Consider the following 57,671-nt stretch of genomic DNA (forward strand, 5'->3'; position numbering starts at 1 on the left):
TATGCATTGCATGCGGGGGACATTCAGCTTTTATCGTGCATGCAAGTCACATGCCGCGTCTCGCTAAAACCGGAAGAAAAATGTATGTGAACGCGACGGGCGAGAATAAACCTGCGATGTATGTCATTCACATCGCAAGAAAATTTTTCCCGTCTTCCTGCCGTTTGTGCGCTGCCACTCGCGTTGCGCGGCTCAACCCGGTGCGCCACGCATGCCGTGGCTCCACTCAGGCGTCCTGCTCGGAACCGAGGTCGCGCTGATAGTCGAGCCCTTCCGGGCGCACGCCGCCCTGATTGTGGTCGCCGTCGAGCGGCGCATGGGGCGCGGGACGATTCTGCGCAGCCGGATCGGGACCTGCGGGCGGCCCGTCCGTGCCGCTGCCGGCGGGGTTGGCAGGACGTGGGTCGCGCTTCGAATGGCGCGCGGAGCGCCGCAAGGCGGGGTGTCTCATCTCGATGCCTCCACTGGAAGGCCGCCACACGAACGGTGGCATCACCATAGTCTAGAGCCCGGCGTGGCAAATTGCCGGTAAAAACGCAGCCCGACGTGTAACAAGTACATCAAGCGCCGGGCAGTACGGACACGCGACGCCACGAGCCTCAATGCACGACGACATGCGGCGCCTCGTCCGGCGCTGGAGGCGGGTCGCCGATCGGCGGCGTATCGGGAATCGTCGGCTCGCGTGTCGGGTCGGGGTCGGTGTCGGGCTGATCGGGATCGGGTGTCGAAGGCGGCTCGATGGGCTCGGGGCGATGCGCGATGACCGTGGGATTCGGCGTGGGCACGTCGGCGTAACGTTCAGGCATGAAAGTCTCCTCGTTCGAGTCGAACCCTTTCATCAGCAAGCGATGTGCCGCCCGCCCAACGCAAGATCACGGGCCGCCGTTCTGCCCGCCGCTTAACGAACCAGCACCTGTGTTACATAAGCGCTGCGCGTTCAGGCATTCGCGTCGCCCAGCGCGCGGGACTCGTCGTCCGCTTCGCCTTCGGCCAGACGGCTTGCGTCGTTGCCGTATTCGACGAGGCGGTTATACAGCGTCTTCAGGCTGATGCCGAGGATCTCCGCGGCGCGCGTTTTCACACCGCCGCATTGTTCGAGCGTCGCGAGAATCAGCTGCCGGTCGGCTTCGGCAAGCGAAGTGCCGAACGGTATCGTCACCGCCGTGCCCACTGCCGGCTTCGACAGCGAGATCTGCAGCGGCACTGTCGCCGTGCTGTCGGATTCCGGGCCGGACATGATGTGCGCGCGCTGCACATAGTTCTTCAGTTCGCGTACGTTGCCGGGCCACGGATACGACATCAACATGTCCTTCACCGCCTGCGGGAAGTGCTTTTTCGTGCTGTGGCGTTCGTTCAGCTCATCAAGGAAGGCCTGCGCGAGCAGGTCGACGTCCTTGCCACGCTCGCGCAGCGGCGGCAGGCTGATCGGGAACACGTTCAACCGGTGATACAGGTCGAGGCGCAACTTGCCTTCGAGCACGGCCTGCTCCGGATCGCGATTCGTCGCGGCGATCAGGCGCACGTCGGTTTCGATCTCCTTCGTTGTGCCGACCCGCATGAACATGCCGGTTTCCAGCACGCGCAGCAGCTTGACCTGCAACTCGACCGGCATCTCGGTGATTTCGTCGAGGAACAGCGTGCCGCCGTTCGCGCGCTCGAAATAGCCCTTGTGTTGACGGTCGGCGCCCGTGAACGAGCCGCGCTCATGCCCGAACATTTCGGATTCGATCAAATTCGGCGAGATCGCGCCGCAGTTCACCGCGAGAAACGCGTGCTTGCGGCGCAGGCTCAACTGGTGAACGGTCTGCGCGGCGACTTCCTTGCCGGTGCCCGATTCGCCGACCAGCATCACCGAAGCCGCCGTCGGCGCGACCCGGCTGATCTGGTCGTAGACCTCCTGCATCGCAGGCGAATTGCCAAGCATCAGACCGAAGCGGCCCATGCGTCGCAGTTCGCCGCGCAGGGTGCCGATTTCGGCTTTCAGGTCGCCCGGACGTGGCAGGCGGCTCAGAATCGCCTTCACGCGCTGCATGTTGATCGGTTTGACCAGATAGTCGGTCGCACCCATTTTCAGTGCGTTCACGGCCGATTCGACCGTCGCGTGCCCGGTGATGACGATGACCTCGACGCCCGACTGCGGATCGAGGTCCTCGAAGAGGTCGACGCCACTGCCGTCCGGCAGCTTGAGGTCGGTGAAAATCACGTCCGGCGTTTGCCTGACGAGCTGGATGCGCGCTTCACGCAGATCGCCGGCGGTGACCGTGGTCAAGCCGTCTTCTGCGATGATGGTGGCGAGCGCCTCGCGGGTACCTGGATCGTCATCGACAATCAATACGTGTGGCATTGCGTCTCGCAAACGTGGGAAGCGTTGGATGTTCGCATCGTCAAACGCGTGAAACCCGCCGGTGGCAGCGCGCCCGATGCGTCGCGCGCTGCACGAACCGCACGACAGGTGCGGTGGTTTCCGGCCGGGATTCGAGGTCTGGCGTCGTGACCCGGGTTCGATCGGACCGGACAGCAATCCGGATCAGTGATCGATTCGGGACGAAGACCAGGTGCGCCTGCGCAACAATCGGCGGATGCGTGCCAGCCCGAACGCCTCATTGTTGTGGATTTGTTCATTGTACGGCTTTACTCCGGCCATGCGCCTCTATCTTATGGCGAGAAAGCGCGGAGAAGCCGACTCGCCCATCTGGCAAGCCGCGCACCACGCAGCCTCATACCGGGCGCGCCGCAAGACCCATCGATCGTCTCGCGGCGTTCAACCGGAAATCACCGCTCAGCTACGCGGGAAAGGCCAGGGTTCGCCTGTGCCCGCCGGATGCCCGGCGCCGTTCGTCGCACCGCTTGCTGCACCGTTTGCAGCACCGTTTGCAGCGCCGCTCGCGGCGTCGCCGTCGCTGGCGGTTTTCATCGTGGCGGCCGCGGGTTGCCCGGGCATGACCACGCTACCGCCTTCCCCTTCCCATCGGCTCAGATCACGACTCAACAGTGTCCGCGCGACGCGCTGCCGCTGAGACCAGCGCCATGCGAGGATCCCGCCGACTGCCATCAACGCGCCGAAAATGCCTATTCTGGGTCGTGCCATGTCGAACTCCTCTTCATCGCAAATCGGGTAAATCGGACCGAAGCAATCGTCTGCGCGAACGCCGGCGTGAACTGCCCGCCGGGCCGCATCGCGCGAAGCAGGCGGATCATGCGTCGCGCCACCCCATCGACGCCGCTCAAATCACCGCGTCACCAGAACGCCCAGCAAAAAAACCCATTCCCGTGCCAATGCCGAGCGTCTGCCACGGAGTGTCGCGGACGTAGCGATCGGTGTTGTCGGCAGCCACGCGATAGCGCTGCGTCCGTCGCCAAGCGCCAGGCTGCAGCGAATCGACATGCGCGCGCCTGCCCTGCCGTTCCGCTTGCGCACCGGCTTTCCTAGTCGATTGATTTCAAGCGGGCGAGTTCCGCCCCATCCATCCCGCGTCTGCACAACCGCATGTTCCGGTCGATATTGCCGATCGCTCATGACAAATATGTCGTTAGTACCTTTTATCGATCGCGCCTCCGTCCATCGGGGCGCGAACAGCCGTTCGATCGTCCTCACGCGGCCGCGCGCATTGCGGTGCAAGGCGCGCGAGTGGTTAAATCATATTTACGAGATATTGAGCCGGCGCGGTTCGCGGATCGTGCGGACAGGCGTCGCTACAACGAAGAACATTTTTGCAGGACATCCTGTTTATGGCGTCAATCGATCTGGACCCGCCCGCTGTCGCCGCGGGCGGCGGCGCGGCGCAGACGAAGCAGCGCATCCCGGGCGCGGTGGCCGGCCTCAGGTCCTATGGCCTGCTGTACGGCTCATCGCCAGTGATGCTCGAACTGTACGAGCAGATTGAACGCGTCGCGGCAACCGACGCAACCGCGTTGATCATCGGCGAATCCGGCACCGGCAAGGAACTCATCGCGCGCACGATTCACGACCAGAGCGCGCGCCGCGACGCGCCGTTCATCGCCGTGAACTGCGGCGCGATTCCCGACGAGCTGATCGAAGCCGAACTCTTCGGCCACGAGAAAGGCAGCTTCACGGGCGCGGTGCAGGGACGCATCGGTTACTTCGAGCATGCGAACGGCGGCACGCTGTTCCTCGACGAAATCACCGAGATGGCGCCGGTGCGTCAGGTGAAGCTGTTGCGCGCGCTCGAGACGGGCACGTTCTTCCGGGTGGGCGGAAGCGAGCTGATTCGCGGCGACGTGCGCGTGATCGCCGCGACCAACCGCGATCCGGTTGTCGCGATGAAGGAAAACGGTCTGCGCGAGGACCTGATGTATCGCCTCGCCGTGTTTCCGCTGCGCGCGCCGCCGCTGCGCGAACGCGAGAACGATCGCGAACTGCTCGCGCATTACTTTCTGGCTTCGATGAACCAGCAGGAAGGCACGAACAAGACGTTCAGCAAGCGCGCCATCGAAACGCTGCGGACGTGGTCGTGGCCCGGCAACGTGCGTGAGCTGAAGAACGCGGTGTACCGGGCGTTCATCCTCGCGGAAAAAACGGTCGAGCTGCCGCATCCGCACCTTGCGTCGCGCGTCAGGAAGCCGGTCACGCAAGGCGACGCGATGAGCGTGTGGATCGGCACGCCGCTCGCGGACGCGCAGAAGCAGATCATCCTCGGCACGCTGAAGTACTGCGGCGGCGACAAGCGTCGCGCCGCGAAGGCGCTCGGCGTGAGCCTGAAGACGCTGTACAACCGGCTCGGTACGTACGGCAGCGAAGACGGCGTCGAAGAGGAAAGCGAGTAGCCCGTTGATTCGCCGTGGTCCGGCCAGCGCGCGCCGGACATCTCCTGAACACGGCATCTTTATCCCGACCATGCGAAGTTGAATGCGAAAACGCTTCGCGTGGTTCGCCTGTCGCCCTGCTTGTCCACACGCTCGATCCCCGCGTCTTTTCAGAAACTTCGTTGATGTGCATCAGGATTTGCAATTGCTTGCACTTTTCTCCTGCCATTTACAAAACGCATCCTGCAAAATGCTGCGGCAAGAAAGGACGTGAATAACGCGTCGTCTGGCTGTAGCCGCGCGAAGCGCGTGGCATACCGGCAGACGTCGCCAGCAGGAGCAAGACAGGGAATGATGATCAGGATGCACCGGGCCCACGGCGCCCAGCGGAAGCGCTCATCCACGCTCTCCGTGTTCTCCGCGCCCGCGACGCTCGCCGTCGTCGCGATCGCTGCGATCGTTGCGACAGTCAGCTTGAGCGGATGCAACTCGGTCTATTCAGAAGGCGCGACCGCCGGTGCCGGTATCGCCGGCGCCGCCATCGCTTCCAGCGTCACCAATAATGCAGCCGTCGCGACCGGCATCGGCCTTGGCGCCGTTGCCGCGGCGCGCGCCGGCGTGCAGTACTCGCAGCGCGTCGTGCATCGCGACACCCAGGACCGCATCGCGCAGGCGGCCGGCCCGCTCGACGTCGGCGCCGTCGCGCCGTGGAGCGTCACGCATTCGGTTCCGATCGAAGAGGACGAGCACGGTCGCGTCACGGTCAGCCGCACGATCAGCACCGGCGCGCTCGACTGCAAGGAAATCGTCTTCTCCGTCGACAAAACCGCCACGAAGAGCGTGCCGGCCAGCACGGGGTTCTACGTCGCGTCGATCTGCCGTGACGGCGCCGCGTGGAAATGGGCGTCGGCGGAACCGGCCACCGGGCGCTGGGGCGCGCTGCAATGAGTGCGGCCGCAAGCGTACGGCTCGCGCTGGCCGCTGCCTTCTGCGTGAGCGCCGGTGTGTTGCTGGGCGGGTGTTCGTCGGCGTCGGTCGGCGCCACGAGCGGCGCGGCGGCGGGCGTCGCCACCGGTCTCGTCACGGCGAACCCGACAGTCGGGATCGGCGTCGGCATCGCGGTGCAGGCCGCGACCGACGAGGTCGTCAGGAACTACATGCGCGACATGCATGAAGACCAGCAGAACCTGATCGCGGCGCTCGCGGGCGCGTTGTCCATTGGCGAGACACGGCCGTGGCGAATCAAGCACTCGATGCCCATCGAGAACGGCCATGGCCAGGTTCGCGTGACACGCGAGTTCAGGTCGGCGCTCGCGAGCTGCAAGGACTTCGTGTTCTCCGTGCAGGACGGCGACGATCCCGGCGCGCACGAAGCCTGGTACACCGGCAGCGCGTGCCAGCAGGACAAGGGCTGGAAGTGGGCGCTGGCCGAACCAGCCGTCGAACGCTGGGGCAATCTGCAATAACGCTCGCCGCCTGGCTTTTGCCTGGCGGATAAAAAAGGCCGCGCAGTGTTCGATGACGAACCCTGCGCGGCCTTTCTGCTTTGCGGGATCACACCCGCGGCAAATCAGGACTCGACGTCTTCCAGGCTGAAGATTTCGGTCTGGTCGTTATACGAGAAGATCTCGCCATAACGGCCCCAGTTGATGACGGCGTCGAGCGTCTCCTCGGCGGCCTTGTCGGAGAGGAAATCCTCCAGCTCCTGCTCGAAGCGCACGCGCGGCGCGCGATGCCCCGGGCGCTCGTTCAGCACCTTCTTGATCCGCGCGGCCAGCGGCACGTGACGCAGCAGATGCTCGGCGAACATCATCTTGCGTTCCTGCGTGCCGAATTCCGAGAACACGCGCGCCGGCGGCGTCAGGAAAATATCGCCTTCGCGCACGTCGGCGAAGCCGAGATGCTGCAGCACTTCGGCGACCGGAAACAGATCGTCGACCTCCAGATGCAGCGAACGCGCGATTTCCGGCATGTCGGCGCGGCCGTGATACGGCGCGGCGGCCAGCGTCTCGATCAGGCCGGCCATCAGGTTGGTCGACACATGCGGCAGCCAGCTGCTCCACTCCAGCCCCTTGCGGGTTGCCTCGCCTGTCTGGCGGGCGGTCATCTTCGCGTAGATTTCGTCGACCAGACGCCGGAACGCCGGGTCGAGGCGGTTACGCGGATGCTTGAACGGCACCTTGATCTCGGCGATCACGCGGCCCGGATTCGACGACAGCACGAGGATCCGGTCGCACATGAACACCGCTTCCTCGATGTTGTGCGTGACGATCAGCACCGACTTGATCGGCATGCGCCCCTGCGTCCACAGGTCGAGCAGGTCGGTACGCAGCGTTTCGGCGGTCAGCACGTCGAGCGCGGAGAACGGCTCGTCCATCAGCAGCAGCGTCGGGTCGACGACGAGCGCGCGCGCGAAGCCCACGCGCTGGCGCATCCCGCCCGACAGCTCGCGCGGATACGCGTTCTCGAAGCCGTCGAGACCGATCAGGTCGATCGCGGCCAGCGCGCGCTCGCGGCGCTCGCGCGCGGCGACGCCCTGCGCCTCGAGCCCGGCTTCCACGTTCTGCAGCACGGTCAGCCACGGGAACAGCGCGAAGGTCTGGAACACCATCGCGACGCCCTTGGCGGGGCCGTCGAGCGGCTCGCCCATATACGTGACCTCGCCGTCGGTCGGCTCGATCAGGCCCGCGATGATCCGCAGCAGCGTCGACTTGCCCGAGCCCGAGCGGCCCAGCAGGCCGACGATCTCGCCTTCGCGCAGCGACAGGTTCGCGTCGTCGAGGACGAGCAGTTCGCCCTGCGTCTTGTTAAAGCCACGGCACACGTCCTTGACGCGCAGGATCTCCGCGCCGGGGCGAGGTGGCACGGGTGGCATGGGCGGCGTCGGCTGCGCCTGCATCTGCGCGGCGGCTACGGCTTTCGGGTTTTGCATCGTGTTTCGCTCTCAATCGAGCCGAAGCTTCGCTTCGGCGTAGGCGTACATCGGACGCCACAACAGACGGTTGAACAGGGTCACGAAAAGCGACATGACCGCGATCCCGAGGATGATCTTCGGATAGTCACCCGCTTCGGTATTCTGCGCGATATAGGCGCCGAGGCCATGCGCGACGACCTTGGTATTGCCCCACTGCACCGCCTCCGCGACGATGCTCGCATTCCACGCGCCGCCCGACGCGGTGATCGCGCCCGTCACGTAGTAAGGAAAGATGCCCGGCAGCATGGCCTGGCGCCACCATTGCCAGCCGCGGATGTGGAAATTGGCGGCCGCCTCGCGGTAGTCGTTCGGATACGAGGTCGCGCCGGCAATCACGTTGAAGAGGATATACCACTGCGTGCCGAGCACGATCAGCGGCGAGAGCCAGATATCCGGGTTCAGGCCGAAGCGCACGATCACGATCACGAACACCGGGAACAGCAGGTTCGCCGGGAACGCCGCGAGGAACTGCGCGAGCGGCTGCATCTTCTCGGCGAGCCGCGGGCGCAGCCCGATCAGCACGCCGACCGGCACCCACACCACCGAGGCAATCGCGATCAGCACGACCACGCGCAACAGCGTGATGAGCCCGAGCACGAACGCGTGACCGACCTCGTCCATCGTGACGCCAGTGCGCACGTAGAGCGCAACGCGACAGACCACGTACACGGTCGCGATCAGCACGCCCACGGCCCACACGATGTCGCCGAGCTTCGACGACTTCTCGCTTTGCGGAATCTGGAAGCGCACGCGGTCGAACGACGGCACGCGCAGCGGCACGCGGGCGGCCTTCGCGAACAGCCAGCCGAGCGGCACGAGCAGACGGTGAATCAGCCGCGTGCGGCGGATCAGGTCAAGCAGCCACGATTCCGGCGCATTGCCCGAACTCGTGGTTTCCATGCGGAACTTGTCCGCCCACGCGACGAGCGGACGGAACAGAAACTGGTCGTAGGCGAGAATCACAACGGTCATCGTCAGGATCACCCAGCCGATCGCGTGCAGGTCCTTGCCGGCGATCGCCGCGGCCAGATAGGCGCCGATGCCCGGCAGCGTGATCGAGTGGTTACCGACCGTAATCGCCTCCGACGCCACGACGAAGAACCAGCCGCCCGACATCGACATCATCATGTTCCAGATGAGGCCCGGCATCGAAAACGGCACTTCGAGCTTCCAGAAGCGCTGCCACGAGGTCAGATGAAAGCCGCGCGACACTTCGTCCAGATCGCGCGGCACCGTGCGCAGCGACTGGTAGAAGCTGAACGTCATGTTCCAGGCCTGGCTCGTGAAGATCGCGAAGATCGCCGCGAGCTCCGCGCCCAGCACGCGCGCCGGGAACAGCGCGAGAAAGAACGTGACCGTAAACGAGATGTAGCCAAGCACCGGCACCGACTGCAGGATGTCGAGGATCGGCACCAGCACCTGCCCGGCGCGGCGGCTTTTCGCGGCGAGCGTGCCGTACACGAGCGTGAAGATCAGCGACGCGACCATCGCCGCGAGCATGCGCAGCGTGGTGCGCATCGCGTACTCAGGCAGATTCGCCGGATCGAGCGAGATGGCCTGGGTCTGCAGCGTGGAGATCGGCGCCATCGTCTCGTGAAAGCCGATCGCCGCCATCGCGATGATGCAGATGATCAGCGGGAACGCGACGAAGTCCCAGCGATTGGGCAACACCCGCCATGCGGACGCGTTGGCGGTGCGATTCAGGTTGAAACCGAAATCCATCAGGCACGCTCCCCGGTCAGGCGGGCAGCCGGCGCGGCCGTGGCAACGGTAACGTCTGCCGCGTTGATGCGGGCGAGGCGTGCGGCAGCGGTCGCGCGCGCGCTGCAACGGTCGAAGGATCGGTCCGGAAAGCGGAATTCAGGCATGGCTAGACGCTTATGCGCGGTAAATCGTTGGCATTGGAGACGCGCTGGCCGGTTACGGTGCGAGCCGTGCGGCGAATCACGCCGACTTCCCGCGCCGCCCGGCGCACCCGCCACCGCTGGCGCCGCCCGAGGGCTGGCGAGCTTTCCTCGTTTTGGACGGCACGACACTACTACAACCTGTGTTTCAGGCACAACCTCGGGCACCACTTTTGCGCCAGACGGCCGCCATTCGGGACGTCCGGCAGCCTCTTCCGCACCCAGGCGTCGCGTCCGTGCCACATCTGGCAAACCCGTGTTTCCATTCAGAAAATGCCACGGCGAGCCGTTAAAGACGTTGACGCGTGGTCATGCAACGCAATATGCGCCTCTCGGGTTGTCGCGCGGCGGTTAAAATCGCAGAACGGCAAGCGGGGCCTGGATTTCCCGGCGACCCGCGACCCTGCTGCCGAGGTCCACGGTTACACAACATCGGCACGGCGGGCAGACACCTTCGAGGGCACGCCCCGGCGCCGGCAGGCTGTAGCGCATGACCCTGTTGCATTAAACAGTCAGACGGATCGAACGGATCAAGCAGATCAACACGCCGATGAACAGGACAACCTTGCGCCAGCTAACCGGGCCGTTCAGTTTCGTGCTGATCGTGGTTGCGTGCTGGTTCGCCGCCGGCATGATCGCGGACCGGATGGTACAGCAAGAACTGAATGCGGCCATGCAGGCGCAGCAGCAAATGTCCCTCTCGATCGTCGACAACATGGCCGAAGTGATCGCGAGCGATCTCGCCATGTCGCGCGCCATTCCGGCCACGATGGCCGAACTGGGCGTGATCCAGCACGCGCTGTCGCAAACCGGGAATTATGCCGCGAACAGCGCCAGCGCGGAACCCGCTCACCGGGACGAACTGCTGCGGATGCCCGAACTGGCGGCCGTCAGCAGCTTCCTGCACGACGCGCAAGGTTTCTCCGGCCTCGACTCCATCTGGCTCGTCAACGCGAACGGCCTGTGCGTCGCGTCGAGCAATGCGCAGAACGATCAGGGCTTTGTCGGCATCGACATGCGCTCGCGCGGCTATCTGGCCAACTCGCTGCTCGGCGCATTCGCCGAAGCGTACGGCGTCGGGCGGGCGAGCGGCGAGCCGGGCATCTTCATTTCGGCGCCGGTCTACGACGACGGCGTGCTGGTCGGCGCGGTCGCCGCCAAGGTCGGCATCGCCCGGCTGCGCCACTGGGTCGCGCACGCCGGCACCTTCGTCGCCGACGACAACGGTGTCATCATCATGGCGCACAACAGCGCGCTCGAAGGCCGCGCGCTGCCCCATTCACGGATCACGCAGATGCCGGTCGCCGCGCGCATGAGCATCTATCGCCGCGACGCTTTCCCCGAAATCCAGATCCGCCAGGCCAGTCACGGCGTGTATCAGCAGGCGCCGTGGTTCCCGAAGGCGCAGGCTGCGAAGCTCGTCGAGATGCCGGAATATCGTGAGCCGTCGCTCTACCAGTCGCGCATCGGCCTGAATTCCGGGCTGTCCGCGCATCTGATCGACCCGATCACGGCGTATCCGGAACTCGTGCGCAACCACACGCGCTACCGCCTGCTCGTGTTCCTGACGCTGGCCGGCACGGTGGCGCTCGCCTGGGTGATCGCGGTTTCGTACATGCGCGAGCGGCGCCACCATCGCGCGACGCGCGATCTGGCCGAGCAGCTGCAATCGGCGAACACGCTGCTGTCCGCCGAAGCGCGCCACGACGCGCTGACGGGCGCCCTCTCGCGACGCTATTTCCTCGATCTGCTACGGCACGAGATCGACGGAGCGCGCGCCGCGCGCACGCCGCTGTGCGTGGCGATCGCCGATCTCGACCACTTCAAGCAGATCAACGACCGCTTCGGCCATGCAGCGGGCGACCGCGCGCTCGAACATTTCGTCGACACCTGCCGCATGGAGCTGCGCGACAGCGATTCGACCGGCCGGCTGGGCGGCGAGGAATTCGGCATCCTGCTGCCGGCGACCTCGCTCGCGGCGGGGCTCGAAGTGGTCGAACGGCTGCGCAAGCGGCTGAAGGCGGCGCCTTCCGCGAAGCTGCCTGCATCGGCGGTGCTGAGCGTGAGCATCGGCATTACCGAGCTGTCGCCGGAAGACCTGCCCGAGCGCATCATGAGCCGCGCCGACCTCGCGCTGTACGCGGCCAAGTCAGGCGGACGCGACCGCAGCGAGGCCGTTCCGCCCGACGACACCGCGCCACCCGCGCGCGCGGCGGCGTCGGTGTGGTGAGCGCCTTGATGCGCTCGATCACATGAACTGAAACGCCCGCTGAAGTCCCCCGAAGGAAGCAGGTATCATCGACTTTCATACGAAGGTTGTTGCAACCGTCTATCGGGAGAGTCGCATGAAGGGAAATCTGGTGATTGTCTGTCGCGATCAGGATGCTGTCGCATTCGACCAGTTGCTGGCCGAATATGGCTCGTTCCAGACCCGGCTGTCATCGACCGCCTGGTATCTGAAGCTCGAGGTCGCGCCAGAAGTGATTCAGGAAGAAATTCTCGCGCGGCTCGGCAAGTACACCACGCATTACATCTTCGAGGCGGAAACGGTCACCTGGAATACGGTCGACAGCGACGCCGCCACCGCACTCAACACGCTTTTCGCCGAGTAGGCACCGCCGGAACAGAAGGCGCGAGCGGCCCGAAGAATCGCTGGCGCGTTGCATCGCTCTGCGTTGGTCGACCCAAGGCCACCCCGGTCCATATCGATCCGCTCCGGGCCGAAGGCGTTCGCGGGTTTATCGTCCCCAGGCCGATTCCGTTATTTTCGACGTGCCGCGCGGCAGCACGTCGAACGCGAAGCTCATCAGCACACGCAGGCCACGCCCTTCGTGGTTGCCGATGTCCCACTCTCCGCCCAGCCTGCGCACCAGCCGCTCGACGATCGCGAGGCCAAGCCCGCTGTGGCCATTGCCGCCGCGCGCCGGATCGAGCCGCACGAACGGCCGGCTTGCGTTGATCAGATCGTGCGCGGCGATGCCGTTGCCATTGTCGTACACCGCCAGCGTGAAGCCCGCCGACGTGCGCGCCGTTTCGACGACGATCGGCGGCGCGCCGTACGCGTGCGCGTTGTCGAGCAGATTGGACAGGATCCGGTCGAGCGTCGCGGCAGGCAGGCGAAAGCCCGGGCCCGCGTTCAGCGCCGTCTGCACGGCGGGCGCGCCGGCTGCGACCGCGCGGTAGGTGCGCACCACGCGCTCGCATTGCGTGTCGACTTCGACCGGCTCGCTGCGATCGGCGCCGTCATGCGCGAAGACCAGAAACTGGTCGACGATATGCGCCATCGAATCGACGTCGCGCACCACGCCGTCGCGCACCTTGGCTTCGTCCATCAGTTCGGCGCGCAGGCGCAGCCGCGCGAGCGGCGTCTTCAGATCGTGCGCGACGCCCGCCAGCATCACGGCGCGGTCGTTCTCCGTGCTCGCGACTTCCTGAACCATCTGGTTGAAGCCGCGCGTGAGCTGCCGCAGTTCGCGCGGTCCGCGCTCCGGCACGGGCGGCACCGGCAGCCCGCGGCCGAACCGTGCGACCGCCTGGGCGAGCGAGCGCAACGGCTGCTGCAACTGCCACGCGGCAAAGAGCGCGGCCATCACACCCGCCGAAAAGATGGTGATGAGCCACCAGACGGTGCGGTCGAGCGAGCGCGGCGGCCTGAGCGGCTGCACGGGCACGACGATCCAGCTATGGTCGGTGGCCGAGCGCACCCACAACGTGGGCGGCTTGCCGGGCGTACCCACACGCACCTGGGTGCCGGCGGGCATGCGGTCCTGCACATCGTCGAGAAAGCGTCGCAACCCGGGCGGCACGCCTGCGTTTTCGGCGGGCACGTCGGGGCTCGTGGGGTCGACGAGGCGCACGCGCGATGGCAACGGCTGATCCGGCGAGCGCGCCACGTGCTGGCGCACCGCTTCGACGAGGAACGTCGCTTCTTCGACCGCGTAACGCGCCTGCAACTGGTTGCGATCGAGGCGCATCAGCGCATACCACGCGAAATGCGAGATCAGCAGCACGGTGACGACCAGCAGCGCCAGTCGTCCGAACAGCGAATCAACTGGCCGGCGCATGCTGCTCGCCGTCTGGCACGAACACGTAGCCGCGGCCACGCACGGTCTGGATGAAACGCGGCGTGGCCGGGTCGGTTTCCAGAATGCGGCGCAGACGCCATACCTGCACGTCGATGCCGCGGTCGGTGCCGTCGTATTCCGGGCCGTGCAGCAGTTCGAGCAGGCGTTCGCGCGTGAGCGTGCGCATCGGATGGTTCACGAAGATCTTGAGCAACGCGAATTCGCTGCCCGAAAGCGTCAGCGGCCGGCTGTCCTGGCTCAGCGTGCGCGACTGGAAGTCGAGCGTGAAGCGGCCGAACACGAACGGCTCGCGCTGCTCCGGCGCGGCCGCCGAAGGCAGCGTGCGACGACGACGCAGCACCGCCTGCACGCGGGCCAGCAGCTCGCGCGGGTTGAACGGCTTGCCGAGGTAGTCGTCCGCGCCGAGCTCGAGACCGACGATGCGATCCACGTCGTCCGCACGGGCGGTCAGCATGATGACGGGGATGTCGTCGCCGGAAGCGCGCAGCTTGCGCAGCGCCGTCAGCCCGTCGACGCCTGGCATCATCAGGTCGAGCACGATCAGGTCCGGCCGCTCGCGTTCGAGCCGGCGTTCGAGAGAACCGGCATCGTGCAGCACCGAAACTTCGATGCCCTGCCGTGCCAGATAGTCGCGCAGAAGATCGCGCAGTTCGACGTCGTCGTCGACGACCAGAATTTGGGTAGCCATGGGACGAAGTTTAACGCGCGCGCCCTCCCGTTTTCGACACAAACCTCCCGCAAAGGGTTACTGGGTGTTACCGCGAAAGGCACTCGTAATGTCGTGTAATGGCAGCAGCGACGCGTGTAACACGCCTCGGGCCAGGCGCCTCTACGCTGTGTCTAACCGAATACGGGCCGTTTCACGCTCTCGCGATCACGCGCCCGCACCGTCGGCCTGGATCAACACAAAGGAGTCGCTCCATGTCCAATAAAACTTCACGCTTTCTCGCCGTTGCCGCTTCGTCTCTCGCACTGAGTCTGGGTGTCGCCTATGCTGCCCAGCCGGGTGGTGCCATGGGTGGCCCTGGTGGCCACGGTGGCCCTGGCGGCTGGCACGGCCACTTCATGAAGGAGCTGAGTCAGTTGCATGGCCAGCTGAACCTGAACGCGGATCAGGAGAAACAATGGCAGGCCGCGCTCGACACGATGAAGCAGACGCGCGAAGCCGAACGTGCGAATCATGAGCAGATGAAGCAGCAGTTCAAGTCGATGCAGCAGCAACCGATTCTCGACCTGAACGCGATGCACGCCGCCCATCAGAAGGTCGAACAGCAGGACGCGCAACTGCGCGAGCAGAGCGCGACCGCATGGCTCACGTTCTACAACGGCCTGAACGACCAGCAGAAGACAACCGTCAGCACGGCGCTCAAGCAGCGTTTCGCGAAGATGGAACAACGCCACGAGAAGATGCACGAGCGTTGGGAACATCATCGCGGCGCGGCGCCGGACGCGGCTTCGGCGGTCAAGCCGTAACGCGCCACGCTTGCTCCTGCAGACGGCACACGACACACGACACACGCCGCCTGCGGGAGACACAAAAAAACGCCACGGGGTGCATTCCGTGGCGTTTCCTTTTGCGGCGTTACCGTGCGACGCTATTCACCCGCATGCACGGCCTGGGACTCCAGCTTCAGCCAAGATCGAACAGCAGCACTTCGGCCTGATTGCCCTTTTCGAGCGTCACCGTGTCGACGTCGGCGAGCATCGCCGCATCGCCGGCCACGAGTGCCTCGCCGTTGACCGTCACGCCGCCGCGCGCAACCTGCACATAGACACGCCGCCCTGCCGGCACCGTGTAGTCGGCACGCTCGGCGCCGTCGAACAGTCCGGCGTGAATCGATGCATCCGAGTGAATCGTCACCGAACCGTCGCGCCCATCGGGCGAAGCGACGACGCGCAGACGGCCGCGCTTGTCCGCATCGTCGAAGTGTTTCTCTTCGTAGCCAGGCGCGTCGCCGCGTCGGACCGGCAGCACCCAGATCTGCAGCAGATGCAGCGCGTCTTCCTTCGATGCGTTGAACTCGCTGTGCATCACGCCGGTGCCCGCGCTCATCCGCTGGACGTCGCCGGGGCGGATCGTCGAACCGTTGCCCATGCTGTCCTTGTGCGCGAGCGCGCCCCGCAGCACGTACGTGACGATTTCCATGTCGCGATGGCCGTGCGCGCCAAAACCTTCGCCAGGGCCGATCACGTCTTCGTTGATGACGCGCAGCGGGCCGAACTGCATATGGTCCGGATCATGGTAGTCGGCAAACGAAAAGCTGTGATACGAGTCGAGCCAGCCGTGGTTGGCGTGACCGCGTTCATCCGAGCGGCGAATCTGCAGCATGTCGATCTCCCGTCAATATTGAGCGATGCACAGAATGTAGGGGCGCGCGGCCGAAAGGACAATCCGCACCCGCGCACTGCATCGTTTCGCCAGCGATGCCAATCTGATGCCGATCCGATGCCGGTCGCCGCGGCGCCCACCGCAGGCCGCCCTGCGCGCGCATGCCCGACCAGGGGCTACGCCCGGGTGGCGCGCGCCGGCTGTTCGGGTAAAATACCGCGCTTTTCGGTCGGACGGACTTGCGCCGCACGCCCTCGCACCTTCCGCCATGCCTCCCATGACTCCCGGGCAGGTAACCCGAAGGAACCTGCGACGGGCCTGCACGGCAATTTTGTCCGCCTAGAATAGCGACGGCGAGCCAGGCACGTCGACCGCCGGCCGGGCGGCGGTCGACGGCGGTCGACGACGGCGGTCGGGGAACCAGCGGAAAACGGCCACGGGAGACCGGGCCGCTACCAATGGGCCGGACGGGGTTCTGGTTATACAGTCGGAAAAAGCGCTGCTTCGCCGGCGAAGACATGGCAGGTCACCCGCACAAGGGGGGACGCCTGGCGTGTTTCGCGGCCCCGGATCCGGGGCACGGCAAAGCAGTCACGAATCGCACAGCGGCCCGCTGTGCGTCGGGCGTCCCGCCGGATCGATGGATCCACCGGCAACGGGACACACGGCGCGCGTGGAACCGCGTCTTTCGCGGCGTCGAGACGCGTCGTCAAGGACTTCATATGTTTCTTTCAGGCTACGGCCCCATCATCCTTGCCGGCACCTGGCAGACCGTCAAACTGGCGGTGTTGTCGCTGGCGTTCGCCTTTCTCCTCGGCCTGATCGGCGCGGGGGCGAAACTGTCGAAGAACCGTGTGTCGTACGGCATCGGCACGCTGTATACAACACTGATACGCGGCGTGCCCGATCTCGTGCTGATGCTGCTGCTCTTCTACAGCATCCAGATCTGGCTGAACAACCTCACCGACCTGATCGGCTGGAACCAGATCGACATCGATCCGTTCGTGGCCGGCGTGATCGTGCTGGGCTTCATCTACGGCGCGTACTTCACCGAGACCTTCCGCGGCGCGTTCCTGTCCGTGCCGCGCGGCCAGCTGGAAGCGGGCTCCGCCTACGGCATGAGCGCCTGGCAGGTGTTCTCGCGAATCATGTTCCCGCAGATGATGCGCTTCGCGCTCCCCGGCATCGGCAACAACTGGCAGGTGATGGTCAAGGCCACCGCGCTGGTGTCGATCATCGGTCTCGCCGACGTCGTCAAGGCTTCGCAGGATGCCGGCAAGGGCACGCTGCGATTCTTTTTCTTCACCCTGCTGGCGGGCGCCATCTATCTCATCATCACCACCGTCTCGAACTTTGTGCTGATGTACCTCGAAAAACGTTACTCGACCGGTGTGCGAAAGGCGGACCTATGATCGGGCTGATCCAGGAATACTGGCGCAACTATCTCTTCACCGATGGCTACCGCTTCACCGGCCTCGCGATCACGATGTGGCTGCTGGTCGTGTCGATCGGCCTCGGCTTCTGCCTGTCGATCCCGCTCGCGGTCGCGCGCGTGTCGAAGCGAAAATGGCTGTCGCGCCTCGTGTGGCTGTATACCTATGTGTTTCGCGGCACGCCGCTCTACGTGCAGTTGCTGCTCTGCTACACGGGCCTCTACAGCCTCGAATTCATCCATTCGCACGCGCTCACCGACGCGTTCTTCCGCAACGGCATGAACTGCACGCTGCTCGCGTTCACGCTGAACACCTGCGCGTACACCACCGAGATCTTCGCGGGCGCGATCAAGGCCACGCCGTATGGCGAAATCGAGGCGGCCCGTGCGTACGGCATGTCGCAGTTCACGCTGTATCGCCGCGTGATCCTGCCTTCGGCGCTGCGTCGCGCGTTGCCGTACTACAGCAACGAGGTGATCCTGATGCTGCACGCCACGACTGTCGCGTTCACCGCGACCGTGCCGGACATCCTCAAGATCGCGCGGGACGTGAACTCGGCCACGTACCAGTCGTTCGGTGCGTTCGGCATTGCCGCGCTGCTCTACCTCACCATTTCCTTCACGCTCGTGTGGCTGTTTCGCCGCGCCGAGCACCGCTGGCTCGCCTATCTGCGGCCACAGGGCAAGTAAGCCCGACGACAAGAGACACAGATGAAAACCAGCAAACAGAAGCTCTTCGTCGATGAGCTCCACAAGCAGTACGGCGACAACGAAGTCCTGAAGGGCGTCTCGCTGCAGGCGAACGCAGGCGACGTGATCAGCGTGATCGGCTCGTCCGGTTCGGGCAAGAGCACGATGCTCCGCTGCATCAACTTCCTCGAACAGCCGAACGCGGGCCGCATCTTCGTCGACGGCGAGGAAGTGCGCACCGCGAAGGACAACCGCAGCGGCGCGTTGCGCGTCGTCGATCAAAAGCAGTTGCAGCGCGTGCGCACCCGGCTTTCGATGGTGTTCCAGCACTTCAACCTGTGGTCGCACATGTCGGTGCTCGAGAACGTCACGGAGGCGCCCGTGAACGTGCTCGGCCTGCCGCGCCGCGAAGCGGAGGAGCGCGCGCGCCAGTACCTCGAAAAGGTCGGGCTCGCGCCGCGCGTCGAGAAGCAGTATCCGTCGCATCTGTCGGGCGGCCAGCAGCAGCGTGTGGCGATCGCCCGCGCGCTGGCGATGCATCCCGACGTGATGCTGTTCGATGAACCGACCTCGGCGCTCGACCCGGAACTCGTCGGCGAAGTGCTGAAGGTGATGCAGACGCTCGCGGAAGAAGGCCGCACGATGATCGTCGTCACCCACGAAATGGCGTTCGCGCGCAACGTGTCGAACCACGTGATGTTCCTGCATCAGGGGCGCGTGGAAGAAGAAGGCCACCCGGACGAAGTCTTCAAGAACACGAAAAGCGATCGCCTCAGGCAGTTCCTCTCAGGCAGTCTCAAGTAGAAACAACGAATTTGTAGTTTATGTAGTTTTACAAGGCGCTTTCAGCGTCTTGTTTTACTTCGGGCACCTGCACATCGAATGCGCGGGTTGTCCCAGCATGTGCGCAAAAACACCCCTCTTTCGCCCTACTCCGGACGATTTCGAACGTCAATAGTGGCAATCCTTGACTTCATGCGTTATGAACCGTGATTCCCTTGTCGCACAAGGGTTTAAGGGCATTTTGGCGCATTGCCGCCGAAGCGCCAGGCACAGACGTATTGCAATTTGGCGACATCTCTTTGGGAGACGTCGATTTTCTTCGCCACGTAGGGGTATTTTTGCTAAATTAGTAACCAAAGTAGCAAAACAAAGTTCGATAAAAGTAGTTTCACTTCATAAGACGCACAGGAGAAACCGGTCGACGAGGGATCGGGCATGACGTAAAGATGGCCAAGCCAAGGCCGCGCGTCTGCAACATACATCCTCGGCCGCACAACTCTCTGGTACGGATTTCTGTTCGGCGCTTCTGGCGTCCGGACACCATTCGCAGTACTGGGTTTACTTTTTGACAGGGTATGGAGGAGAAGATGAAGAAAGTTTTGCTCGCGGCATCGCTGCTGACATTCGGCGTGGCAGCACAGGCACAGAGCAGCGTCACGCTGTACGGACGTCTGGATGCCGGTCTTGAGTACATCAGCGGCCTGACAAACGCCGCTGGCCAGTCGAAGAGCCGTTTCAAGGCTGAAAGTGGCGACTGGGGTACCAGCCTGTGGGGCATGAAGGGTGTTGAAGACATCGGTGGCGGCAACAAGGTGCTGTTCCAGTTGGAAGGCTCCTTCAACACGATGAACGGCACGGGCCCTGGCGGTGGTGGCCTCTTCAATCGCTGGGCAACGGTCGGTATGTCGAACAACCAGTTCGGTACGCTGCTGCTGGGTCGCGAACTCTTCATCTCGAACGGCGTGTGGGACTTCGACCCGTTCGGTCAGTCGAACTGGTCGTCGGCGTCGCTGGTGCGTGGTCGTAACTGGCCGCAATCGAGCAACAACATTTCGTACCAGTCGCCGAAGATCGCGGGCTTTGACTTCTACGGTCAATACGCGCTGTCGAACGCAACGAACTGGAACGGTAACGGCTCGACGCCGCAAGGTCGCGAAGGTGGCGCACAGATCACCTACACGGCACCGATCTTCCAGATCCGCGGTATCTATGACGAAATCCGCAGCCCGGCAAACGGTCAGTTCACGGACGCATTCACCGCATCGCGTGAATACTCGGCTCTCGTCAACGTGTTCCTGGGTCAGTTCAAGATTCAGGGCGCTTACCAGGCCATCCGTACGTCGAGCGCAGCTGGTGGCAGCCTGAACCCGACGTCGCTCGATCACGAATGGGGTGGTGTGACGTGGCAGGCAACGCCGGCTGCAGCCCTGATCGCAGCGGTGTACCACGTGAACGCGAACAAGGGTGGCGGCAACGCGACGATCTACACGATCGGCGGTTCGTACAACCTGTCGAAGCGCACGCTGCTCGATATCCAGATCGCTACCGCGCGTAACAGCAAGGGTGCGAACTTCGGTCTCGAAGCAAATGCTGCTGGTGCGGGCAATGCGGACGCAGGCAACGACAACCCGCTGCCGGGTCACAGCCAGACCGGTGTGTACGCAGGTATTCAACACTCGTTCTAATCGAACGTTGTAATCAGAACAGTTAAAGAGAAGTTTTCACGCTGCTGCGAGAGGCGCGTATCGGTGCGGTACCTGAAAGGGTATCGCACCGTTTTTTATTTCTGGCGCGCGCATAAAAAAAGCACCGGCGTGGTGCAACGCCGATGCCCTCTTCCTGCTCTCGCCAGCCAGGGCCCGCCCGATCTACATCAAACGGCTGCTTCGTTTTCCTCGCCGGTGCGAATCCGGATCACGCGCTCGACTTCCGCCACGAAGATCTTGCCGTCGCCGATCTTGCCCGTGCGCGCCGCGCCGATGATCGCGTCGATCACCTGATCGCACTGATCGTTCGCCACCACCACTTCGATCTTCACCTTCGGCAGGAAATCAACCACGTATTCGGCGCCGCGATACAGCTCGGTGTGGCCCTTCTGACGGCCGAAGCCCTTGACTTCCGTGACGGTCAGCCCGGTCAGCCCCACTTCGGCCAGCGCTTCGCGCACTTCGTCGAGCTTGAACGGTTTGATGACTGCGGTGATGCGTTTCATGGCGTGCCTCATCCAGATCGAAAGATTGAAAAAACTGAAAACGGAATAAATGCTTTTGATTCTACGCCGCGCCAGACCGGTTGCGAGTAGTCCTGCGCCGCGCGTGCGATCTCATTCCACCGGTTCCGTATAGCGCGACGTGACCGGATAGCGCCAGTCGCGGCCAAACGCGCGATGCGTGACGCGGATGCCGATCGGCGCCTGACGCCGCTTGTATTCGTTGATCTTGATGAGGCGCGTGACGCGCCTGACGTCGTCGGTCGCGTAGCCCGCCGCGACGATTTCCGCGAGCGAGCGGTCCTCTTCCATGTACATGCGCATGATCGCGTCGAGCACGTCGTATTCCGGCAGGCTGTCCTGGTCGGTCTGGTTCTCGCGCAGCTCGGCCGACGGTGCGCGCGTGAGAATCCGCTCCGGGATGATGTCCTGCTTCGCGAACGTCGTCGCGGCATTGCGGTAGTGGCACAGGCGATAGACAAGCGTCTTCGCGATGTCCTTGATGACCGCGAAGCCGCCGGCCATGTCGCCGTAAAGCGTGCAATAGCCCACCGCCATCTCGCTCTTGTTGCCCGTCGTCAGCACGATCGAGCCGAACTTGTTCGACAGCGCCATCAGCAACGTGCCGCGAATGCGGGCCTGGATGTTTTCCTCGGTGGCGTCTTCGGCGCGGCCGGCGAATTCATCGGCGAGCGACGCGCGAAACGCGTCGAACATCGGCGCGATCGCGATCTCGTCGTAACGCACGCCAACGCGCCGCGCCATGTCGGCCGCGTCGGTCGTGGAGATATCGGCCGTGTAGCGCGACGGCATCATCACCGTGCGCACGCGATCGGCGCCGAGCGCGTCGCAGGCCACCGCCAGCACCAGCGCCGAATCGACGCCGCCCGACAGGCCGATGAGCGCGCCAGGAAAGCCGTTCTTGTTGATGTAGTCGCGCACGCCCATCACGAGCGCCGCGTACACCTGCGCCTCGACGGAGCGTTCCGGCGCGATCGTCGACGGCACCGGCACCGCGCCGTCGAATTCGACGATCGGGCACGCCTCCTCGAACTGCGCGAACTTCGCGACCAGCTCGCCCTTGCCATCGAGGACGAACGAGCCGCCGTCGAACACGAGTTCGTCCTGCGCGCCGACCATGTTCACATAGACCATCGGCAGGCCGGTTTCGCGGATGCGCGCACGCAGGATATCGACGCGCACCGCTTCCTTGTTGAGGTGATACGGCGAGCCGTTCGGGATCAGCAGCACCTGCGCGCCCGCGGCCTTCGCGATCTGCGCGGCCGACGCATGCCAGACGTCCTCGCAGATCACGACGCCGTATTTCACGCCGTCGAGCTCGAACACGAACGGCTGCGGATCGGTAGCGAAATAGCGCTTCTCGTCGAAGACTTCCGTGTTCGGCAGATCCTGCTTGCGATACGTGCCGACGATCTCGCCGTCGACGATGAGCGATGCCGCGTTGAACGTGTCGACCGGCGGCACGCCACGCTCGATCGGCGCGTTTGCATTACCATGGCCGTTCGCCGTGTCGCGATACGGATGGCCGACCACGACGTAGAGGCCCGTGAAGGGCTTCAGCTGCACGGCGAGCGCGGCGAGCGCCGCGGCGCTCGCGGTATAGAACGCGGGACGCAGCAACAGGTCTTCCGGCGGATAACCGGAGAGCGCGAGTTCCGGCGCGACCAGCAGCTTTGCACCATCGTTGTGCGCGGCGCGCGCCGCGTCGACGATCTTCGCGACGTTACCGGCGAAGTCGCCGACGGTGACATTGAGTTGGGCTAGAGCGATTCGGGTCTTCATGGCGGAACGTGAAAAGCGGGCCTTGAGCCTCGCGGCGACGGCAGCATCAGGGGTTCGAGGTAACGAACGAAGCAACAGACGAAGCAACGGACAAAACGAAGGCCGGCGTGAAACCCGGCGCAATCACGGACGACGCGGCGCACCTCGTGCCTCCCGACGTCGAACAGAGTGGAACGGTTACACAGATTGAATCAGGAACGCTTCGATTATCGCACGGGCATTCTGGCGTCGCCGCTCGAGGTGGACGCCGCCGAATGGAACGCGCTCCTCGCACGGCAGTCGCAACCGACGCCGTTTCTGCGCCACGAATTCCTGAGCGCGCTGCACGCGACGCGTTGCGCGGCGCCCGACACCGGCTGGGCGACGCAGTTCGTCACGCTGACGGACGCACGCACCGGGCGTCTGGAAGCGGCCGCGCCGGTGTACCTGAAAGGCCACTCATACGGCGAATACGTGTTCGACTGGGCATGGGCCGACGCGTACAAGCGCAACGGCGTGCCCTACTACCCGAAGCTCCTGTGCGCGGTGCCGTTCACGCCCGTGCAGGGCAACCGGCTGCTCGCGAGCGGCGAGCCCGCGCTGCGCCAGCTGGCGGCGACCGTCGTCGCGTTTGCCGAACAGGCCGACGTGTCGTCGCTGCACGTGCTCTTTCCGACTGAAACCGAAGCCCGTGTACTGACGGATCTCGGCATGATGCAACGCGAAGGCGTGCAGTTTCACTGGCTGAACGACGGCTACCGGACGTTCGACGACTTCCTGTCGACGCTCGAACAGAAGAAGCGGAAGAACATCCGCGCCGAGCGGCGCAAGGTGCAGGACGCGGGCGTCACGTTCCGGCGCGTACGCGGCGAGGACGCCACCGACGCCGACTGGCGCTTCTTCAACAAATGCTACCGGCAGACGTATCGCGAGCATTTTTCGACGCCGTATCTGAACCTCGAGTTCTTCAGGATGATCGGCGAGACGATGCCGGAGAACCTGCTGCTCGTGATCGCGGAATGCGAGGGCAAGCCGGTCGCGAGTTCGCTCGTCGTCTACCAGCGCGACGACAAAACCGGCGGCACGCTGTACGGACGCTACTGGGGCGCGCTCGAACACGTGCCGTGCCTGCATTTCGAAACGGCGTACTACCAGCCGCTCGAATTCTGCATCGAGGAAAAGCTGGGCGCGTTCGAAGGCGGCGCGCAGGGCGAACACAAGATGGCGCGCGGCTTTCTGCCGACCGTCACGCGTTCCGCGCACTGGCTCGCGCATCCGGCGTTCTCGGACGCCGTCGGGCGCTTCCTCGAAGGCGAAACGAACAATATCCACGCGTACGTCGACGAACTGCGCGAACACAATCCGTTCAAGACGTGATGCCCTGGTTTCTCTACCTCATCGAATGCGAAGACGGCAGCGTCTACACCGGCATCGCGGTCGACGTGCAGGCGCGCTTCGACAAACACCTGAACGGCACGGGCGCGCGTTACACGCGTTCGCGCAAGCCGCGCCAGTTGCTCGCTTCGTTCGAGCTGGCCGACCGCTCGAGCGCGTCGCGCGCCGAATACTGGGTCAAACGGCTGACCGCCGTCGAAAAGCGCGCGCTGGCCGCCGGCGTGCGCTCGCTCGAATCGGTGTTGCCTCCGCTCGAAGTCGAGCCTGAACCTGAGGCGTCGGAAAAGGACACGGCGTAAAAAAACCGCGCGGCCCCGAAGGGCTCGCGCGGTTTTTTGTCTCCGGCGGCGACTGCTTACTTCTTGTAGTTCGCGATGCCTTCGGTGATTTCCTTGTGCGCGGCGTCGATGCCCGCCCAGCCGTCCACCTTCACCCACTTGCCCTTCTCGAGCGCCTTGTATTGCTCGAAGAAGTGCTTGATCTGGTCTTTCAGGTACGCGGGCACGTCGTCGATCGACTTCAGGTCCGCCGTCATCGGGCAGATCTTGTCGTGCGGCACGGCGACCAGCTTCGCGTCGACGCCGGATTCATCCGTCATCTGCAGCATGCCGAGCGCGCGCGCGCGCACCACCGAGCCCGCGAGCAGCGGGAACGGCGTGATCACGAGCACGTCGACCGGGTCGCCGTCGCCCGACAGCGTCTGCGGAATGAAGCCGTAGTTGGCGGGATAGCGCATGCCCGTGCCGATGAAACGGTCGACGACGAGCAGGCCCAGATCCTTGTCGGCTTCGTACTTCACCGGATCGCTTTGCGCCGGGATCTCGATGATGACGTTGAAATCTTGCGGAAGATCTTTGCCTGCGGGGACGTGATTGAAGCTCATGAGCGTTCTCTGGTCAGGATGAAATCGGAGCACGGCCACGGCGCGGCGCCCTTCGGAGGCGCTCGCGGCCACGCGGCCGGACAGGGCGGAATGCGCCATTATAGCCAATCGGCCAATGGCGGCCGGCGCGGGATCGGCGCGATAATCGTTGCGCGCCCTGCGGATTGCGTGACTGCCGCGGTTTATCATCGCGGCATCGCGCGCGGCCTCGGGCACGATCCCGTGCGGGTCCGCGAACGCGGGCGTTTCAGGTATTCAACCAGGAGCATGCATGGAAGAAGCGAAACACTTCATCGGCAGCGAATGGAGCAGTTCCACGGGTGGCGGCACGATCGACGTCATCGATCCATCGGACGGCCAGCCGTTCGCGCGCCTCGCGCGCGGCACGGCGGCCGACATCGACCGCGCGGTCACGGCCGCCCGGCGCGCGTATGAAGGCGCATGGGGCGCGGCGAGCGCGGCCGAGCGTGGCCGCGTGCTGTACCGGCTGTCGATGCTCGTCACCGCGTGCCACGAGGAACTGGCGAAGCTCGAGGCGCGCGACACCGGCAAGCCGCTCCGGCAGGCCCGTGCGGACGCGTCCGCGCTCGCGCGCTACTTCGAGTTCTACGCCGGCGCCGCCGACAAGTTGCACGGCGAAACGCTGCCCTATCAATCCGGCTATACCGTCTTCACGATCCGCGAGCCGCACGGCGTCACGGGCCATATCGTGCCGTGGAACTATCCGATGCAGATCTTCGGCCGTAGCGTGGGTGCGGCGCTCGCCGCCGGCAACGCATGCGTCGTGAAACCCGCCGAGGACGCATGCCTGACGGTATTGCGCGTCGCCGAACTCGCGGCCGAGGCGGGCCTGCCGGCGGGCGCGCTGAACGTCGTCACGGGCTACGGGCACGAAGCCGGCGCGGCGCTCGCGCGTCACCCTGGCATCAATCACATCTCGTTCACGGGTTCACCGGACACCGGCAGGCTCGTCGCGCAGATGGCCGCCGACAACCATGTGCCCGTCACACTGGAACTCGGCGGCAAGTCGCCGCAGATCGTGTTCGCCGATGCCGATCTCGAAGCCGCGCTGCCGGTGCTGGTGTCGGCGATCGTCCAGAACGCGGGCCAGACGTGTTCGGCCGGCAGCCGCGTGCTGATCGCCCGCGAGATCTACGAACCGGTGCTCGACCGGCTCGGCGCGGCGTTTCACGCGCTGCGCGTCGGGCCTTCCGCCGCCGACCTCGATTGCGGCCCGCTCATCAGCGCGAAGCAGCAGCAACGCGTGTGGGACTTTCTCTCCGATGCGCAGCACGACGGCATCGCCATGGCAGCGCACGGCGAAGTCGTCGCCGAGGCGCCCGAAACCGGCTTCTATCAGGCACCCACGCTGCTGCGCGACGTGCCGCCCGCGCACCGGCTCGCGCGCGAAGAGGTGTTCGGGCCGGTGCTCGCGGCCATGCCTTTCAGCGACGAGGACGAAGCCGTGGCGCTCGCCAACGGCACGCCTTACGGGCTCGTCGCGGGCATCTGGACGCGCGACGGCGCACGACAGTTGCGTCTTGCGCGGCGCGTGCGCGCGGGGCAGGTGTTCATCAACAACTACGGCGCGGGCGGTGGCGTCGAACTGCCGTTCGGCGGCATGGGGCATTCCGGTCACGGCCGCGAGAAAGGCTTCGAGGCGCTCTACGGCTTCACCGTGCTGAAGACGGTGGCGATCCGGCACGGCTAGTTTCGGGTTTGCAGATGTTGCGTTCCGGCGTCCGCGAAAAAACAAGGAGACATCATGCGCTTGACAGGCAAGACAGCCATCGTCACAGGTGGCGGCTCGGGTTTTGGTGAAGGCATCGCGAAAACGTATGCGCGCGAAGGCGCGAACGTCGTCGTCAACGACCTGAACGGCGCGGCTGCCGAACGCGTCGCGAGCGAGATCGCGCTGACGGGCGGCAAGGCGATCGCGGTCGCGGGCGACATCACGCGCGGCGAAGACTGGAGCAGGTTGCGCGAAGCGGCGCTCGAAGACTTCGGCAGCGTGCAGATCGTGGTCAACAACGCCGGCACGACCCATCGCAACAAACCGGTGCTCGACGTCACCGAGGCCGAGTTCGATCGCGTGTACGCGGTCAACGTCAAGAGCATCTACTGGAGCGTGCAGGCGTTCGTGCCGTACTTCCGCGAACAGGGCGGCGGCGTGTTCGTCAACATCGCGTCGACAGCAGGCGTGCGGCCGCGGCCCGGGCTCGTCTGGTACAACGGCAGCAAGGGCGCCGTGATCATCGCGAGCAAGTCACTCGCAGCCGAACTTGGGCCGGACCGCATCCGTGTGAACTGCGTGAATCCGGTGATCGGCGAAACCGCCCTGCTCTCCGAATTCATGGGCGTCGAAGACACACCAGAGAACCGCAAGCGCTTTCTGGCAGGCATCCCGCTCGGCCGCTTCTCGACGCCGCAGGACATCGCCAGTGCATGCCTGTACCTTGCCTCGGACGAAGCGGAGTTCATCACCGGCGTGTGTCTCGAAGTGGACGGCGGACGCTGCGTCTAGCGCGCCGGGGCGCATTACGGTGGCCTGGGACGACACCGGGCCGGGGCAACTTGACGTGGCCTGCGTTGTCCTGGGGCGTCTCGTGACGACTTGACGCGACCTGACGTTGCCTCGAAGCATCTCGCGGCAACTTGCCGCCCAACCCGGGATGCCGATATGCAATACGGTTCGCGCCACCGGTTCTCGGTGTTTTCCCCGACCTGGACGGTCCGGATTCCGTCCGAACCGCGTATAGAATGCGCGAAACGCGGCACTTCTTTCTACGTATAACGAACGAGGAGACAACATGGCCAGTCCCGCGAATCCGCTGCAGGCTCCCGGCGCCGGCGCGCCGCCTTCCACCTTCGAGGAGGCGACGTACCGGAAGGTGGCCTGGCGGCTCACGCCGCTTCTGATGCTGTGTTACGTGGTGGCCTATCTCGATCGCGTCAACGTGGGCTTCGCGAAGCTGCAGATGACCGCCGATCTCAACCTGAGCGACGCGGTCTACGGCTTCGGCGCGGGTATCTTCTTCGTCGGCTACTTTCTCTTCGAAGTCCCGAGCAACATCATCCTGCACAAGGTCGGCGCGCGCGTGTGGATCGCGCGGATCATGGCGTCGTGGGGCATCGTCTCGATGCTGACGATGTTCGTGACCACGCCCACCATGTTCTACGTGATGCGTTTCCTGCTCGGTCTCGCCGAAGCGGGCTTCTTCCCTGGCATCATCCTGTATCTCACGTACTGGTATCCGGCGCACCGGCGCGGCCGCATGACGACGTGGTTCATGACGGCCATCGCGCTCTCCGGCGTGATCGGCGGCCCCGTGTCAGGCTATATCCTGAAGAACTTCAACGGCATGAACGGCTGGCAAGGCTGGCAGTGGCTGTTTCTGCTCGAAGGCATTCCCTCGGTGCTCGTCGGCGTCTGGGTGTTCCTGAAACTCGACGACCGTATCAGCAAGGCAAAATGGCTGACGCGGGAAGAACAGCAACTGCTCGAACGCAACGTCGCCGCCGAGGAAGCGCTCAAGCACGACATGCCGCTCGGCCAGGTGCTGTCGAGCCCGCGTGTCTGGCTCATGAGCCTGATCTATTTTTCGTTCGTGATGGGTCTGTACGGCGTGAGCTTCTGGCTGCCGACGATCATCAAGGCAACCGGCGTCACCGACGCCTTGACGATCGGCCTGCTTTCGGCAATTCCGTTCGCCGCCGCCGTCGTCGCGATGCTGCTGGTCGCGAAAAGCGCCGACCGCACGCGCGAGCGTCGCTGGCACATCGCGGTGCCAGCATTCGTGGGAGCGCTAGGGCTGGTGCTGTCGGTCGTGTGGGCACACAACACGCTGCTCGCGATGACCGGCCTGACGATCGCGACGATGGGCATCATGACGACCCTGCCGCTCTTCTGGAGCCTGCCGACCGCGTTTCTCGCCGGCACGGGCGCGGCGGCCGGCATCGCGATGATCAATTCGCTCGGCAACCTTGCCGGTTTTCTGAGTCCGTACGCCGTGGGCTGGCTCAAACAGGTCACCGCCGCCAACGATTCCGGCATGTACATGCTGGCCGGCTGCATGATTGTCGGCGGCCTGCTCGCGATCAGCGTGCCAGCGCGACTGGTGAACCGGTAACGCGCTTTCGGCGGATCGTAAAAAAGCCTCCGTGGGCGTTTTGCTCACGGAGGCTTTTTCTATCGGCCTCACCTTGCGGCATCGATGACCCGCGCCGTCAAACCACGTTCATCGCCAGCGCGCTTTCCCGATAGTGTTCGCTTGCCTTGCCTGTGTCGCCAAGCTGCTCGTGCAGTCGCGCGAGCGAACGATGCGAACGGATCCTGAGCGGTTCGTTGTCGGCGAGCTTCAACGCCTGTTCGAGGAACGACTGCGCCTTGCCCCACAACTTCTGATGCAGGCACAGACGTCCGAGCGCGAACAGCAGATCGGCGTCGTCGGGACGATCGTTCTGCCAGGCCTCCGCCTTCTGGATCAGCGGCAGCGCGTCGCCGCCCGCGGTTTCCGGATAACGGCGCAGCAAACGCGCGTCCCAGTTCTGCGCGAGCGCTTCTTCGACGATCCTGCGGGCGTCGCCCGGGCGGTTCAGGCCGATCAGCAGCTCGGCGGCCAGGTCGGCCAGACGCGGCGAATGCCGCTCGGTCGGCGTGAGCGAATGCCACAGTTCGAGCAGTGCATCCGCGTTGTGACGACGGTCGCGCAGCAGGTTTTCCGCCGCCAGTTGACGCAGGCGCACCGCGACGGCCGGATGGATGGCCTCGCGCTTTTCCAGCGTCTTGACGAGCTTCAGCACCTCGCTCCAGTTCTTCAGTTGCTGCTGCGCGCGCAGCATGATCTGCTGCGCATGAATCCGCCGGCCGCCCTGCGTCTGCATCTGTTTCAACGCTTCCAGCGCGCCGTCCGCGTCGCGGCCGTCCGCGCGCATGTCGGCGGTTGCCATGAGGCGTGCGTCCTGCCAGTCGGCTTCGTCGATCTGCGCGAGCCAGTCGTCGCGACGCGCGTATTCGTGCATGCGATGCGCCGCGTTCGCCGCGATCAGCCCTGCGGCACCCTTGTTGTCCGGGTTCGCGAGCGCGTCGCGGGCCGCTTTTTCCGCGCGCGAGAAACGGCCCGCGTAGAGGTTGCCGATCGCGTCACGCAGCGCCGCCTGCGCCTTCGCGACGCGCGAACGCGCACGGAAGGCCGCGACGCGTTGCGGCATGCGCCAGAGGTTGCGGATCGCGCGCATCAGCGTGTACAGCACGATGAACGTGACCACCAGGCCGACGACGAACAGGTTCAGTGAAATGTCGACGCGATACGGCGGGTAGACGATCAGCACCTGGCCGGTGTCGAACCGGCCGGCCGTCGCCAGCACGACCGCGATCACGAACAGGAAGGCCAGCCAGAGGAGTCCGCGGATAGCCATGATTAACCCTGGCTCCGGTATTGATGGACCGCCTGCAGGCTCGTGTTCAGGTTCGGCAGTTCAACCGCCGCCGAACCGGTGTCCACGTCCTTGACGAGGCCGCGCACCGTCTGCACCTGCTTCGACGCGCTGTCGAAATAGCGGCCGAGTGCGGCATCGGCGGCGTGCAGGTCGGACTTGAGCGTCGTCTGGTTGCGCGAGAGGAGCGCGAGCCGCGCCGACAGCAGGCGCAGCTTCAGGTTCTCGCGCACGAAATAGCCTTGATCGGGCGAGACGAGCATCGCGTCGGCATTGTCGATGCGGCGCACCTGAACAAGGCTCGCGAGCTGCTGGCCGAAGCCCGCGGTGAACTCATGCCACAGCACCTTCCAGCGTGGCTCGCCGGTCGCGGCCGCCACCTTCGCCGAGTCGGCGGGCGTGGCCGCATGCGCGGTGGCATGGCCGATCGGCGCCTCGCCGGAAAGCGGCAGCGCGTCGACCTGTTCGATCGCGTTATCGAGCTTGATCGCGAGGCCCGTGAGGTCGGTGGACGGCGCCGACTTCAGCTTGTCGATGTCCTGCGCGATCGCCTTGCGCACGACGACGACCTGCGTGCTGTCCGACGCGGCGAGGCGCGTGTCGGCGCTTTGCAGCGCGAAGAGCGCGAGCTGCGTGTTGCCGGTGAGCTGCAGCTGCTGGCTCGCCGCCGACAGCATCTGGCCGACTTCGGCGAGCGTCCAGTCGTCGCGAGTGCGCGCGAGGTCCGCGTACTGCTGCTGCAGCGCCTGCTGGCCGGCCTGCGCATCGGCGAGCTTGCCTTCGAGTTGCGAGACCTGCGAGTCGGATTGATGAACCGTGGCGAGCGCCTGTTCGGTCTTCACGCTGAGCGCGGCAGTCTGCGCGTCGTTGGCCTGCTGACGCTGCGCCAGTTGCTGCTCCATCCGGTCGACCTTGCGGTTCAGCGCGAACGAGCCGACGCCTGCCGCGCAGATCAGCACGACGATCACGAACCACAGCAGCGGTGCGCTCGAGTTGCGCGGCTTCTGCTGCGCTTCATAGGGCGTGAAAGGCGGGTTCGGCGGCAACGGAGGCGTGGCAGCCGGCGGGATGGATGCGTTTCTGGAATCGTTCGAATCTGTCATGCGTGAGTGAGCCGGGTTGGACGGTACCGGTTTAACAACGGAAGCAACGGAAACTGCGGAAGCTGCGGAAGCTGCGGAGGCAAGCAACGCACGGGCAATACGCGCGTCGCCCGCGCCAGACACCGTAATCCTATCAAAACCCACTCCCCGCGCGGTCTGCGCGATGCGTGGATGGGGCGTGACGAGCATCGCGCGCTTCAACTGCGCGATCTCGCCGGCGGTCAGATGCTCGCGCGCCAGCTCGTCGAGGTTGCGCACGCCTTCGGAACTGGTGAGCAGCCACGCGTGCGGCACGCCCGCCAGCAGCGCATGCACGCGCGACCAGGCGCTGATGGACGGCTCCGGCACGATGCGCCGGTAAGCCGCCACGGTCTCGACCTGCGCGCCCGCTTCACGCAGACGGTCGGCCAGCCATTCACGCCCGCCGTCGCCGCGCACGATCAGCACGCGGCGCCCTTCGAAGTCGCCCGTGCCGAGCGCGGCCTCGAGCGCGGCGAAGAGCGCCTCGGAATCGAAACGGCCGGTGTCGTCATCAGCCGGAACGCTCGGGCTGATGACCCGATACGCGGGTGCCTCGACGCCGTGACGCGCGAGCGCCGCCACGCTGCCCGGCCCGACGACGCCCACCGGCAGCGCATGCGGCCAGATGGCATCGTGGTGCGCGAACGCGCGGTCGACGGCATTCGGCGAGACGAACACCACCAGCGCATAGTGTTCGAGCGAGGCGAGCGCGGCACGCAGTGGCGCCGCGTCCCCGACTTCGCCGATGTCGATCAGCGGGAATTCGAGCGCGGCGACACCCGCGGCGGACAGTTGCGCCATCAGCGCCGCCGACTGCCCGGCGGGCCGCGTGATCACGACGGTGAACCCGGGCGGCACTGCCGCGCCGGCGGCAGAAGACGGATCGACGGACGCGCCGGTCGACATCACGCGCCGGTCACGTCGCCGCTCGCGGTACTCAGCGACCGGACAATGTCGAGCGCGCCCTGGCTTTCGAGCGACGCCGCCACTTCGCGACCCAGCTCGATCGCGGCGCCGACCGTGGGCGCGGGCGACGACGCCTGCGCGCTCAGCACGCGCTGACCGTCGGGTGTGGCAACCATGCCGCGCAGATGCAGCGCGCCGTCACGCCACGTCGCATACGCGGCGAGCGGCACCTCGCAGCTGCCGCCCAGCATGCGCGACACCATGCGTTCGGCTTCGACCGCGGCGGCGGTGTGTTCATGATGGAGCGGCGCAAGCCACGCGGCGAGCTCGGCGCGGTCTGCGCGGATCTCGATGCCAAGCGCACCCTGTCCGGCCGCGGGCAGGCTGTCGTCCGGATCGAGCAGCGCGCGGATGCGGTCGGCCAGACCCAGCCGCTTCAAACCCGCCGCGGCGAGAATGATGGCCGCGTAGTCGCCACGGTCGAGCTTCGCGAGCCGCGTATCGAGGTTGCCGCGCAACGGCTGCACGACGAGCTGCGGATAGCGCACGCGCAACATCGCCTCGCGCCGCAGGCTCGAGGTGCCGACCACGCTGCCCGCGGGCAGCGCCGCGAGCGAGTCATACGTGTTCGAGACGAACGCGTCGCGCGGGTCTTCACGCTCCATGATGGTGGACAGCGCGAAGCCTGCCGGCAGTTCCATCGGCACGTCTTTCAGCGAATGCACGGCCAGATCGGCGCGGCCGTCGGCCAGCGCGCTTTCCAGTTCCTTGACGAAAAGACCCTTGCCACCGACCTTCGAAAGCGTGCGATCGAGAATCTGATCGCCACGTGTTGTCATTCCGAGGATTTTTACGTCACAAGATGGATATAATTTGTGCAGCGCACACCGCACGTGTTCGGCCTGCCACATGGCAAGGCGGCTTTCTCGCGAAGCGATCACCAGCGTGCGGGGTAGCGCTGAATGGGTCTCGGAATTCATTGCAAGGTCAGTGGAGGACGGGGTTCAATAACAATCAATGTTAGCACGCACGCCAGTGCTTCCTTATCGGCCGGATGGCCGTGCTGGCGCGGCATCGACACAGGAGACAGGCCCGTTCCGGGTGCTGCCGCCGCATCTGTCCCGGCTTCCCGTACGGTCGTTCGCGCGCCGTGCGGCTGCATGCGGGATGATGCATTGCGGCGCACCGTGCGGCAATGGGCAGCCCCCTTTCCTCGTATGTCTCTTCTGCGTGCATGCCGTTCCTGCAGTTCCGCGTCGTTGCTCACCCGCGCTTCACCGGTGCGCGGCGGCGCCTGCGCAGTTCGTGCGCATGTGTTTTGAAACCGCTGTTCATCATCAACAGACCCAGGCTTCTCCGAGGAAACCCATCGTGACGTCTTCCGGATCGGCGCGCCCTGCCCGCCGCAACACTGCATCGCCCACTCCTGCCCAAACCGCGGGCACCTCCGCTGCTCCCGCCAAAGCGACCCGAACACCGAAAGCCGCCCAGGCCGCCGCCAAAAGCGTGAAGGCCAGCAAAGCCGTCAAAGCCGTCGCGCCCGCGAAACCTGCAAAGGCGCCGAAAACGCCGAAGGCACGCCCGGCACTCGACGGTAGCGCCCAGACAGCGCCCGCTTCGAAATCGGTGACAAAGCCCGTTGCAAAGCCGGCGAACGGCGCCGCGAACGGCCGCATGAAATCGCCGCTCGACATCGCGCCCAAGGCTGTCGCAACAGCGCCGGCAACGGCGAAGTCCAACGGCCGCACGCGTGAAGACAAGGATCAACCGCTCTTCGAGGACATCCGCTATCTGGGACGTCTGCTCGGCGACGTCGTGCGTGAACAGGAAGGCGACGCCGTGTTCGATGTCGTCGAAACGATCCGCCGGACGGCCGTGCGCTTTCGTCGCGAAGACGACAGCGTCGCCGCGCAGACGCTCGACAAGAAGCTGCGCACGCTGAGCCCGGAACAGACGGTGAGCGTCGTGCGTGCGTTCAGCTACTTCTCGCACCTCGCGAATATCGCCGAAGACCGTCACCGCAACCGCCGTCACCGCATTCACGCGCTGGCGAACGCCGCGCCGCGTCCGGGCACGATGGCGTACGCGCTCGAGCGCCTGATGAAAGCCGAGGCGGCGCCGACGCCCGTCCTCCAGCAGTTCTTCAACGACGCGCTGATCGTCCCCGTGCTGACCGCGCACCCGACCGAAGTGCAACGCAAGAGCATTCTCGACGCGGAACACGACGTCGCGCGCCTGCTCGCCGAGCGCGACCAGCAGTTGACCGCGCGCGAACGCGCGCACAACGAAACGATGCTGCGCGCGCGCGTGACGTCGCTGTGGCAGACGCGGATGCTGCGCGACGCGCGCCTGACGGTCGCCGACGAAATCGAGAACGCGCTGTCGTACTACCGCGCGACGTTCCTCGAGGAAATCCCGGCGCTCTACGCCGACATCGAAGCCGCGCTGGCCGAACACGGCCTGCCCGCGCGCCTGCCGCCGTTCTTCCAGATGGGTAGCTGGATCGGCGGTGACCGCGACGGCAATCCGAACGTGAGCGCCGCGACGCTCGAACACGCGATCACGCGTCAGGCCGCGGTGATCTTCGAACACTATCTGGAGCAGGTACACAGGCTAGGCGCGGAACTGTCCGTGTCGAACCTGCTGGCCGGTTCGAGCGACGCGCTAAAGGCGCTGGCGGCAGCCTCGCCCGACGCGTCGCCGCATCGCACCGACGAGCCGTATCGCCGCGCACTGATCGGCGTGTACGCGCGCCTCGCGGAAAGCGCGCGGGCGCGTCTGGGCGCGGGCGTCGTCGCGGCGCGCAGCCACGACAGCGCGAAGCCCTACGCCGACGCCGCCGAATTCGCCGCCGACCTGCACGTGCTGATCGATTCGCTCGCGGAACAGCACGGCGCGTCGCTTGCCGCACCGCGTCTGTCGCCGCTCGCGCGGGCCGCCGAAGTTTTCGGCTTCCATCTCGCCAGCATCGACCTGCGTCAAAGTTCGGACATCCACGAAGCCGTCGTCGCCGAACTGCTGAAGCGCGCGGGTGTCGAGGACGACTACGCCGCGTTGTCCGAAGCCGACAAGCTGACGGTGCTGCTGAAGGAACTCGGCCAGCCGCGTCCGCTGCGCCTGCCGTACGTCGAGTATTCCGATCTGGCGAAGAGCGAACTCGGCGTGCTCGAAATGGCCCGCGTGACGCGCGAGAAGTTTGGCCCCCGTGCGGTGCGCAACTACATCATTTCGCACACGGAAACCGTGAGCGATCTCGTCGAGGTGATGCTGCTGCAAAAGGAAACCGGCCTGCTGAAGGGGCTGCTCGGCAACGTCGAACAGCCGGCGCACGACGGCATCATGGTGATCCCGCTCTTCGAGACGATTCCCGATCTGCGCAACGCGCCGCACATCATGCGCGACCTGATCGCGCTGCCGGGCGTCGATTCGCTGATCGAGCACCAGGGCGGCGAGCAGGAAGTCATGCTCGGCTACTCGGACAGCAACAAGGACGGCGGCTTCCTCACGTCGAACTGGGAGCTGTATCGCGCGGAGCTGGCGCTCGTGTCGCTCTTCAACGAACGCGGCGTGACGCTGCGGCTCTTCCACGGCCGCGGGGGTACAGTCGGCCGCGGGGGTGGCCCGACGTATCAGGCCATCCTGTCGCAGCCGCCGGGCACGGTCGACGGGCAGATCCGTCTCACCGAACAGGGCGAAGTGATCGCGAGCAAGTTCGGCAACCCGGAGATCGGCCGGCGCAATCTGGAAACGGTCGTCGCCGCGACGCTCGAAGCTTCGCTGCTGCCGCAGGGCAATGCGCCCGACCAGCTGCCCGCTTTCGAGGAAACGATGCAGCAGCTTTCGGATGCGGCGATGGCGTCGTATCGCGCGCTCGTCTACGAAACACCGGGTTTCAAGGAGTATTTCTTCGAGTCGACGCCGATTTCGGAGATCGCCGAGCTGAACATCGGCAGCCGTCCGGCTTCGCGCAAGCTGCAGGACGCGAAGCAACGCAAGATCGAAGACCTGCGCGCGATTCCGTGGGGTTTTTCGTGGGGGCAGTGCCGACTGCTCTTGACCGGATGGTATGGCTTCGGCAGCGCGGTGGCCGCGTACCTGGACCACGCGCCGACCGATGCCGAACGCGCACGCCGTCTTTCGCTGCTGAAAAAGATGTACAAGACGTGGCCGTTCTTCTCGAACCTGCTGTCGAACATGGACATGGTGCTGGCGAAGACCGACCTCGCGGTTGCGTCGCGCTACGCGCAGCTCGTGACCGACAAGAAGCTGCGCAAGCATGTGTTCGAGCGCATCGTCGCGGAATGGGAGCGCACGTCGAAGGTGTTGTCGGAGATCACCGGCAAGAGCGAGCGGCTCGCGGATAACCCGCTGCTCGCGCGCTCGATCAAGAACCGCTTCCCGTACCTCGATCCGCTGAACCATCTGCAGGTGGAACTGCTGAAGCGCCACCGCGCGGGCGACCGCAACGCGCGTCTGCGGCGCGGGATTCACCTGACGATCAACGGTATCGCGGCAGGCCTGCGCAATACGGGCTGATCCGGCTGAGCGGGTTTGCATCGGGTTGGATGCAAACCTGTTCTGGTTCAAGAGGCACGCTTTCCTTTTATCGGATCGCGTGCTTTTTTTTGTCCGGCGTGCGGTTTGAAACGCTCTTCTCCCCGCACGCCGTCAAGCGCCGAAGCGCCGCGTCAATACGCCTCGATCATCAGTGCATCGAGTTCGAACGAGCCGTCGGCCTGCACGTTGAAATACGCTCGCACCTCGTCCGGCGCGCCCTTCCACACCGACTGGATCGCGACGACGCGCGGCTCGGGCGTGCGCATCCGTTTGACCCATGCGTCGAATCCGATCGGCAAACGCCAGCGCCCGCGGATCGACGCGTTGAAGCCCGCGGCTTCGAAAAGCGCGATCCATTCGTCGGCACGATAGTCGCGGATATGCGAGCCGTCGCGCAGCAGTTCCACCGACTGGATGTGCGTGTCGAGCAGCGGATGATCGCTGCCCGCGATATCGATGAACAGCACGCGGCCGCCCGGTTTCAGCACGCGACGCACTTCCTTCAGCGCCTGCGGCACGTCGTGCCAGTGGTGCGCGCTCATGCGGCTGATGACCCAGTCGAACGAGGCATTGGCGAACGGCAGCGTTTCGGCCGCGCCCTGCTGCGTGCGGATCGTGTCGAGCCCGCGTTCGCGCGCGGCTGCGGCGACCGTCTCCAGCATCTGCGGGGCGATGTCGTACGCGACGACCGACTTCGCGTGCGGCGCCACCGCGAAGCTCGCGTGACCGGCGCCGCAACCCATGTCGAGCACCGTCGCACCGGGCGTCGCCTGGATGGCGGCGGCCAGCGTCTGCAGATCGGCGCCCGTCGCGTGAACGTGACTCGTCAGGTAAGCGGCGGCGGTCGAGCCGAATGCGTCGGCGACCTGGTCGTGATGCTTCATGAAATGCTCCTCTGCCCGGATAAGCGCGGGCCGCGTCGGTTGATCGTGGGTGGAACGGCACGCCCATCGTGTACGCCGGTGCAATAACTGCCGTTCCAGCCGCTACAATAGAGCCCGCTCTGTACCAGTACAAGTTAAGCAATTATTCTGGTATCAACACCACCCGCCTCCACACACATGATGACCCGGCCGCCTTCCCCCGAGCTTGTTGCGCCACCGCTCGACGCCACGCCCGCGCGCGCGCTCGGCGACTTCATCCGCGCGCATCGCGAACGGCTGTCGCCCCAGGCCGTCGGTTTGCCGCCCGGGCCCCGGCGGCGAACGCCCGGCCTGCGGCGCGAGGAAGTCGCGCAACTGTGCGGCGTCAGCCCGACCTGGTACACGTGGATCGAACAGGGCCGCCCCGTGTCGGCCTCCGCCGATGCGCTCGCGCGCATCGCCGTCGCGTTGCAGTTGTCGCGCGCCGAGCGGGCGTATCTGTTCGAACTCGCCGCGCAGCGCGACCCCGCCGAGCCCGACCCGGCCGCCGCCGACGCGCCCGCGCGCCTGCTCGAAACCGTCCAGCTGATCGACGCGCCCGCTTACGTGCTCGACCGGCAGTGGAACGCGCTCGCCTGGAACGCGCGGGCGGCCGACCTCTTTGTCGGCTGGCTCGACGACGGCCACGACCGCAACCTGCTGCGCTTCACGTTCACCGGGCCCGGCGCGCGCGAGCTGATCGCCGACTGGGAGCCGCGCGCGAGGCGGCTCGCCGCCGAGTTTCGCGCGGATTCGATCCGTCACCTGAACGAAGCGCCGACGCGCACGCTGATCGATTCGCTGAGTGCGGCGAGCGACGCGTTCGCGCGCTTCTGGGCGTCGCAGGACGTGGGTGGACGCGAAGGTGGCAGGCGGGAGTTCAACCACCCGCGTCACGGCCGCATCGTCTACGACCAGATGACGTTCAAGCCCGCGCATCGCGAGGATCTGAAGCTCGTCGTCCTCGTGCGGATGTAGGCTGCCTTGCGGGACGGCTCGCGGCTGGCGCCGGCGCGCGGGCCCGGGGGGAGCCGGAACGTCGCCGGATGCTAAAATCGCTGTCCCGATGAAATCTTTTCTACCGGCGACGTGGCTACAGGTCGCCCGCCTTTCACCGTCTCTCCACTGCCAAACATCATGACGTCCCAACTGCACAAAAAAGGCGAAGCCTGGTCGGCACGCTTCTCGGAGCCGATGTCGGAACTCGTCAAACGCTATACGTCGTCGGTTTTCTTCGACAAGCGTCTGGCGCTGGTCGATATCGAAGGCTCGCTCGCGCACGCCTCGATGCTGGCGGCGCAGAAGATCATCGCCGCCGACGACCTCGCCGCCATCCAGCGCGGCATGGCGCAGATCAAGGGTGAAATCGAGCGCGGCGAGTTCGAGTGGCAACTCGACCTGGAAGACGTCCACCTGAACATCGAGGCGCGCCTGACGGCGCTGATCGGCGACGCGGGCAAGCGCCTGCACACCGGCCGCTCGCGTAACGACCAGGTCGCGACCGATATCCGTCTGTGGCTGCGTGGCGAGATCGACCGCATCGGCGGCTTGCTGAAGGACCTGCGCGGCGCGCTGATCGATCTGGCTGAACAGAACGCCGCGACGATCATGCCAGGGTTCACGCATCTGCAGGTCGCGCAGCCGGTGACGTTTGGGCATCACCTGCTCGCCTACGTCGAAATGTTTTCGCGCGACGCCGAGCGCATGCGCGATTGCCGTACGCGCGTGAACCGTCTGCCGCTGGGCGCGGCGGCGCTCGCCGGCACGAGCTATCCGATCGATCGGCATGCCGTCGCGAAGACGCTCGGCTTCGACGGGATCTGCGCGAATTCACTCGATGCGGTTTCGGATCGCGATTTCGCGATTGAATTCACGGCGGCGTCGGCACTGGTGATGACGCATGTGTCGCGGTTCTCGGAAGAGCTCGTTTTGTGGATGAGCCCGCGGGTTGGGTTTATCGATCTCGCGGACCGCTTCTGCACTGGCTCGTCGATCATGCCGCAGAAGAAGAATCCCGATGTACCCGAGCTCGCGCGCGGCAAGACCGGACGGGTGAACGGGCATCTGATGGCCTTGCTCACGCTGATGAAGGGCCAGCCGCTCGCCTATAACAAGGACAATCAGGAAGACAAGGAGCCGTTGTTCGACACCGTCGATACGGTCGCCGATACGTTGCGGATTTTTGCCGAGATGGTTGCCGGGATCAAGGTCAAGCCCGCGGCCATGCGGGATGCGGCGCTTCAAGGGTTTTCGACCGCCACCGATCTCGCGGATTATCTGGTCAAGCGCGGGTTGCCGTTTCGGGATGCTCATGAGGCGGTTGCGCTTGCGGTGCGCGTTTGCGTCGATCGTGAGTGCGATCTTGCTGATCTTTCGCTTGAAGAGATGCGGAGTGAATTGCCTGGGGTCGCTCACCTCATCGGTGAGGATGTTTTTGAATACCTCACGCTTGAAGGCTCCGTCGCGAGCCGGAATCATCCAGGCGGGACCTCGCCTGAGCAGGTTTTGAATGCTGTTCGAGAGGCTCGGGCGGCGTTAGGTTAGGGGTTCTGTTTTTTTATTCTGGGCGGCCCTTTTTGTTTCGGGTCCGCTCTTTTTGAATATCACGCAATTAACAGATGTTAGTCGGCGGGATCTGCACTTCTGCTGTGTGGTTTCCCCAACGCACTGTTACATACTCTCGCTTGACGATAGTATTGCGACGCAATAGTATTAGAACATGATCAAGACCTTCCGCTGCGTTGACACCGAGGCTCTGTTCATGGGCACGAGAGTTGCGAGATTCGCAAATATTGAGAAAGTCGCGATGCGGAAGCTCGCCATGCTACATCGAGCGGTGAATCTGGATGATTTGAGGATTCCGCCGAACAATCGTTTGGAGGCCCTCGTGCGGGATCGGGCCGGGCAGCACAGCATCAGGATCAACGATCAGTACCGCGTATGTTTTCGGTTTAATGCCGGGGACGCATCTGACGTCGAGATCGTCGACTACCACTAGGAGGTGCCGTCTATGCCACGTGAAATTCCCTATCCCCATCCGGGGGAGATCCTGTCGGAAGAGTTCCTGCTTCCGATGGGTATTAGCGCGTACCGGCTTGCCAAGGACATCGGAGTCACCCAGCAACGTATTGGCGAGATCGTCGCGGGCCATCGCTCGGTAACGGTCGATACCGGTTTGCGTCTGTCCCGATACTTTGGCACGAGTGACGAATTCTGGACCGGTCTCCAGTTGGACTATGACACGGCTCATATGAAAGATGAACTGGCGCGTCAACTGGATGCGATTCATCGCTATGAGCCTGAGTCTGCGTGACGTTGCGGCTGGCTTTGGGTGGTCTTTTTCTTTGGCCTTTCCTTGAATTCGCGTCGGTCTATTAGTGTCGCCCCTGTGCGGGGCGGCACTCTCAATCTCTTCGGCAAGCCAGTGCACATGTCCACCTCGCCTTCGCACGACCCGTTCACGTTCAGTTGACCTCGTGACGCGCCACCACACGCCACCGGCGCTTGCCCGAAGGCCCAACCCCTCAGTCGTTGCCCACGGTCTCCGACAACCGCTTTAGCGTCGCGACCCGCGCGCCTATGATGTCGATCCGCCCGCGTGCGTCAACCAGCGGCATCGTCACGTTGCGAAAACCCAGCCACGCGCGTTGCGCGCGAACCAGCTTCGGCCGCTCGCGTGAAGGCATCTCCCTGTGCAGCCGCTGGTAGTAACGGTTCAGATCCCGGTTCGCATGCGCGCAGTCAGCATCACGGGAACACGCCCTCGGACGCGGCGACGGCTTGTTGCCGCCACCCCCATTGGCCTCGTTCGCGGCGGCGCGAAGCGTCAGCGCGCGGTCTCGTACAGGCTGCAGTTGCATGTCGGCCTCGAACAGCACGTACATCGTGCCACTCGTCGTCTCGAAAACTGCCCTCAGCATCGGTGCCTCGGCGTCGCGCCACGCCTTCCAGCTTCGCTGGCTACGCTCCCAACCCCTGCGTTGCGATGTCTTCACCTTTGCCAGCAACTGCTGGTACGCAAGATCAGACGCGGACTGCCACGCCGCCCGCGCCGTTTCCATGCACTGCACCTGCCCCGCCGTCGACGACATGTCGCTACGCGCAAGGCACGTGCGCATCGACGCGTCGATCGGATCGGCCGCCGCGACTTCGGCGCGCGCCACGCCGGACTGCACGGCCAGTGCCACGACGGCCGCGCACCATCCCGCGCGCACCGCCGCCTTCAGATGCCCCTTCATCTTCAGCCGGCCCGCACGCAATCGACGAAGTACTCGATGCGCCCGTTGATCATCTCGCCCACCAACCCGTGAATGTCGGTATGGAAACCCGGGAAGCGCTCGTTGAATTCGCGCGCGAACCGCAGGTAGTTGACGATCGTCTTGTTGAAACGCTCGCCCGGAATCAGCAGCGGAATGCCCGGCGGATATGGCGTCAGCAGAATCGATGTCACGCGGCCCTCGAGTTCGTCGATCGGCACCCGGTCGATCTCGCGATGCGCCAGCTTCGCAAACGCGTCGGACGGCTTCATCGCCGGTTCCATGCTCGACAGGTACATTTCGGTCGTCAGCCGCGCGATGTCGTTCGCGCGGTAGACGCTGTGGATCTGCTCGCACAGGTCGCGCAGGCCGATGCGCTCGTACATCGGATGATGCGAGACGAACTCGGGCAGCACGCGCCACAGCGGCTGGTTGTTGTCGTAGTCGTCCTTGAACTGCTGGAGCTCGGTGACCATCGAGTTCCAGCGGCCCTTCGTGATGCCGATCGTGAACATGATGAAGAACGAATACAGCCCGGTCTTCTCGACGATGATGCCGTGCTCGGCCAGGTATTTCGTCACGATCCCGGCCGGAATGCCGGATTCGCCGAAATCGCCGTCCACGTCCAGACCCGGCGTGACAATCGTCGCCTTGATCGGGTCGAGCATGTTGAAGCCCTCGGCGAGCGGGCCGAAACCGTGCCAGCGGTCGTTCGGGCGCAGCATCCAGTCCTCGCGCGAGCCGATGCCCTCGTCCGCGAACTGGTCGGGGCCCCACACCTTGAAGAACCAGTCCTCGCCGTACTCGGCGTCGACCTTGCTCATCGCACGACGGAAATCGAGCGCCTCGGCGATCGATTCCTCGACGAGCGCCGTGCCGCCCGGCGCTTCCATCATCGCCGCGGCCACGTCGCACGACGCGATGATCGCGTATTGCGGGCTCGTCGACGTATGCATCAGATACGCCTCGTTGAAACGATGCCTGTCGAAGCGGCTGTTTTTCGAGTCCTGCACGACGATCTGCGAAGCCTGCGAAATGCCGGCCAGCAGCTTGTGCGTGGAGTGCGTCGCGAATACCATCGCGCCGATGCGCGGACGACCCGCGCCGATCGCGTGCATGTCCTGATAGAACGAGTGAAACTCGGCATGCGGCAGCCACGCTTCGTCGAAGTGCAGCGTGTCGAGCCAGTCGCCCAGCATTTCCTTGATCATCTCGACGTTGTAGATCACGCCGTCGTACGTGCTCTGCGTGATGGTCAGGATGCGCGGCTTGAGGTCGGGATTCCTCGCGAGCGCCTCACGCGCGAACGGATTCGCCTCGATCTTCCGGCGGATGTTGTCCGGCTCGAATTCGCTGCGCGGAATCGGACCGATGATGCCGAAGTTGTTGCGCGTCGGCGTCAGGAACACCGGAATCGCGCCAGTCATCGTGATCGCGTGCAGGATCGACTTGTGGCAGTTGCGGTCCACCAGCACGATGTCGCCAGGCGCGACCGTGCCGTGCCAGACGATCTTGTTCGACGTCGACGTGCCGTTCGTCACGAAAAACACGTGATCCGCGCTGAAAATGCGCGCCGCGTTGCGCTCGGACGCCGCCACCGGCCCGGTATGGTCGAGCAGCTGGCCGAGTTCGTCCACGGCGTTGCAGACGTCCGCGCGCAGCATGTTCTCGCCGAAGAACTGGTGGAACATCTGGCCAAGCGGGCTCTTCAGGAACGCGACGCCGCCCGAGTGGCCCGGGCAGTGCCACGAATACGAACCTTCTTCCGCGTACTGCACCAGTTCCTTGAAGAACGGCGGCGCGAGCGAGTCCAGATACACCTTGGCCTCGCGGATGATGTGGCGCGCGACGAACTCCGGCGTGTCCTCGAACATGTGGATGAAGCCGTGCAGTTCGCGCAGGATGTCGTTCGGCAGGTGGCGCGACGTGCGCGTTTCGCCGTACAGGAAAATCGGAATATCCGCGTTGCGGCGGCGCACTTCGGTCACGAACGCGCGCAGCGCGACGATCGCGGCGGCGAGCTCGGGCGTCTCGCCCTCGACCACGACGTTGTCGACGTACGGCAAGAGTTCATCGTCGTCGATCGACAGGATGAAGCACGACGCACGACTCGACTGCTGCGCAAACGAAGTCAGGTCGCCATAGCTCGTGAGCCCGAGCACTTCCGCGCCTTCTTTCTCGATGGCTTCGGCCAGTGCCCGGATGCCGGAACCCGAAATGTTCTCGGAGCGGAAATCTTCGTCGATGATGACGACGGGAAAACGAAACTTCATGGGCGATTCTCCAAAAAGAACGACCGCTGTCTTTTATAAAGAGCAGCGGTCACCCGTATAACTGGTGGGTCGATGCGCTGCGCGCGTCAGGTCCTCGGCAACGTCACGCCGTGCTGGCCTTGATACTTGCCGCCGCGATCCGCGTACGACGTCTCGCAAATCTCGTCGCTTTCGAAAAACAGCACCTGCGCGACGCCTTCGTTCGCGTAGATTTTGGCAGGCAAAGGTGTCGTATTTGAGAATTCGAGCGTGACGTGCCCTTCCCACTCCGGCTCGAACGGCGTCACGTTGACGATGATCCCGCAGCGCGCATACGTGGACTTGCCGAGGCAGACGGTCAGCACGCTACGCGGAATGCGGAAATACTCGACGGTGCGCGCGAGCGCGAACGAATTCGGCGGGATGATACAGACGTCGCCCTTGAAGTCGACGAACGATTTTTCGTCGAAGTTCTTCGGATCGACGATCGTCGAATTGATGTTCGTGAAGATCTTGAATTCGTCGGCGCAGCGAATGTCGTAACCGTAGCTCGACGTGCCATAGCTGACGATCTTCCGGCCGTCCTCGGAGACGCGAACCTGATCGGGCGCAAACGGCTCGATCATGTTGTGCAAGCCGGCCATGCGCCGGATCCACTTGTCGGATTTGATGGTCATAGTTGAACGCTGCCTGACGAATAAAAACCGGGTTGATGCCGGGTTGAGGTCGGGTTGATGTCTGCCAATGCCGGGTTGAAGCCGGGTTAAAACCTGTTAATTTGCCGGGCGAAAGCAGGTGAAAGCCAGACAGGCGGCTGGACCGCAGGCCAGATCCGGGGCGGCTGGCAAGGGGATAAGCCACGCGCGCTCCGGCTCGCGCCCGACGAAAGGCGCTTATTTTACGCGATCGAACAAAAGCTGCCGGTAACGGGAAATTTCACTGCCGGATCAGTCCGCACGCGAGCGGAACGCCCGCGCCATGCTGCGGATACGCGTACGGGTCGCTCGCGTCGTGATGCAGCAGCACTGAACGCTGCACCACTGAGCGCACGCCGTCGAGCGAGACTTCGGGCGCCACGATAAAGCCGCTCGCCACGCCGTTCGAATCCGCGTGAATGTTGCCGAGGTCGCCCTCGACGCGCGCGCCCGCCTTGAGCCGCTCCGCGCCCGGCGAGAAAATCGCGCCGGCGCTGGACCCGTCGGACGCGTTGCAGTCGCCGCGCTCGTGGATCTGCAGCGCGTGATCGCTGTTCGGGGGCAGGCCCGCCAGGTTGTACGTGACCTGCACGCCGTCCGAGCGCTCGATGAACGTCACGGTGCCGCGGGCCAAATTGCCTGCAGTGGGCAGCAACTGCGCGTCGGCGCGCTTTTCCTGCGGTCTCAGGAATGAAGTACAGCCGCACAGAAGCAGGCTGCTGGCAGCCAGAACGATGAACGCATGCACCGCCTGTCCGTCGATTCGTTGTCTCATGCGATCCTCTTGCCGGCCGGCGAGCGCCCCTGCGCCCGCCCCGCCAGACCTCGAAGCCGACATGATACCGCGCCGGCCTCGCGCATTGATGCATGTGACATGCCTGCCGGATGGCCAGCGCGGGCCGGTGCATGGACCCGCACGTTCCGGCCGCGAAACCCTCAGGTGTTCTGCACGACGATATTGGGAAATTTCGACGTCATGTCGCGCGCGCGTTCGGCGATATGGATCGCGACCTTGCGCGCGATCGAGCGGTAGATGTCGGCGATACGGCCGTCCGGATCGGCCACCACTGTCGGGTGGCCGGAGTCGGCCTGCTCGCGGATCGCGATATCGAGCGGCAGGCTGCCGAGCACGTCGACGCCGTACTCCTTGCCCATGCGCTCGCCGCCGCCGGCGCCAAAAACAGGCTCTTCATGACCGCAGTTCGAGCAGATATGCATGCCCATGTTCTCGACGATGCCGAGAATCGGAATGCCCACCTTTTCGAACATCTTGAGGCCCTTCTTCGCGTCGAGGAGCGCGATGTCCTGCGGCGTCGTGACGATCACCGCGCCCGTCACCGGCACGCGCTGCGACAGCGTGAGCTGGATGTCGCCCGTGCCCGGCGGCATGTCGACGATCAGATAGTCGAGATCCTGCCAGTTCGTCTGCCGCAGCAGCTGTTCGAGCGCCGACGTCGCCATCGGGCCGCGCCACACCATCGGATTATCCTGGTCGACCAGAAAGCCGATCGAGTTGGCCTGCACGCCGTGACCGGTCATCGGAGTCATCGACTGGCCATCCGGCGATTCCGGCCGGCCCTCGATGCCCAGCATCATCGGCAGCGACGGGCCGTAGATGTCGGCGTCCAGAATGCCGACCGAGGCACCATCGCTCGCGAGCGCGAGCGCGAGATTCACGGCCGTCGTGCTTTTGCCGACGCCGCCCTTGCCCGACGCCACGGCGACGATGTTCTTCACGTTCGGCAACAGCTTGACGCCACGCTGCACGGTATGCGCGGCGATTTGCTGGGACACCTGCACGCGGACGTTCGCGACGCCCGGCACCTCGCGCAGCGCGCCGGCGACCAGCGCCTCGATCGCCGCGAACTGACGTCTGGCCGGATAGCCGAGTACCACGTCGACGCTCACCGTTGCATCATCGACGGAAACGTTCTTGAAGTTCTTTGCTGCCGCAAACGGGTGGCCGGTGTTAGGGTCAGAGACTGCCGCGAGTGCGGCGTCGACCAAAGCCCGATCGATACTCATTGAAACTCCAGGAACACCCGTGGCACAGTCGGATCGAAACATCGCCTGCCACAGGAAATTGAAAGAAATTGTTGCACGGCATTGCGAAAAACGGGCTTGCCGGGCACGCTTCGGCGGCAATTGTCTGCAGGGTCACATCGCCGTGCAATGATCCATTATTGTAGTGGCTGGCGCGTGGCCTTGCCTGAAGTCCCTTTTCCGCTGTCGGTGCAGATATCCTGCCCGGCTTTCTGCCTGAGTCATCGACGACTGGTTTTTTGAAGAGAGGAACGAAAAATGAACACGAAAATCATCAACCGTCTTACGGTGTTTGCAGCTGCTGGCGCGCTGCTCGCGGGCTGCGCCACCCAGCAGGGTAATGAAACGGCGCTCGGCACGGGCGTGGGCGCGGCAACGGGCGCGGGCCTCGGCGCGATCTTCGGCGGCGGCAAGGGCGCTGCGATCGGCGCGGGCGTCGGCGCGGCGGTCGGCGGCATCACCGGCTACAACTGGCAGGCGATTCACAACAAGCTGTCGGGCGCCACGAAGGGCACCGGCACGCAGATCACCGAGCAGCCGGACGGCTCGCTCAAGCTGAACATCCCGAGCTCGGTCACGTTCGACACCAACAGCTACGCGATCAAGCCTTCGTTCGCGCCGGTGCTGGACCAGGTCGCACAGACGCTCAACCAGAGCCCGGAAGTGATCGCGCAGGTGGTCGGCCATACGGACAGCACGGGCCAGGCGGCGTACAACCAGACGCTGTCGGTGAACCGCGCGCAGAGCGTGGTGAACTATCTGGCAACGCATGGCGTCGCGGCGCAGCGCCTGTCGGCACAGGGCATGGGCGCGACGCAGCCGGTCGCGGACAACAATACGGAAGCAGGTCGCGCCCAGAACCGCCGCGTCGAAATCTATCTGCGCGCAACGGCCCAGCCGGGTCAGGCGCCGAAGTAAGCGCGTATTCATGAGGGGAATGGCGAGCCACGCGGCCTGCCGGGAAGGCTGGCCGCGCGGGCTGAACGGCCAGCCAGCGGATAAAAACTGCGAATCGAAAAAAATTCGAACTCTGCTGAAAATCCGCTGTCTTTCTTTACGGTACGTGGCTGGCGATGCCACCGCGTCACCATTCTCCTCTTGTCGTTGTTGCTCCGGGGCTCAGCCCCGGTTTTTTTTGGGCGCCCGGTTTTCGGCAACACGCCCACTCCCGGCTGTCGACCAGAGTTAGCGCTTTAGCTGTCGACCAGAGTTGGCGCTTCAGTGTCTATTCTGGTCCCATGCAAATTGTTGCGGTCGACCAGAGTTCGCGTGTCGGCTGGAGTTAGCGCTTTAGCGCTAACTCCAGCCCCATAGCGCATTACTCTGTTCCCATGCAGGTTATTGCTGCCCGTCACCCAGATTCATCCGCGTGTCTGCCGCCGCGCATGCACCTGTTCTCCGGCCATCCGGCCAGGGCCGCGTGGGCTGGCCTGCCCTGCTAGAATCGAAGTTTCGTCCTTCCGCAAGCCCCAGAATCCCTATGTCAGCACCCGCTACCGATCTCACCGCAGGCACGCCGCCAGGCCGTCGCCAGATTCTCGTCACGTCCGCGCTTCCATACGCGAACGGACAGATTCACATTGGCCACCTGGTCGAATACATCCAGACGGACATCTGGGTCCGCTCGATGCGCATGCACGGACACGAGATCTACTACGTGGGCGCCGACGACACGCACGGCACGCCGGTCATGCTGCGCGCCGAAAAGGAAGGCATCACGCCGAAGCAGCTGATCGACCGCGTCTGGCAGGAACACAAGCGCGATTTCGACAGCTTCGGCATTTCCTTCGACAACTACTATTCGACCGATTCGGAAGAGAACCGCGTGCTGAGCGAATCGGTCTACGTCGCGCTACGCGACGCGGGCCTCATCGAGGCGCGCGACATCGAGCAGGCGTATGACCCAGTCAAGGAAATGTTCCTGCCGGATCGCTTCATCAAGGGCGAGTGCCCGAAGTGCGGCGCGAAAGACCAGTACGGCGACAGCTGCGAAGTGTGCGGCTCCACGTATTTGCCGACCGAGCTGGTCAACCCGTACTCGGTCGTCTCGGGTGCCACGCCGGTCCGCAAGACGTCGACGCACTATTTCTTCCGCCTGTCGGACCCGCGCTGCGAAAACTTCCTGCGCGGCTGGGTGGGTGGCCTGGCGCAGCCGGAAGCCACCAACAAGATGCGCGAGTGGCTCGGCGATTCGGGCGAAGCGAAGCTTGCCGACTGGGACATTTCGCGCGACGCACCGTACTTCGGCTTCGAGATTCCGGGCGCGCCCGGCAAGTACTTCTACGTGTGGCTCGATGCGCCGGTCGGCTATTACGCGAGCTTCAAGAACCTTGCCGAGAAGCGCGGTATCGATTTCGACGCGTGGACGCGCAAGGGGTCGACGGCCGAGCAGTATCACTTCATCGGCAAGGACATCCTCTATTTCCACACGCTGTTCTGGCCGGCGATGCTCGAATTCTCGGGGCATCGCACGCCGACCAACGTGTTCGCGCACGGCTTCCTGACGGTGGACGGCGCGAAGATGTCGAAGTCGCGCGGCACGTTCATCACCGCGCAAAGCGTGATCGACACCGGCCTGAACCCGGAGTGGCTGCGCTACTACTTCGCGGCCAAGCTGAACAGCACGATGGAAGACCTCGACCTGAGCCTCGACGACTTCCAGGCGCGCGTCAACAGCGACCTCGTCGGCAAGTACGTGAACATCGCGAGTCGCGCGGCGGGTTTCCTGATCAAGCGGTTCGAAGGCCGCATCCAGGACAGCGCGATGCATCATCCGCTGCTCGCCACGTTGCGCGCCGCCATTCCGCAAATCGCGGCGAACTACGAGGCGCGCGAGTACAACCGCGCGCTGCGCCAGACGATGGAACTCGCCGACGCCGTGAACGGCTACGTCGACACGGCCAAGCCGTGGGACCAGGCCAAAGACCCGGCGAACGCGGTCGCGCTGCATGAAACCTGCTCGGTGAGCATCGAGGCGTTCCGGCTGCTTTCGCTCGCGCTCAAGCCGGTTCTGCCGAAGCTCGTCGAAGGCGTCGAAGCGTTCCTCGGCATCGAGCCGCTCAAGTGGTCCGACGCAACGGCGCCGCTCAGCTCCACGCGCGCAATCAACACATACAAGCACCTGATGACGCGCGTCGATCCGAAGCAGATCGAGGCGCTGCTCGACGCGAATCGCGACTCGCTGCAAGCCACGGAATCCGGCGCGCCAACCGCCGACGAAAAGGCCAAAGCCAAAGCAAAGGCAAAAGCCGCGGCGTCGAACGGCAAGTCGGAGAACAAGGCCGACGCGGAAGAATCGCCGCTCATCTCGATCGACGATTTCGCGAAAATCGATCTGCGGATAGCGAAGATCGTCGACTGCCGCGCGGTCGAAGGGTCGGACAAGCTGCTGCAACTGACGCTCGACGTCGGCGAAGAGAAAACCCGCAACGTGTTCTCGGGCATCAAGTCGGCGTATCAGCCGGAGCAGCTCGTCGGCAAGCTGACCGTGATGGTCGCCAATCTCGCGCCGCGCAAGATGAAGTTCGGTCTGTCGGAAGGCATGGTGCTCGCGGCATCGGCGGCTGACGAGAAAGCCGAGCCGGGTATCTACGTGCTCGAACCGGGCAACGGTGCGAAGCCCGGCATGCGCGTGAAATAACCCGTGAAGCATCGCGCGAAATAACGCACAGTGAAGGCGCGCGGGCCCGCGCCTTCGGCTCATCAAAAGCACGTCCGCGGACGTGCTTTTTTATTGCCTGCTCACCAGTTGATCCGGTCGAAGCGTCGGGTGTAGAAAAGTTCGACGCCTTCGAACGTGCCGCCGTACGCGGCAACCGACCAGTAGCGCGTGAGATTCACGGTCGCCTTGATCGCGTTGCTCGCGGTCTGCAAGCCCTGCTCGTAGCCGAGCACGAGCCATTCGTTGATCGCCTTCGACACCATCACCACTTCGGGGTCCGTCAGGCCGACGTCGCTGCGCCCGATCGTGAACTCGTCGAGCCCGAGCGTGTTGGCGATCCGCTTGCCGCTCGCGCTGCCCAGCAGCGCGAGCGCGGTCGTCATCGTGTTCTGCTGCCCGAGGTTGTTGCCCTGATCGGTGCCGTGACCGAACAGCAGCCACGAGAGCTTTTCGTTGTCCGCCACGTTCGGCTCGGACACGAGCTTCACGACCGGCGACTGGATCGTGCCGGTCACCTGCACGCCCGCCTCGACCTGCTGGTTGCGGCGCATCGCGAGAATGTTGATGCCCGGATTCGCCACCGGCCCGTTGAACGTGAAGAAGCCGTTTTCGATGCCGAGCTTGCGGCCAAACGTGGTGTAGGTCGATCCTTCGGTGACGCGCACGTTGCCCACCGCGCGCAGCGGCAGGTTCGGCGCGCTCATCGCGGTAATCGTGCCGCGCAGGCCAAGATCGGCGCCCTGCCCGCGGAAGCGGAAATTGTTGCCGAGGTTGATGTCGATGTTCGCGCGCGGCGCGAACGGCCCGATGGGCTTGTCGCTGCCCGCCACGGTCGGCTGCTTCTCGCCGCGCACGGTGCCGTCCGGACGCACGATCACCACGTCGTCGCCGAGCTTCGGCGCCGACTGTTCCGGCATATCGAAGAGCGCGTGGTCGACGTTGAACTTGCCATCGATCGCAAGCCCGCCGAGCGGCCCGGCGCTCGCGACACTCGCACTGCCCGACAGCGACAGCTCGCGATCCGGCGAAGCGAACAGTTCGAGCTTGTCGGCGACGATGCTCGCCTTCACGTCCGGGTCCGGGCCGCCGAGCCTGACCTGACCGGTGGCGCGCAGCGTGCCGCTCGCGCCGTGAAACTCGACCTGCTGGAAGTCGACGAGATTGTCGGACAGCGCGATGTGGATCGCGCCGTCCTTCAGCTGCACGCCCTGGTCGACGAGCGTCGCCGAAAGCCCGTCGCCGATCAGCGAGCCCGACAGGTTCGGCTTCGCGACGGTGCCGGCGAGCGCGAGCTTCAGCGCGAGGTGTCCGTCGAGCAGATAGCTCGGGCCGAACAGGCCGCCGGTCGTTTTCAGCGACGGGATGTTCGCGTTCACGTTGCCCGTCAGCGGCGCTTCTTCGCCCGCCGTCAGCAGGCCGTCCTGCATGACGAGCGTCGTGTGGGCGTCGGCGTCGATCACGCCGAGCCGGTTCGCCTGCGCATGCACGGTCGCGTTCAGACGGTTGCCGCCGCTGAAATCGGCGCGCGCCGCGATGTCCGTGATACCCAGCGAAGCGAGACCGCGCCCGACTTCGACCGTGATGTCACCCGTGCGGCGCTTCAGCTGGATGTGGCCCGTGGCCGTCTCGCCGAGCGAAAAATCCCAGTCGCCGTCGAAGACCAGATCGGTTTTGACGACCGGCGGCGTGCCGGTGATTTCCTGCCGCAGTTCCTGCAGACGCGGCACCGAGATGTTGGTGATCGCGCCCGCCGAGCGGATCCGGCCATGATCCAGGACAAAGGATTTCAGGTCGAGCACCGCGGTTTCGAGCGTCAGGCGCGTCGAACCCAGCGTCACGCGGCTCGGGGCGACGCTCACCGTCAGCGGCGATTCGAGGTTGAGCGACGGCGTGCCGCGGTTCTGCAGGCGCGTCACCGTGCCGTCCCAGTGCGTGCCGTCGCGCGCGTCCGTCAGATGGCCGCTGGCGGCGAGCGTCAGGTCCACCGGGCGCTCGCGGACCTTGCCGGTCACTTCGGCGTCGAGCGTGTGGTTCGCACGCGTGCCGCGCAGATGCGCGTTGAGCGTCGCCAGTTCGACGCCGTCGCTCGAGAGGTTGCGCGCGTCCGTCGTGAAGACGAGCGCGCCGTTCGCGCCGTCGCGCAGCTCGGCGTGGCCTTCCGCGTGGCCGAGCCGGTTCTCGCCGAACGTCACGTTGTCGGCCTTGTAGTTCAGCACGACGTCCGGATGCGCGAACGAGCCGGTGACATCGCCGTCCGCCGCGACAAAGCCCGCGATGCCGAATCCGAGCCGCTCCAGTTGCGGCGCATCGACCCGGAACCGCAGACGGTCTCCACGCGCGCCGAAACTGCCCTGCAGATCGACGTCGTTACCCGCGATCGAGAGGCTCGCCTTGCTCGGCAGGATGCGTGAGCCGGCAAGCTGGATCGTGCCGTTGCCTGTCAGCGGCAGATCGTCGTAGACGCTCGGGCCAAGCCGGAATTCGGCCTTCGTGGTGAACGTCGGGCCCAGCACGCCAGCCGCCGTGATCGCACCGTTGACGCGTGCCTCGATCCGGCGTTTCGCCGGAGCCGGATGTTTTGCGGCGGGTTTGCGGGGCGCTGTGGCGGTCGGAACTGAAGCAGTGGGGACCTTCGCTGCCTTGCCGCCCTTTGCTGCCGAAGCCGAAGCCGGAGCCCGGGCCGGCATCTGCGAGGTGAGCAGCAGCGGATCGAAGTCGGTCAGCGTCGCCTTCAGGTTGTAGGTGGAATTCGCGTCGTGCTTGATGGCGCCGGACAGATCGATGCGGCCCTTGCCGGCCGTCAGCCTGACGTCGCTCAGGCTCATGCGCGCCGGATCGAACGTCACCTTGCCCTGCGCGCGGAGCGCCGCCTTCGGATCGTTGAGGTCGAGCGTGATGCTCTGGATGTCGTCGTTCAGGCGGATGCCGACCGGCCCGGACAACTGCGTCGGCATGACGCTCGCCTCGATCGCGTTCAGGTCGAGACCCGCGACGTGCAGATCGAACTGGCCGCGCTTGCCGGCGAGCGCGCCGCCACCGGTGACCGTCGCGTTTTTCACGAGCCGCACGTTCAGGTTCGAGATGCGCTGTGTGTGGGCGTCGAGTCGCACGTCGGCATGGGCGTCGATGAGCGGCAGCAGTGTCTGGTCGATGCCGCCCGGCTTCGCATTGACAATCGAGATCGACCCGGCGACCGCGAAGCCAGGCGTTTTCGCGGCCTGTGCGGCGCCGCTCGCGGCCGCGGGAGCGGAAGCCGGTGCGGAGCCACTTGCCACGCTGGCCGCGCGCGCCTCACTCGCCACACGCCCCGCGACGGCAACGCCTGACACGCGTGCGCTGCTTGCAGAGCGCGCCGCCGATGCCGCACGACCAGCAGCACTAGCCGCTTTCGCGGCCGGTATGCCATTTGATTCATTCGCGCTTCTGGAACCTGTCGCACCCTTCGCGCCACTCGCGGCAGCGGCTGTGGGTGCGACTGGCGCAACCGCCGAAGCACCCGCAGCCGAAGCCCTCTCAGGCGCCAGCACCACCGTCGCGCCATCCTCCGCCCCAACCGGCTGCAACTCGGCGCGCACCGCCAGGTCGGCGAACGGCGCACCCGGCGCAAACGCCTGCGGATTCACGTGATCGAACGTCAGCGTCGCGCGCCGGATCGGCACGGCGGCAAACGGCGTCGCCTCGACGCGCGCGTGGCCCGAAAGCTTCATGCCACTGGCATCGAGCTCGGCGACGAGCGTCTCCAGCGATCCCGTCAGATGGCCGCCAACCTGAACCGCTTCGTCGTTGACCTTGCCGGAATAGCCGGCGTCGCCCGTCAGCGGAAACGGCTTGACACCATCCAGCTTCGCCGACGCCGTCACCGCGCCGAACGGCGTCTCGAGCCGGTCGATCGCGGCCTCGTGATGACGCCCGTCGCTGTGCCCATGAAACACGAAACGCGAGAATTCGGTCGTCGATGCACCCTGCCGCAACAGCAGCCTGTCCACCCGCAGGTCGCGCACGTCGAGTTGCAGCGGCAGGCGCAGGTCCTGCGGCAACGTCAGCGGACCCGAACTGGATTCAGAAGGCGCGACCCGCGCGTCGATCGTGCCGATGTGCAGATAGTCGACCGAAAAACGCCACGGCTTGTCAGTCAGCGCCCAGCGGCCGGCGATACGGTCGATCCTGATATCGGTGCCGCTGCCGTCGAGGCTGCGCCATTGCAGCTGATGCAGCCGCACACCGGTTGCGATCGTGCCGCCGTCGAGCGTGCCGGTGAGCCGGCCGTCCAGCATCCTGACCGCCACGCGCCACGCGTACGCCGTGCCGCGCTCGGTCGTGAGCGTGCCGTACAGCAGGCCCGCGACCAGCGCGACCAGCACCACTGGCACCGTGGCCGCCCACACGAGCGCCATCCACAACCGGCGGCGCCGGCGCGGACGCACGGGCGGCGGCGCGGCTCCCCCGGGGCCGTCGGGACCGCCTGGCGTGGCGTCGCCGGGCTGGTCGGGTGGCGGGTTGGCGGGCGTGTCCGTCGTCATGAATAAAATCAGAAAGCGATGCCGAGCGTCAGATACGGACGCACGCTGTGGTTACGAATGCCGTACGCGAGGTCGACGTTCACCGGGCCGACCGGGCTGCGCCAGCGCGCGCCCACGCCGACGCCCGGATAGAACACGCGTTCGCCCCAGGTGTCGGTGGCCGTGCCGATATCGAAGAACGCCGCGGCGCCCCAGTCGCGATTGAACCAGTGCTGGTATTCGGTCGTCGCGGTGACGAGGTATTTGGTCGGCAGGATCGAGCCGTCGACGTTGTTACCAATGCTCTGAAAGCCGTAGCCGCGCACCGAATTCGAGCCGCCTGCGCGGAACAGCAGCGACGCCGGAATCCCGCTCGACGAGCCGCTCGTGAACACGCCACCCAGTTCCGCGCGAAACAGCACGAGGTCGCGCTTGCCGATCGGCAGATACTGCTGGCCGCGCGCGTAGCCGCGCACGAAGCTCTGGTCGGTCAGCACGTGCTTGACCGCGAAGCCGGCCTCGACGTGAATCAGGTTGCCCGAGCGCGGGAACAGCGGATCGTCGGTGTTGCGGCGCGTCCACGACCACGAGGGCACGAGCGCGCGGCTCGTCGTGGGCGGCCCGGCATTCTGGTCCAGCCGGTCCTGGTAATAGAGGATCGAGTAGGCGTAGTCGATGAACTGCGAGGTGCGCGTGCGCTGCACGCCGGCACGGATGCTATAGATGCGCGTATCGGAGACGTCGGTGGTCGTGTAGGACGCGAGCACGCTGTTCACCCAGCCACGCTTGCCCGGCGGCATCGCGAGCTGGACCTGGCCGTACTGCTGGATCTGGTCGATCCGGCCGTCGACGGTAAACGGATACGCCGCGCCGAACGTGTCGAGATACGAATACGACCCCTGGATGCGCGGGCCGTTGTCGGTCGAATACCCGACGCCGCCGCGAATGCTGTTGTACGGATATTCGCTGACCTTGACGTGGATGGGCGTTTCGAGTGGCTTCGCCGGGTCGCTGTCGGTATCGATGGCGACGCTCGCGTAATACGGCGTGTTCTGCAGCTGGCGCTGGAGTTCGACGATGCGCTGCTCGTCGTAGATGTCGCCGGCCGTGATCGGGTTCACGTTCTCGACGATCTGCCCGGGATAGCGGCGCGTGCCGGAGACGTCGAGCTTGCCCATCGTGAACGTCGGGCCGCTGTCGAACGTGACGCTCAGTTTCGCCTCGTGCGTGCGCGGATCGATGCGCGCCTCGGAATGGTAGATTTTCGCGCCCAGATAACGGCGCGCCTGCAGCGCTTTCAGCGAGGCGTTCTTCGCGCCGTCCCAGTCGTCCTGTGAAAACGGATCGCCTTCGTGCAACGAAAACGCGAAGCGCGCCGCGTTCTCCTGGGCCGGGTCTTCAGTCAGCACGGGGCCGCGAAACGACAGCGAAATCGACGAAATCGTGGTCATCGGCCCGGGATCGACGCTCACCGTGACCTCGCGCCTGCCCTCGACCGTGCGGACGTCGGTGCGCACGACCGGCGAGAAATAGCCCTGCGTCGCGGTGAGGTCGCGCACCTGCTGCGGCGTCGCGGTGACGAGGAATTCGAACTGGTCGTCGCTGATGTCCTCGCGTTTCGCGAAGCGCGCGATATCGAGATGCGCTTCCAGCAGCTTGCGCAGCGCGCGCGGCGAGGTTTCGATGTCGACCTTGTAGGCGGGCGCCGTGCGCGCCTGCGCGCTGCCGGCGCCGAACGCGCAGACGAACGCGAGAACGCTGAAGACAAGCCACACCCTGAGCGTGCGCGCCTTCAGGCACGCGGCGTGCATGCGCCCCGCACCGGCTGCTTCACGCGACACGCGCGACGGTTCGATCACACATCCCGCCAAACAGGACCTCCGGCCATTGTTGATTGTTTCCGCCCGGCGCCGCGCACGCGGACCGAAGCTCGCTATTTGACCACATCGGCACGGCCCGGCAATCTCAAATAATTCCTTTGGGCGGAAGCACCCGAACCGGCCTGCCCGCCCACCTGGCCGGGCGAACCGGCCATCGTGCGGCCCGCGACGCCCGCGCTTCGACGCCGCGGCGGCTGGAATGTTCCGCGACTTTTCGACCGGGCCGGGCG

The 57,671-nt window shown here is 65.0% G+C and carries 45 protein-coding genes; 22 read left to right on the forward strand and 23 right to left on the reverse strand.

Annotated features, from left to right (window positions below):
* Positions 1–226: 226 nt before the first annotated feature.
* The 4 genes from BLV45_RS07965 to BLV45_RS26960 form a co-directional block, all read right to left on the reverse strand.
* Positions 227–451: a hypothetical protein gene (locus BLV45_RS07965; protein WP_090532789.1), complete on the reverse strand. Its 225-nt coding sequence runs from the start codon at positions 449–451 to the stop codon at positions 227–229.
* Between the two features lie 148 nt (positions 452–599).
* Positions 600–806, reverse strand: a complete 207-nt coding sequence (locus tag BLV45_RS07970) for a hypothetical protein (RefSeq protein WP_090532791.1) — start codon at positions 804–806, stop codon at positions 600–602.
* Positions 807–937: 131 nt separating this feature from the next.
* Positions 938–2,344: a sigma-54-dependent transcriptional regulator gene (locus BLV45_RS07975; RefSeq protein WP_090531580.1), complete on the reverse strand. Its 1,407-nt coding sequence runs from the start codon at positions 2,342–2,344 to the stop codon at positions 938–940.
* An 880-nt stretch (positions 2,345–3,224) separates the two neighbouring features.
* Positions 3,225–3,335 carry a glycine zipper domain-containing protein gene (locus BLV45_RS26960; RefSeq protein WP_245753161.1) on the reverse strand — a complete coding sequence of 37 codons (111 nt, stop codon included), beginning with the start codon at positions 3,333–3,335 and terminating at the stop codon, positions 3,225–3,227.
* Between the two features lie 394 nt (positions 3,336–3,729).
* On the opposite strand from BLV45_RS26960, the gene BLV45_RS07985 reads away from it, so the two are divergent.
* The 3 genes from BLV45_RS07985 (at position 3,730) to BLV45_RS07995 (ending at position 6,230) form a co-directional block, all read left to right on the forward strand.
* Positions 3,730–4,785: a sigma-54 interaction domain-containing protein gene (locus BLV45_RS07985; protein WP_090532793.1), complete on the forward strand. Its 1,056-nt coding sequence runs from the start codon at positions 3,730–3,732 to the stop codon at positions 4,783–4,785.
* Positions 4,786–5,127: 342 nt separating this feature from the next.
* Complete coding sequence (locus tag BLV45_RS07990; protein ID WP_407670996.1) at positions 5,128–5,712, forward strand: hypothetical protein; 585 nt, start codon at positions 5,128–5,130, stop codon at positions 5,710–5,712.
* Positions 5,709–6,230 (forward strand): hypothetical protein, encoded by a 522-nt coding sequence (locus BLV45_RS07995; protein WP_090532798.1) that lies wholly within the window; start codon positions 5,709–5,711, stop codon positions 6,228–6,230. The genes BLV45_RS07990 and BLV45_RS07995 overlap by 4 nt, the downstream gene beginning before the upstream one ends.
* Before the next feature lie 104 nt (positions 6,231–6,334).
* On the opposite strand, the gene BLV45_RS08000 is transcribed toward BLV45_RS07995, so the two are convergent.
* Entirely contained in the window at positions 6,335–7,696 is a 1,362-nt protein-coding gene (locus BLV45_RS08000; protein WP_176954104.1) for an ABC transporter ATP-binding protein, read from the reverse strand.
* Positions 7,697–7,708: 12 nt separating this feature from the next.
* Entirely contained in the window at positions 7,709–9,460 is a 1,752-nt protein-coding gene (locus tag BLV45_RS08005; RefSeq protein ID WP_090531584.1) for an ABC transporter permease, read from the reverse strand.
* A 732-nt stretch (positions 9,461–10,192) separates the two neighbouring features.
* Between BLV45_RS08005 and BLV45_RS08010 the strand changes: the two genes are divergently transcribed.
* Positions 10,193–11,872 carry a sensor domain-containing diguanylate cyclase gene (locus tag BLV45_RS08010; protein ID WP_090531586.1) on the forward strand — a complete coding sequence of 560 codons (1,680 nt, stop codon included), beginning with the start codon at positions 10,193–10,195 and terminating at the stop codon, positions 11,870–11,872.
* 115 nt (positions 11,873–11,987) lie between these two features.
* Positions 11,988–12,254: a double-stranded DNA-specific endonuclease gene (locus tag BLV45_RS08015; RefSeq protein WP_090531588.1), complete on the forward strand. Its 267-nt coding sequence runs from the start codon at positions 11,988–11,990 to the stop codon at positions 12,252–12,254.
* A 126-nt stretch (positions 12,255–12,380) separates the two neighbouring features.
* Here BLV45_RS08015 and BLV45_RS08020 read toward each other — a convergent pair whose 3' ends face one another.
* Together BLV45_RS08020 and BLV45_RS08025 are read right to left on the reverse strand one after the other, a co-directional pair.
* On the reverse strand, positions 12,381–13,706 hold the full coding sequence (locus tag BLV45_RS08020; protein WP_090531590.1) for an ATP-binding protein: 1,326 nt from the start codon (positions 13,704–13,706) through the stop codon (positions 12,381–12,383).
* Complete coding sequence (locus BLV45_RS08025) at positions 13,690–14,415, reverse strand: response regulator (protein ID WP_090531592.1); 726 nt, start codon at positions 14,413–14,415, stop codon at positions 13,690–13,692. Before BLV45_RS08025 ends, BLV45_RS08020 begins: the two co-directional genes overlap by 17 nt.
* A 233-nt stretch (positions 14,416–14,648) precedes the next feature.
* Between BLV45_RS08025 and BLV45_RS08030 the strand changes: the two genes are divergently transcribed.
* The gene (locus tag BLV45_RS08030) at positions 14,649–15,200 is read left to right on the forward strand and encodes a periplasmic heavy metal sensor (protein ID WP_090531594.1); all 552 of its coding nucleotides are present in this window, start codon (positions 14,649–14,651) and stop codon (positions 15,198–15,200) included.
* Between the two features lie 157 nt (positions 15,201–15,357).
* On the opposite strand, the gene BLV45_RS08035 is transcribed toward BLV45_RS08030, so the two are convergent.
* Positions 15,358–16,056, reverse strand: coding sequence for a pirin family protein (locus tag BLV45_RS08035; protein ID WP_090531596.1), 699 nt, complete (start codon positions 16,054–16,056; stop codon positions 15,358–15,360).
* 722 nt (positions 16,057–16,778) lie between these two features.
* On the opposite strand from BLV45_RS08035, the gene BLV45_RS08040 reads away from it, so the two are divergent.
* The 4 genes from BLV45_RS08040 (at position 16,779) to BLV45_RS08055 (ending at position 20,646) form a co-directional block, all read left to right on the forward strand.
* A complete protein-coding gene (locus tag BLV45_RS08040; RefSeq protein ID WP_090531598.1) occupies positions 16,779–17,468 on the forward strand; it encodes an ABC transporter permease in 690 nt (229 codons plus the stop codon).
* Positions 17,465–18,178, forward strand: a complete 714-nt coding sequence (locus BLV45_RS08045; protein WP_090531600.1) for an ABC transporter permease — start codon at positions 17,465–17,467, stop codon at positions 18,176–18,178. The genes BLV45_RS08040 and BLV45_RS08045 overlap by 4 nt, the downstream gene beginning before the upstream one ends.
* A 21-nt stretch (positions 18,179–18,199) precedes the next feature.
* Entirely contained in the window at positions 18,200–18,982 is a 783-nt protein-coding gene (locus BLV45_RS08050; protein WP_090531602.1) for an ABC transporter ATP-binding protein, read from the forward strand.
* Positions 18,983–19,548: 566 nt separating this feature from the next.
* Entirely contained in the window at positions 19,549–20,646 is a 1,098-nt protein-coding gene (locus tag BLV45_RS08055) for a porin (protein ID WP_090531605.1), read from the forward strand.
* A gap of 188 nt (positions 20,647–20,834) precedes the next feature.
* On the opposite strand, the gene glnK is transcribed toward BLV45_RS08055, so the two are convergent.
* Positions 20,835–21,173 carry a P-II family nitrogen regulator gene (glnK, locus tag BLV45_RS08060; RefSeq protein WP_074265470.1) on the reverse strand — a complete coding sequence of 113 codons (339 nt, stop codon included), beginning with the start codon at positions 21,171–21,173 and terminating at the stop codon, positions 20,835–20,837.
* Between the two features lie 111 nt (positions 21,174–21,284).
* A complete protein-coding gene (locus BLV45_RS08065; protein ID WP_090531607.1) occupies positions 21,285–22,973 on the reverse strand; it encodes an NAD+ synthase in 1,689 nt (562 codons plus the stop codon).
* A gap of 186 nt (positions 22,974–23,159) precedes the next feature.
* Here BLV45_RS08065 and BLV45_RS08070 point away from each other — a divergent pair, with 186 nt between their 5' ends.
* Both BLV45_RS08070 and BLV45_RS08075 read left to right on the forward strand, forming a co-directional pair.
* On the forward strand, positions 23,160–24,329 hold the full coding sequence (locus BLV45_RS08070) for a GNAT family N-acetyltransferase (protein ID WP_090531609.1): 1,170 nt from the start codon (positions 23,160–23,162) through the stop codon (positions 24,327–24,329).
* Positions 24,329–24,646: a GIY-YIG nuclease family protein gene (locus BLV45_RS08075; RefSeq protein WP_090531612.1), complete on the forward strand. Its 318-nt coding sequence runs from the start codon at positions 24,329–24,331 to the stop codon at positions 24,644–24,646. The genes BLV45_RS08070 and BLV45_RS08075 overlap by 1 nt, the downstream gene beginning before the upstream one ends.
* Positions 24,647–24,702: 56 nt before the next feature.
* Here BLV45_RS08075 and ppa read toward each other — a convergent pair whose 3' ends face one another.
* Entirely contained in the window at positions 24,703–25,230 is a 528-nt protein-coding gene (gene ppa, locus BLV45_RS08080; protein WP_090532799.1) for an inorganic diphosphatase, read from the reverse strand.
* A gap of 271 nt (positions 25,231–25,501) precedes the next feature.
* Between ppa and BLV45_RS08085 the strand changes: the two genes are divergently transcribed.
* The 3 genes from BLV45_RS08085 (at position 25,502) to BLV45_RS08095 (ending at position 29,360) form a co-directional block, all read left to right on the forward strand.
* Positions 25,502–26,941, forward strand: coding sequence for an aldehyde dehydrogenase family protein (locus tag BLV45_RS08085; protein WP_090531614.1), 1,440 nt, complete (start codon positions 25,502–25,504; stop codon positions 26,939–26,941).
* 54 nt (positions 26,942–26,995) lie between these two features.
* Complete coding sequence (locus BLV45_RS08090; protein ID WP_090531616.1) at positions 26,996–27,754, forward strand: SDR family oxidoreductase; 759 nt, start codon at positions 26,996–26,998, stop codon at positions 27,752–27,754.
* Between the two features lie 286 nt (positions 27,755–28,040).
* Complete coding sequence (locus BLV45_RS08095; protein WP_090531618.1) at positions 28,041–29,360, forward strand: MFS transporter; 1,320 nt, start codon at positions 28,041–28,043, stop codon at positions 29,358–29,360.
* A gap of 97 nt (positions 29,361–29,457) precedes the next feature.
* Here BLV45_RS08095 and BLV45_RS08100 read toward each other — a convergent pair whose 3' ends face one another.
* Genes BLV45_RS08100 through hemC form a run of 3 tightly spaced genes read right to left on the reverse strand, consistent with a single transcriptional unit; the run spans position 29,458 to position 33,676 of the window.
* The gene (locus BLV45_RS08100; RefSeq protein WP_090531620.1) at positions 29,458–30,648 is read right to left on the reverse strand and encodes a heme biosynthesis protein HemY; all 1,191 of its coding nucleotides are present in this window, start codon (positions 30,646–30,648) and stop codon (positions 29,458–29,460) included.
* A 2-nt stretch (positions 30,649–30,650) separates the two neighbouring features.
* Entirely contained in the window at positions 30,651–32,696 is a 2,046-nt protein-coding gene (gene hemDX / locus BLV45_RS08105; RefSeq protein ID WP_090531622.1) for a fused uroporphyrinogen-III synthase HemD/membrane protein HemX, read from the reverse strand.
* The gene (gene hemC / locus BLV45_RS08110) at positions 32,696–33,676 is read right to left on the reverse strand and encodes a hydroxymethylbilane synthase (RefSeq protein ID WP_090531624.1); all 981 of its coding nucleotides are present in this window, start codon (positions 33,674–33,676) and stop codon (positions 32,696–32,698) included. The genes hemDX and hemC overlap by 1 nt, the downstream gene beginning before the upstream one ends.
* Before the next feature lie 391 nt (positions 33,677–34,067).
* Here hemC and ppc point away from each other — a divergent pair, with 391 nt between their 5' ends.
* Positions 34,068–37,232, forward strand: a complete 3,165-nt coding sequence (gene ppc / locus BLV45_RS08115; RefSeq protein ID WP_090531626.1) for a phosphoenolpyruvate carboxylase — start codon at positions 34,068–34,070, stop codon at positions 37,230–37,232.
* 152 nt (positions 37,233–37,384) lie between these two features.
* Here the strand turns inward: ppc and BLV45_RS08120 are convergent, their stop codons facing one another.
* Positions 37,385–38,137, reverse strand: a complete 753-nt coding sequence (locus BLV45_RS08120) for a class I SAM-dependent methyltransferase (RefSeq protein WP_090531628.1) — start codon at positions 38,135–38,137, stop codon at positions 37,385–37,387.
* A 180-nt stretch (positions 38,138–38,317) separates the two neighbouring features.
* Between BLV45_RS08120 and BLV45_RS08125 the strand changes: the two genes are divergently transcribed.
* The 4 genes from BLV45_RS08125 (at position 38,318) to BLV45_RS08140 (ending at position 41,468) form a co-directional block, all read left to right on the forward strand.
* On the forward strand, positions 38,318–39,133 hold the full coding sequence (locus tag BLV45_RS08125) for a helix-turn-helix transcriptional regulator (protein WP_090532801.1): 816 nt from the start codon (positions 38,318–38,320) through the stop codon (positions 39,131–39,133).
* Positions 39,134–39,292: 159 nt separating this feature from the next.
* Complete coding sequence (gene argH, locus BLV45_RS08130) at positions 39,293–40,699, forward strand: argininosuccinate lyase (protein ID WP_090531630.1); 1,407 nt, start codon at positions 39,293–39,295, stop codon at positions 40,697–40,699.
* Positions 40,700–40,874: 175 nt separating this feature from the next.
* The gene (locus BLV45_RS08135; protein WP_090531632.1) at positions 40,875–41,153 is read left to right on the forward strand and encodes a type II toxin-antitoxin system RelE/ParE family toxin; all 279 of its coding nucleotides are present in this window, start codon (positions 40,875–40,877) and stop codon (positions 41,151–41,153) included.
* Between the two features lie 12 nt (positions 41,154–41,165).
* Positions 41,166–41,468, forward strand: a complete 303-nt coding sequence (locus BLV45_RS08140; RefSeq protein ID WP_090531634.1) for a HigA family addiction module antitoxin — start codon at positions 41,166–41,168, stop codon at positions 41,466–41,468.
* 211 nt (positions 41,469–41,679) lie between these two features.
* Here BLV45_RS08140 and BLV45_RS08145 read toward each other — a convergent pair whose 3' ends face one another.
* The 5 genes from BLV45_RS08145 to apbC form a co-directional block, all read right to left on the reverse strand.
* Positions 41,680–42,393 carry a lysozyme inhibitor LprI family protein gene (locus BLV45_RS08145; protein WP_090532803.1) on the reverse strand — a complete coding sequence of 238 codons (714 nt, stop codon included), beginning with the start codon at positions 42,391–42,393 and terminating at the stop codon, positions 41,680–41,682.
* A gap of 2 nt (positions 42,394–42,395) precedes the next feature.
* Entirely contained in the window at positions 42,396–44,684 is a 2,289-nt protein-coding gene (locus BLV45_RS08150) for an arginine/lysine/ornithine decarboxylase (RefSeq protein ID WP_090531636.1), read from the reverse strand.
* An 86-nt stretch (positions 44,685–44,770) separates the two neighbouring features.
* Positions 44,771–45,340 (reverse strand): dCTP deaminase, encoded by a 570-nt coding sequence (gene dcd, locus BLV45_RS08155; protein ID WP_090531638.1) that lies wholly within the window; start codon positions 45,338–45,340, stop codon positions 44,771–44,773.
* A gap of 259 nt (positions 45,341–45,599) precedes the next feature.
* Entirely contained in the window at positions 45,600–46,133 is a 534-nt protein-coding gene (locus tag BLV45_RS08160) for a superoxide dismutase family protein (protein ID WP_090531640.1), read from the reverse strand.
* A gap of 161 nt (positions 46,134–46,294) precedes the next feature.
* On the reverse strand, positions 46,295–47,383 hold the full coding sequence (gene apbC, locus BLV45_RS08165; protein WP_090531642.1) for an iron-sulfur cluster carrier protein ApbC: 1,089 nt from the start codon (positions 47,381–47,383) through the stop codon (positions 46,295–46,297).
* A gap of 276 nt (positions 47,384–47,659) precedes the next feature.
* Here apbC and BLV45_RS08170 point away from each other — a divergent pair, with 276 nt between their 5' ends.
* Positions 47,660–48,319: an OmpA family protein gene (locus BLV45_RS08170; RefSeq protein ID WP_090531644.1), complete on the forward strand. Its 660-nt coding sequence runs from the start codon at positions 47,660–47,662 to the stop codon at positions 48,317–48,319.
* Positions 48,320–48,881: 562 nt separating this feature from the next.
* A complete protein-coding gene (metG, locus tag BLV45_RS08175; RefSeq protein ID WP_090531646.1) occupies positions 48,882–51,041 on the forward strand; it encodes a methionine--tRNA ligase in 2,160 nt (719 codons plus the stop codon).
* 101 nt (positions 51,042–51,142) lie between these two features.
* Here the strand turns inward: metG and BLV45_RS08180 are convergent, their stop codons facing one another.
* Entirely contained in the window at positions 51,143–55,582 is a 4,440-nt protein-coding gene (locus tag BLV45_RS08180) for a translocation/assembly module TamB domain-containing protein (RefSeq protein ID WP_090531647.1), read from the reverse strand.
* Positions 55,583–55,590: 8 nt separating this feature from the next.
* On the reverse strand, positions 55,591–57,432 hold the full coding sequence (locus tag BLV45_RS08185) for an autotransporter assembly complex protein TamA (protein ID WP_090531649.1): 1,842 nt from the start codon (positions 57,430–57,432) through the stop codon (positions 55,591–55,593).
* Between the last annotated feature and the right edge of the window lie 239 nt (positions 57,433–57,671).

It is taken from the genome of Paraburkholderia sartisoli (assembly GCF_900107685.1).
Taxonomy (GTDB): domain Bacteria; phylum Pseudomonadota; class Gammaproteobacteria; order Burkholderiales; family Burkholderiaceae; genus Paraburkholderia; species Paraburkholderia sartisoli.

Bases quoted from the DNA above. Each gene is read 5' to 3' on its own strand.
- BLV45_RS07965 (WP_090532789.1), bottom strand. From the start codon at position 451: ATGAGACACCCCGCCTTGCGGCGCTCCGCGCGCCATTCGAAGCGCGAC.
- BLV45_RS07970 (WP_090532791.1), bottom strand. From the start codon at position 806: ATGCCTGAACGTTACGCCGACGTGCCCACGCCGAATCCCACGGTCATC.
- BLV45_RS07975 (WP_090531580.1), bottom strand. From the start codon at position 2,344: ATGCCACACGTATTGATTGTCGATGACGATCCAGGTACCCGCGAGGCG.
- BLV45_RS07985 (WP_090532793.1), top strand. From the start codon at position 3,730: ATGGCGTCAATCGATCTGGACCCGCCCGCTGTCGCCGCGGGCGGCGGC.
- BLV45_RS07990 (WP_407670996.1), top strand. From the start codon at position 5,128: ATGCACCGGGCCCACGGCGCCCAGCGGAAGCGCTCATCCACGCTCTCC.
- BLV45_RS07995 (WP_090532798.1), top strand. From the start codon at position 5,709: ATGAGTGCGGCCGCAAGCGTACGGCTCGCGCTGGCCGCTGCCTTCTGC.
- BLV45_RS08000 (WP_176954104.1), bottom strand. From the start codon at position 7,696: ATGCAAAACCCGAAAGCCGTAGCCGCCGCGCAGATGCAGGCGCAGCCG.
- BLV45_RS08005 (WP_090531584.1), bottom strand. From the start codon at position 9,460: ATGGATTTCGGTTTCAACCTGAATCGCACCGCCAACGCGTCCGCATGG.
- BLV45_RS08010 (WP_090531586.1), top strand. From the start codon at position 10,193: ATGAACAGGACAACCTTGCGCCAGCTAACCGGGCCGTTCAGTTTCGTG.
- BLV45_RS08015 (WP_090531588.1), top strand. From the start codon at position 11,988: ATGAAGGGAAATCTGGTGATTGTCTGTCGCGATCAGGATGCTGTCGCA.
- BLV45_RS08020 (WP_090531590.1), bottom strand. From the start codon at position 13,706: ATGCGCCGGCCAGTTGATTCGCTGTTCGGACGACTGGCGCTGCTGGTC.
- BLV45_RS08025 (WP_090531592.1), bottom strand. From the start codon at position 14,415: ATGGCTACCCAAATTCTGGTCGTCGACGACGACGTCGAACTGCGCGAT.
- BLV45_RS08030 (WP_090531594.1), top strand. From the start codon at position 14,649: ATGTCCAATAAAACTTCACGCTTTCTCGCCGTTGCCGCTTCGTCTCTC.
- BLV45_RS08035 (WP_090531596.1), bottom strand. From the start codon at position 16,056: ATGCTGCAGATTCGCCGCTCGGATGAACGCGGTCACGCCAACCACGGC.
- BLV45_RS08040 (WP_090531598.1), top strand. From the start codon at position 16,779: ATGTTTCTTTCAGGCTACGGCCCCATCATCCTTGCCGGCACCTGGCAG.
- BLV45_RS08045 (WP_090531600.1), top strand. From the start codon at position 17,465: ATGATCGGGCTGATCCAGGAATACTGGCGCAACTATCTCTTCACCGAT.
- BLV45_RS08050 (WP_090531602.1), top strand. From the start codon at position 18,200: ATGAAAACCAGCAAACAGAAGCTCTTCGTCGATGAGCTCCACAAGCAG.
- BLV45_RS08055 (WP_090531605.1), top strand. From the start codon at position 19,549: ATGAAGAAAGTTTTGCTCGCGGCATCGCTGCTGACATTCGGCGTGGCA.
- glnK (WP_074265470.1), bottom strand. From the start codon at position 21,173: ATGAAACGCATCACCGCAGTCATCAAACCGTTCAAGCTCGACGAAGTG.
- BLV45_RS08065 (WP_090531607.1), bottom strand. From the start codon at position 22,973: ATGAAGACCCGAATCGCTCTAGCCCAACTCAATGTCACCGTCGGCGAC.
- BLV45_RS08075 (WP_090531612.1), top strand. From the start codon at position 24,329: ATGCCCTGGTTTCTCTACCTCATCGAATGCGAAGACGGCAGCGTCTAC.
- ppa (WP_090532799.1), bottom strand. From the start codon at position 25,230: ATGAGCTTCAATCACGTCCCCGCAGGCAAAGATCTTCCGCAAGATTTC.
- BLV45_RS08085 (WP_090531614.1), top strand. From the start codon at position 25,502: ATGGAAGAAGCGAAACACTTCATCGGCAGCGAATGGAGCAGTTCCACG.
- BLV45_RS08090 (WP_090531616.1), top strand. From the start codon at position 26,996: ATGCGCTTGACAGGCAAGACAGCCATCGTCACAGGTGGCGGCTCGGGT.
- BLV45_RS08095 (WP_090531618.1), top strand. From the start codon at position 28,041: ATGGCCAGTCCCGCGAATCCGCTGCAGGCTCCCGGCGCCGGCGCGCCG.
- BLV45_RS08100 (WP_090531620.1), bottom strand. From the start codon at position 30,648: ATGGCTATCCGCGGACTCCTCTGGCTGGCCTTCCTGTTCGTGATCGCG.
- hemDX (WP_090531622.1), bottom strand. From the start codon at position 32,696: ATGTCGACCGGCGCGTCCGTCGATCCGTCTTCTGCCGCCGGCGCGGCA.
- hemC (WP_090531624.1), bottom strand. From the start codon at position 33,676: ATGAATTCCGAGACCCATTCAGCGCTACCCCGCACGCTGGTGATCGCT.
- BLV45_RS08120 (WP_090531628.1), bottom strand. From the start codon at position 38,137: ATGAAGCATCACGACCAGGTCGCCGACGCATTCGGCTCGACCGCCGCC.
- BLV45_RS08125 (WP_090532801.1), top strand. From the start codon at position 38,318: ATGACCCGGCCGCCTTCCCCCGAGCTTGTTGCGCCACCGCTCGACGCC.
- argH (WP_090531630.1), top strand. From the start codon at position 39,293: ATGACGTCCCAACTGCACAAAAAAGGCGAAGCCTGGTCGGCACGCTTC.
- BLV45_RS08135 (WP_090531632.1), top strand. From the start codon at position 40,875: ATGATCAAGACCTTCCGCTGCGTTGACACCGAGGCTCTGTTCATGGGC.
- BLV45_RS08140 (WP_090531634.1), top strand. From the start codon at position 41,166: ATGCCACGTGAAATTCCCTATCCCCATCCGGGGGAGATCCTGTCGGAA.
- BLV45_RS08145 (WP_090532803.1), bottom strand. From the start codon at position 42,393: ATGAAGGGGCATCTGAAGGCGGCGGTGCGCGCGGGATGGTGCGCGGCC.
- BLV45_RS08150 (WP_090531636.1), bottom strand. From the start codon at position 44,684: ATGAAGTTTCGTTTTCCCGTCGTCATCATCGACGAAGATTTCCGCTCC.
- dcd (WP_090531638.1), bottom strand. From the start codon at position 45,340: ATGACCATCAAATCCGACAAGTGGATCCGGCGCATGGCCGGCTTGCAC.
- BLV45_RS08160 (WP_090531640.1), bottom strand. From the start codon at position 46,133: ATGAGACAACGAATCGACGGACAGGCGGTGCATGCGTTCATCGTTCTG.
- apbC (WP_090531642.1), bottom strand. From the start codon at position 47,383: ATGAGTATCGATCGGGCTTTGGTCGACGCCGCACTCGCGGCAGTCTCT.
- BLV45_RS08170 (WP_090531644.1), top strand. From the start codon at position 47,660: ATGAACACGAAAATCATCAACCGTCTTACGGTGTTTGCAGCTGCTGGC.
- metG (WP_090531646.1), top strand. From the start codon at position 48,882: ATGTCAGCACCCGCTACCGATCTCACCGCAGGCACGCCGCCAGGCCGT.
- BLV45_RS08180 (WP_090531647.1), bottom strand. From the start codon at position 55,582: ATGACGACGGACACGCCCGCCAACCCGCCACCCGACCAGCCCGGCGAC.